The organism is Peribacillus asahii (assembly GCF_003570725.1).
Taxonomy (GTDB): Bacteria; Bacillota; Bacilli; order Bacillales; family DSM-1321; genus Peribacillus; species Peribacillus asahii.
Genome location: NZ_QWVS01000063.1, coordinates 1 through 40759, shown reverse-complemented (window position 1 = coordinate 40759; position 40759 = coordinate 1). Strand labels below are relative to the sequence as shown.

Genomic DNA, 40759 nt, shown 5'->3' with positions numbered 1-40759 from the left:
CACATAGAATAGAAACAAAATACTTCCCAGAAGGTGTTCTTCGGACGGTTGCATTCATAATTTTGCCATCAATTTCTTTTGATTTAGCAAAACGAACTTTTCCCACTTTTGGTAGGATGATATAATTTTCGTCTACAATGCGTATGGTCCCTACACCTTTGTTGTAGTTACACTTTGATGTATAGGACTGGATAGCATTCTTTTTGGATTTGAATGTAGGTCTGCCTTTTTCTTTTTTATAATACGAATCATAGGCTTCTCCCAAGTACTGAATAGCGTTTTGGATAGCTGTAGAATCCACTTCTTTTAACCACGGAGTCGTTTTCTTAAATTGAGTATGATCTTTCATAGAAGCGTTGGCACTAAATCTTGGGCCTTTCCATTCGTTCGAAAGAAGTTGACCATTTTGAAACATTTCCTCCGTGATCCACCATAGCAAGTCTTTTTCTTTTTGTTTTTTTAATGCCAAATTAAACGAATACCGGCAACATCCAATTGTTTTATTGAATTGAATGGCTTGTTCATTTGTTGGATATAAACGAAATTTAAAGCCCTTATGGTAGGTATCGCTTTTTTCTTTTACAACATCCACTTTATCCACCTTATTCACGAACATTCGTTTCCGTTATTATACAATAATGAAAAATAAAAAAACAAGAGAAAACTCTTGTCTAGAAGCTTTATTCATTTCAGATACTAGAAGCACCACAAATCTTCGATTTTTTGTGGCGCTCCGTATCTGACCTCACTTTCATCCCATCCCTAAAGGGGGTGCTAACGCACCGTAATGGGCTTTCTCGTTCAGAAAGTTCTGTAATAGAAAAGCCAAAATAAAAATCTTTTATTCTATGCTTTTTTTTAATATGAAAAAAACCTATGAACATGAATAATGAAGGGTAAACTCAAAATGGTTACCTAATCTTTTAAGATTTCAGTTAGTACGTATTCTCTCTTATTCCCTTAACCTCTTTTTTATATTTTTTTACATAAAAGTTATTATGATAACGTAATGGACTGTTATTGTATCGGAGGATAAAGGAATGATGCAAAGTGGCTAGCGGGGTTTATTGGTAAAGATAAAACTATGTTGGAAAAAATCCTATGTATCATGAATAAATAAAGATTGACAATGATTCTCATTATCTATAAAATTAAAAGTAGACATATATCAGATATTTTTTTCGGGAGGAACAACATGATTAACATGCTATATGGGTTGAAAGATATTCATACTGTTATTTCAAATCGCCGTAAAATAGGCGGAGCCGCAGAAGCAGACATGATAAGGTTAACTTCTGGTGAATCTTATCAAAATCCTGTGTTTATAAATGTTGATATCTCTAAAGGTCACTATGTTTCCGTATGTTTTATGGATGAAGAGGGAACAAACATTATTGCACATGTTGATCAAATTGCTGTAATAAAAGGATTGCAGCATAAATTGATTTGTCAGCTGAATAATATGCATGTGAAACAATTATTGCTGCAGGATACCATGCAATACTTACAAAAATTATGTGATGTAAATGCCGGTTTCGTTACTCATACTTTTAAGCAAGAAGCTTTAAAACTTGTCAGGGATATTAGTATAAAAGAATTGAAAAACCACAATATTGTTCTTCCATTCCCACTTGAAGAAAAGTTAATTCATATAAACAAACGCTTATTTGCATGAAAAACAAGGTTCCTCTATAAGGAACCTTGTTTTTTGTACGATCAGAATTTGTATGAAGCGGACAATAGTAAAGATGCGAAAGCTCTCAAATCTATAACCTTTACGTACATTGACTTTCGCTATTAAGGTGATAAGTTTGTTTTTCTAATAAAGGAATTTCTGCCTGGCAAGCCAATCGGAGACCGTTGTTTAACGTTTTCTTTAGCTTTTTTTGCTCTTTTTCATTTGGCTCGGATAATCCAGGACCATCCTCAATAATTTTTACTGTACATAATCCACAAGTTCCTTTTCGGCATTTATATTGCAATGCTATTCCCTGATTTAAAGCAACATCTAGTAATTTCCCTTCCGCAGGCTGAATTTCAAATCTGTTTTCATGTTGCTGAACAATGATGTTGTTACGGGGGCAAATTTGTTGATCAGATGTATCAGGTTTTGTAAGCTGCTTTTTGAGTGTACGCTTTTGAATTATACTTCCTGGAATAAGGGAGCCGACAGTCCATGCTCTTTTATTCATTGATACCATCAAGTTTCGGGATCTTCCAGCGTGCAAATCGCGGATGGGCGTTTAATTCGTAAAACAACTGTTTCATAAACACGGAATGGATGATTCATTCCTTCTTCTCCCAGATGGACTGTATCGAAGTCCTCTGACACGGCAAGATCCAAATTGTTTTTTCCTGTATTGACAAGAACTCCCGTTTTTCCTTTTAAAACTGGTGACTGGAAGACTCCATCTGTAACAAGTTCCCGAACATGTTCAATTTCAAGAACATTTGTATCCTTATGTACACGATGCAATAATGAATATAACTCTGGTGAGAGCACAAGGGCAAACGGTCCATTATGCTTCATTTCAAGTAATTTATTTCTTGCGTCCACTACATCCTGAAAAGCATTTCCTGACTCATACCAATTTCCAAGCAATTGTGTCAACCGACCTTTAACATTCATAAGTCCGGGAATTTCAAACTCCTTTGACCCATGAAAAATCATCTGATCTTCTAATAAAGCAACATCACGGGCTGCATTTGCAGCTGCTGAAAAATCTATCGGGATATCTAACACTTTCGCTTGCTCCAAATCACGCCAGTATAAAACGAAATCTTTATAAAGCAATGGAATGGTATAATTTACTCGTTTGCTAGATTCAATATTCAGATCGAATGATCCCTGGAAATCCATTTTTGCTTCATAGTTTTCCATAAAAATATCATTAAAAATACTTTGCATTCCTTTTCCAAGAGGACCGTACAGTTCGATAAAACGGCGTCCAACCAACTGCCTTCTTGCCGAATCAATTACCGTTTGGTCTAATTGTGCGAATTCTTCATCTGTTAGCGGTGAATCTGGAAATAATTCATACTTACTCATTTTTCTTTCCTCCTTCTATTCCTTACAATAAACTTCCCACAGTAAATCCTTTTTTTCTTTTAGACTTGGTAACTACTGTTGGAGAAGCAGGCCGCGCTAAATGATCATGGTGTTCATCATGATGCGCATGTGGGTCAACATAGTCATGGTCAAACCGTGTATTGATTTCATTTAACAATTCTTTGACTTGTTGATAATCTCGATATGAAACATCTCTCAGTTCGTTTAATAGAGTACTTCGTTCTGTATCAGTAAATCGAAAAAGTGCTAAATCAAGGTGCTCAACGAAATTGTGTAATCCGAATTTTTCTAGATTTAATTCTTGCAAAAGGCGATTGAATTCATTGTTTGTGGGTGTAAAATCTTTCTCGTCTTTTTCTTGTTCAAATTTACTTATTAGAGGGATAAGTTCTACTAAACGCGATAGTCGTTGTTCTTCTTCCTCGTAAATATGATGATAATACAGTCGTTCATGATCATCACTGGCATTTTGAATGACAGGATTTAGCATATTCATAAACTTTTCAATTGCATCTTTGGTCGTAGTGAAAATTTTGAAAAAAACCTTTAGTTCCTTTTTCAATTTCTTATCCTCCTGATGTTTGATGTAATTTCCATTATTATCCTTACAGGGTGAACCTTATACCTTTTTTAGATATTGAAATATTGTATAGGGTGTTTCTACTTTAAGGGGAATTTTAGAAAGGTAACATCGATGAGGCACATATTTTTTTACGTAAGAATTATATGTTATAGTATGTAAATGGATAATTTTTTCATTAGAGGAGGATATAAGAATGAGTGTACATATTGGAGCGGCGCCAAATGAAATTGCTGAAACGGTTCTATTGCCAGGAGATCCATTGCGTGCGAAATATATTGCTGAAACGTTTTTAGAAGATGCTAAGCTTTATAATGAAGTACGAAACATGTTTGGCTATACAGGCACCTATAAAGGAAAACGTATTTCTGTTCAAGGGACAGGCATGGGTGTTCCTTCAATTTCTATTTATGTAAATGAATTAATCAGTAGTTATAATGCTCAAAAATTAATTCGTGTCGGTACGGCGGGTGCGATTCAAAAGGATGTTAAGGTGCGCGATGTGATTTTAGCGATGAGTGCTTCGACTGATTCGCAAATGAACCGCTTAACGTTTGGCGGTATTGATTACGCACCAACAGCGGATTTCGATTTATTGCGTAAAGCGTACGATGCAGGTGTGGCGAAAGGGTTACAGTTGAAAGTAGGAAATGTGTTTACAGCTGATCATTTTTATAATGATAATAGTGATTTAGAGAAGTGGGCAAAGTATAAAATATTAGCCATTGAAATGGAGACGGCTGCTTTATATACATTAGCTGCAAAATTTGGTCGTCAAGCGTTGTCTGTTCTTACAATCTCTGATCATATTTTAACAGGAGAAGAGACGACAGCTGAGGAACGTCAAACAACATTCAGTGATATGATTGAAGTAGCGCTTGAAGCTGCGATTCAGGAAGCGTGAAATTGTTATTCTACACTTAACGGGTAGTAAGACTCCCGCTAATGAAAGTTTTACTTTATAAGGCGAGCATCTATAAATAGCCTTAACTTTACTTTGTTAAGTGCGATTTTTGTAGTGCTCGTTTTTGTTTAATTGGGATTTGAAGCTGTTAATATAAAAGTTTTGATATCTAACTGTTCTAAATGCACGGTGTTTATAAGCTCTGCTCGTAACTTATAATTTCCGTTTTACAATAAAACTGATAAAATAGGGGTATTGTTATACATAGCAGTGATACATGAAAGTGGTGAAGCATGAATGCAAGAAGAAAACAAAGAACATCGAGAAGAGAAAGATTCAGGAAGATACTTCAAAATTAAAAAGTTTCCCTTGATTATGGGGGGGTTTTTGTTAATCTTCTTAACGGCAGGTATTACAACGGTTGCTCTCACATTTGGGGATGAAAAAGTGCAATCTATCGCTCCGAGCCAGTATCCTCAATTTGAAAAATTGTATTCGACGTATGATACGATTAAAAAGGAATATTATCAGGAAGTTGATGATGAAAAACTCGTAAATGGTGCGATTGCTGGTATGCTTGAAGGACTGGAAGATCCATACTCTACTTATATGGACCAAGAGGAAGCAAAAAGCTTCAATGAAAGTATTTCCTCTTCTTTTGAAGGAATTGGTGCTGAAATCCAAGAACAAGATGGGAAAATTATGGTTGTGTCACCTATTAAAGGATCACCAGCTGAAAAAGCAGGTGTGAAGCCGAATGATATTATTACGAGCGTGGATGGTAAGAGTATAGAAGGCTTAAGTTCTACTGAAGCGGTTCTGAAGATTAGAGGGGAAAAAGGGACAAAAGTTGAGCTGACGATTTCTCGAGAGGGGGAAGCGAAGCCCGTATCGATTACAATCGTTCGAGATACAATTCCAGTTGAAACCGTCTATTCAGAAATGCTCGACGATGGGATTGCGAAAATTGCTGTGACAAGCTTTTCAGAGCATACAGTTGATGAATTAAATACGGCTCTTGATGAAATGAGCAAGAAAGATATGAAGGGTTTAATTTTAGATTTACGCGGCAACCCTGGTGGACTTTTACCAGAGGCTATAAAAATGGCCAGCATCTTTGTGCCAAAGGGTGAAATTGTGCTGCAAATCGAAGATCGTAATGGAAATAAAGAGATTCATAAATCGGAAAACAATGGTGAGTTTAAATTACCAGTTGTTGTGTTAATTGATGATGGAAGTGCGAGTGCCTCTGAAATCGTGGCCGCAGCGGTGAGTGAATCAGCAAATATTCCATTAATTGGCGTGAAGTCATTTGGGAAAGGAACTGTACAAAATGCTCAAGATTTCAAAGATGGCTCGAATTTCAAATTCACTTCTTATAAATGGTTAACACCGGAGGGAAATTGGATTCATAAGAAAGGTATTAAGCCAGATATAGAGGTCAAGCTGCCTGATTATGCGAGTCTTCCTTATATTTCGCCAGATGAGGCTTTAAAAGTATCAGATGCTTCGGCAGAAGTGAAAGCAGCTGAAAATATGTTAAAAGAGCTTGGTTATAATCCGGGAACGGTTGATACGGTCTTTGATGAACAAACAAAGGCAGCCGTAGAAAAATTCCAGCAGGATCATAAGTTGAAAGTAACAGGTATCCTGGAAGATAAGACGACGGTTACATTAATGCAAGAACTACGCGACAAAATTTTGAAAAATGACACGCAAGTGAAGCGGGCTGTAAAAGAGTTGAAAAAAGAAATGAAATAAAGTGCAATTTCACTTAGCGAGGATCTCGCTAGTAAGGTGAGGTTAAGGGAAAGCTTAGTAACGCTAAATTAGTTACTAAGCTTTTTCTGTATTAGAAGGAGGACTTTTGGGAAAAATATGGATAGTTTTGAAGCCGAGGTGACGATAATGAAAAGAAAGGTATTGCTAATTTTTGCACTTTTTACGATATTATCTGGTTGTGTGGCTTCACCTATACCTAATGCGGAGCGAAACCAACATACGGATTCGAAAAAAGAAACGGCCAAAACATTTCTTTTAATTGGTGTGGATTCTCGCGGAGAAGAGGATTCGCGTGCAGATGCGCTTCTGCTTGCCCGTTATGAGCCAAAAAAAGGGCAGATTAAGTTAGCTTCTATTATGAGAGATAGTTATGTGAAAATTCCAGGGTATGAAAAAGGGTATCATAAAATTAATGCGGCTTATTATTATGGTGGAAGCGAGTTAATGAAAAAAACGATTTTAGAGAATTTTAATATCAATGTAGACCATGTTGCAGTCATTGACTTTCAAGGATTTGTTAATATAGTGGACTTAATTGCACCAGACGGGCTCACTGTAGATGTTAAACCAGAGATGATTTCAGATATGAGTATTGCAGCGAGCAGTGGAGAAAATGTGTTGCATGGGGAGCAGATTTTAAAGTATGTTCGTTTTCGACATGATAATGAAAGTGATTTCGGTCGTGTTGAACGACAGCAAGAAGTGTTGGTGCAGTTAAAAGATCAGTTAATTCAGCAGCTGTCTAACGTGAACGGAATTGTTGCTTTACCAGGGATGATTGAAGAAGCGCTGACATATGTAGAAACAGATATTGGAATGAAAACGATGTTTGTATTAAGTTCCCAAGCGATGTTTCATCCTGTTGATTCGATTAAGACGTTGCGCATCCCTGTTAATGACAGCTATACAAACGAAATTTATCCGCACGCTGGTGCCGCTTTATCTATAGACTTTGAGAAAAATCAACAGGCTTTACAAGAGTTTTTTGAGTAAGTCTTGTTAACTACGATATTTTCGCGATGACGTATCATCTATATAAGAAGAGGCTGCCTAAGCAGTCTCTTACTACATGATTTCATAAAACGGGAATATTATCGCGATAGTTCGGACTAATCATTCTATTTTTTGTATGGAATAAAAATTAATAAATTCCGTAATGCTCGTTGATTTAAAATGGTAATATAGGAATCATTTTATTGAACCAAGCAAGACAAAGGTGTTTTGGTCATAGTCAATCTCTTTTAAAGAGTTGAATAGGAAGAGCGAGTTACTTGTTGTACTAGTTCAATAACAGTTGGAATATCCAATGTACTGCGATTTTTTACTAAATGAGTTCCAAGGATAAGCGCGTTTGTTTTAACGTTAATTCGTTGGTCCATATGGTCAATTCCATCTAAATCGATTACATGTGAAAGTCCGCTTGTTTTTCTAATTAATTCCCAGCCAGCAAATCCAAAGCTGTCTGCTTTCGCTTTTTGTAAAACATAAGATAATAGGCCATCAATGTTTTTAAATGCATCACGACTTTCGTTATTCCATAATGTTGAATAAACATCTGTAAAAGTTGACCAAAATGTCTGAATATGAGAAAGAATAATCTCTTGATCCGCGTCTTCGCATGTAACAGCTTGGAAAAGGAGATTAGCAATGAATTGTCCGGTATCAAAGCCGATTGGACCATAGAAGGCAATTTCAGGGGCGATGACTTTTGTTTCGCTTTCGTTTGCCAAAATGTGTCCTGTATGTAAATCGCCATGCAATAGAGCTTCTTGTTCACTCATAAATATTTTTTTCAATTTTGCCACTTCTAGTTTTAATTCATGGTCGTTCCATAATGTTTCTACGTCGGTTGGTGTATGCTCAAAGAATGGGCCCGTAAAGATGGAACTTTCTATAATTTTACGCAGTTCTGGATTCGTGAAGGCACGTGCGATTTCTTTTTTTGTCGTTGATTCCAAGTAATAGTCAGATGTGTAAAATAAAGTTTTGGCAGCATATTCGCCAATATGTTGTGAAAGAAGAGGATAGTTTTCGCCTTCGATAAGACCAGTGCGAGCAATCTTTACATGTGATAAGTCTTCCATGACTGTAATGGCAAGCTGTTTATCTGCGTAATACACTTTTGGGACATATTCGGGGCAATAGCTTCCGAATGTAAGTAAAGCATCTGCTTCAATAGCTGCGCGTTTTAATGTAAGCGGCCAGCTTTCACTTTCACCTAGCCCTTTTGCGTAGGGAACGGCTTGTTTAATAATAACCCCTTTATTAGTGGCGTTATCTGCGACATGAAAAACATAATTGAATGGGCCAGCTCCAATTTTGCGGCAAGTTAATGTTGCGTCCTTATCTAATAATTCTAGCTTTTGTATGAGTGCGATCGCTGTTTCATTCGTTAATAATTCAAACGAGCCTTGTGTTTGTGTCAATATAATCCCTCCAGATTATCGTTTAGACAAGTAAAAAACCTCTTTCGATTTAAGAAAGAGGTTTTGAAATGATGATTCAAACCTCTTATCTTTCAGAAAGAATTCTTTCTGATGGAATTAGCACCGTGCCTTGCGGATTCTTTCTCCACATATTGCGGTCGGTTGCTGGGCGTCATAGGGCCATATCCCTCAGCCTGCTCTTGATAAGAGAACGTATATTTTTCATTTTTAATAAATTATAGTTAGCTTGGAAAAATAATAACAATATTCCTAAAACATTGTCAATATAAAACATTAATAAAATTCCGGACGTCGATCGGCAAACACAGGAATTTTATTACGCACTTCATGTACTTTAGTAAAATCAATAGTTCCTGTTAAAATTTCGACCCCTTCACCTGCTTCATTAATAATCTCACCCCATGGATCAATAATTAATGAATGTCCAGCAAATACGTTATTCGGATCTGAACCTGTTCGATTAACAGCTACAACATACGCTTGATTTTCAATTGCACGGCTAATTAACAGCGCACGCCAGTGATCTAATCGAGGTTTCGGCCATTCTGCTGACACAAACAATACTTCTGCTCCTTTTGTAGTATGTGCACGAAGCCATTCAGGGAAGCGGATATCGTAGCAAATGAAGCCTGCACACAGTTTGTCATCAAATGTAAATAAACCATCCCTTTCACCAGGTTGTAGGAAATGATGTTCATCCATCAATTGAAATAAGTGAAGTTTATCGTAATCTTTGATGAATTCTCCTTTATTATTAATCATAAGCATTGTGTTATAAATGCCGTCTTTTGTTTTTTGGGCGATGGATCCTCCAACGAGATGTACGTGATGTTTTTTGGCGATTTTTTGTAAAAATGAAATCGTTTCTTTTGCTTCCACGTCAGCGATTTCTTCTAAGCGCGTTAAATCATACCCGGTAGTCCATAGCTCTGGCAAAACGAGGACATCCGGCTTCGATTGAACAGCCTGCTCAATGAGTTGTTCTGCTGCTGTATAGTTTGTTTCAGGTTTTCCAAAAGCAATATCCATTTGAATACAGGCAATGTTCCAGTTCATAATTTATACCTCCACAGTTTGAAAAAGTTCTTTACAACATTATCATAAACATATATCATTTGTGATTATAATTTCAAGAAATTTCAGAGAAGGTGCACGAATGTTTCAATTTGAAAAATCCGAATTATTAAAGACATTACCGAAACAATTTTTTGCTTCGCTTGTTGCGAAAGTTAATAGCATTCAAGCACAGGGACATGATGTCATTAATTTAGGGCAGGGCAATCCAGACCAGCCAACGCCAGAACATATAGTGAAAAGTTTGCAAATAGCGGCAGAGAAACCGTTGAATCATAAATATTCTCCGTTTCGCGGTCATCAATATTTGAAGGAAGCGGCTTGTGCTTATTATGAAAGAGAGCATGGAGTAGTGTTAGACCCTAATACAGAAGTTGCGATTTTGTTCGGCGGAAAAGCAGGGTTAGTAGAGCTTCCACAATGCTTATTAAACCCAGGTGACACGGTGCTCGTTCCAGATCCAGGATATCCAGACTATTTATCAGGTGTTGCATTAGCGCAAGTGAAAACAGCATTTATGCCACTGCTTGAAGAAAATGACTTTTTACCTGATTACACACGCTTAGATCGTGAAGTTGTTCAACAAGCGAAAATGATGTTCCTTAATTATCCTAATAATCCAACAGGTGCAAGTGCTACGGCTGAATTTTTTGAGCAGACGGTTGTATTCGCAAAAGAACATTCGATGTGTGTTGTACACGACTTTGCTTATGGAGCAATTGGTTTCGATGGAGAAAAGCCGCGCAGTTTTTTACAAACAGAAGGGGCAAAAGATATCGGAATTGAAGTATATACTCTGTCTAAAACATATAATATGGCAGGCTGGCGAGTAGGCTTTGCTGTTGGGAATAAAAGTGTGATTCAAGCGCTGGAGCTGCTCCAAGATCATCTATATGTAAGTTTATTCCCTGCTATTCAAGAAGCGGCTGCAACAGCATTACTTGAGTCACAAGATTGCGTCCGTGAATTGGTGGCAACATATGAAGGGCGCCGTCGTGTGTTTATTGATGGGTTACGTTCAATTGGTTGGAACGTAACGGCACCGAAAGCTTCGTTTTTTGCTTGGCTTAAAGTTCCAGAAGGGTTCACTTCGGAAAGCTTTGCAGATTATTTATTAAATGAAGCTTATGTTGCCGTTGCACCAGGAAATGGATTTGGTCAATTTGGTGAAGGTTATGTCAGGGTCGGGTTACTTACTTCTGAGGAAAGGCTTCAAGAAGCCGTGAAACGAATTGAAGCGCTAAAGTTATTTACCTAATTTTTCTTATGGTGAGCAACAAGCTTAATAGAAGAGGGGGCACTCCAAAATGGGTGCCCCTTCTTCTTTAATCTATAGAGTATTTCATCGATTTGCCTTATGATTTCGCCAATTGATTGTTTGCAAGTTTCGTTGTTTTATAATGTGATACATAGCTATGGAGAATCATGCCGATGACAATGATGAACATACCAGTCCATGATAAAAGGGAAGGGAAGGCAGTCGATAGTAATAGGACTTCTCCAACAACAGTGAACAAAACTTCAAGCGATTGAGTCGCTTCAACAGCAGCTAGTTTTTGCATATTTCCTCTGACTAAATCAGTCGCTTGAAAGAACAGTACCGTCGCTAATACGCCGGAAGAGATGGCAACGAGCAAAGATTGAGTCGTTTGTTCGATACTAGGTACGCCTACTGTAAACAGCCCATAAAGAGAAAGGATAAACCAAAAAGGCAGACTTGCTAACGTCATGCCTAATACTCGTTGATAGGCATCTAAACGTCCGACACAAAGATCCATCATTTTTCGATTTCCTAGTGGGTAAGCAAAGGAAGCAATAATGACAGGGATGATTCCTAATAATACGTGTTTTAACGAAATAGAGCTGGCGTGTTCAAGCTGCATAAGAGCAATACCGAGTAAAATAATAAGCGACATGAATAATCCGCGAACTGGGATTTTCCTTCTTATTTTTTTAGAACCATTCGGTGTTGTAATCGTTAGAAAGAAAAGTGGTGCAAGTAAGGAGCCAGAAATAATTGTAATTTGCCATGTGCTTGCAGTTAGCCACCCTGGCGCAAATGCAGCAGCAAAGCAAATTGGTGCATAAAATAACCCAAACCCAATAGAGGACCATAAAACCCACTGCCCCCAATGTTCTTTCATATTTTGAAAGAGGGGGCGTATGTTTTTTCTAGCGATGACAATTGCTAATAAAAAGGGAACCATGAAAAAATATCGTAAAGAAGCGCTCCAAATCCAACTTCCCCCCGATAATTCCATTGCTCGATTTAAAATAAACGTTACAGAAAAAAAGAATGCTGCACAAATACCTAATATAATTGGACGCATCGGACACCTCAATCTTCCTATGGATGTAGTAATGTTCGAAGACTTAACCAGTTTTCCTCCACAAGACTAGCAGCCGTCTCGCTATCTTTTTGGCGACAAGCTTCAATAATTTTTTGATGCTGTTCGAATGATTAAATACTTTTTTAGAATTAAATTGTGCGATTTCTAAACGCTGGATTTGAAATCAATATATCGCACTTTGGTTTTGCTTACAATATTTATCATAAGAATACAATAGACTATGCTGCTAGCACTTTGGGGGAAATATGATACACTTTGTACGATAAAGTTTATTTTTGTGAAAGATAAGGAGCAGAGCACAATGAAAGAGACAGAAGTATACATATTAGGTGGTTTTCTTGGAAGCGGGAAAACAACATTATTACGAAATATTTTAAAGCAAGAAAATGAAGCCGGTCGAAAAGTAGCTGTACTGCTGAATGAGCTTGGCAGTGTGTCAGTGGATAGTGGACTCATTGATGATGATGTTCCATTAAAAGAGCTATTTGGCGGCTGTATTTGCTGTACGATTCAAGATAAATTAGAAGTGCAGCTTCATGAGTTATTAACAGAAAATGAGCTGGAAGCCGTTTATATCGAAACAACAGGTGCAGCTCATCCGGTTGAAGTATTAGATGCGATTATGTCTCCGCTTTTTGCTGAGAAGCTCGCTTACAAAGGCATCATTACAGTAGTAGATTTATTAAGATGGCGAGACCGCAATCAGTTGTCCCCACAACTGCGTCAACTGTTAGTAGAGCAAGTTCATCATGCGGACTTTATTTTGTTGAATAAAAAAGATTTAGTCACTGAAATGGAGGCAGCTCAGCTTCTGTATTCTATTCAAGCTCTCAATGCGGATGCAGTATGCTTATTAACGGAGCAAGCAGAAGTGTCTATTGCTTCGCTTCAGCAGTTAAAAAGAAAACAAAGCCATCAACATCAAGAACTTGATGTGAATCACCATTTACATTTAAGCGCCATCGTTTATTCGTTTGAAGGAGCTATTAAGCAAACGGACTTTGAAGAGTGGATGCGAAACCTTCCTGATACCGTTTATCGTATGAAAGGATATGTAGCCTTTACTCATTCGCAGTATCCATATTTATTTCAATATTCGTATGGCATGCCCATGTTAATGAATGAAATGATGAAGATGCCGCTTAATATCGTGATTATCGGTGAAAATGTACAGAAAGAGCAGCTTATTTCTGAGTTGAAGGAGTTAGAAAGAAAAGCGAAGAATTAAACAATAATGAATTTGAGATGATTTTTTGAGGCTGCCCTTTGGGCAGCCTCGTTTGAAGTTACTGGCTGCGCTGACCAAATGCAGCAAATGTTTTTTCATCTTCAATTAAGCCGCAAGCAGCGCATTGAACGCGTACGTCAGGACCATTATAAGCAAGGTGAAAAGGTTCGATCGTGTCATTTGAGTATTGGGCAACGATTTCACCAGAACGTGGATCTTTTTTTATTGGTGTAGCTACTTGCTGAATAAGGTTAAATCGTGATTTATTAGTACGGCAATTTGGACAACAATAAACTTGAGACATGCACATCCACTCCTTTTTGATTGTAGTATTTCCTCTCATTATGTTGAATATACCGCTCGTATTGATAGAGAAAAGAGATGATATAATTGAAAGAGAATGAATGCGGACAGGATGAGTTATTAACTTCACACTTTTTTCACAACTTATCGATACAATGTAGCGTAATCAACGTTTTGTTCCAGATTTAATAGCAAGTTAACAAGAGTATGAAAAAGATAGATGAGAGGGACAAGTGCCCGTATTAGTTTAATCATCAGTGGGGATGAAGAAAATCCCACTGTTATAAAGGAGCTGATAAAATGAAGCAAGTACTTTTTCTTTTATTTGCTGCTTTACTGCTTACTGGGTGTAACAGTGTGACTTATCCGAAGATTGAGCACGATCAATCTTTTATTGCAACGGTAAATATTAAAGATACGAGTCTTACTTTTTTAGATGAACAGTATAAACATTTAGCCGATTGGGATCTCAGTGTCCCTTTTATGGGCGGACTGCTTCTTGAAGATGGAGATACGTTGCTTCTTTATGGAAAAGATATGGATTCCATTGAAGTGTTTTCATTAGAGAAAGGAAAACAAATCGATAGCTGGGAAGCGAAAAAAGGTATTGTTAATATGAAACTGCTTCAGGATGGAAAGAGTATTGCTGCGGTGAATCAATCTTTAAACAATGTTTCTTTCTATAATGAAGAGGGACAAATAGAAGATCAAATTAAAGTAGGTAAACGCCCGATGATGCTCCTTCAAGATCATCAGCAATTATATGTAATAAATTTTGGCGAAACAAAATTGTCCGTTATTAATTTACGTACAAGAAAAGTAGAAAGAGATTTTGTTATTCAAGCGTCTTCCACAGGTGCCTTATTAAGAGAAGAGCAGCAAGAGATTTGGCTTGGCGGTCATGGAATGGGAGCGCAAATGGAGGAAAATGTCCATATTTATTCAACGGAAACAGGAGAATTAAAACGAACGTTAAATACGCCGATAATGCCCATTAATATTATGGAGAATGCGGCGGGTATTTTCATTTTAAGTCATGGTTCAAACGCTCTTTACAAAGTAGATGAAACGTATAAGGTTGTGAAGAGCACGACAGTTGGGGTCAATCCATTTGAGATGACGACTGTTCGTGATGATATATTGATTGCAGGATATGATAACGATGAACTCTATGTGATGGATTCAAAGTCTATGAAGGTAAAACAAACCATTAAGGTAGGCAAAGGCCCGTTTCAAATGATTAGTAGGGAGTAGATGTGCATGAGTGATTATATCGTTTTGGTCGTTGATGATGAAGAAGATATGCGAACCTTGATAGAAATGTATTTGCTCAATTCTGGCTATCACTGCCTTCAAGCGCAAGATGGAGAAGAGGCTATTCGCTGTTTGGAACGCGCAACAGTAGATTTAATCTTATTAGATATAATGATGCCGCAAAGAGATGGTTTTTTAGTTTGTGAAGAGCTGCGGCGAAAATCTGATGTACCGATTATTTTTGTTAGTGCTAAAGGAGAAGAGTGGGATAAAGTGAAAGGACTCAAACTTGGAGGAGATGATTATGTTGTTAAGCCATTTAATCCAGGTGAGTTAATGGCTAGAGTAGAAGCAGTGTTAAGAAGAACAGGCAAGAAAACAACATTATATACGGAGCAAGATGTGGTGAAGCTGGGGAAAATTGAAGTGAATCAGAAAGCAAGAACGGTGACGATTAACGGAACACCGATTAATGTGACTTTAAAGGAATTTGACTTGTTGCTTTTTTTAATGCGGCATAAAAATCAAGCACTCAGTCGGGAGCAATTACTAGAACATGTATGGGAGGGGAGCTATGGTAGTTCTTTACGAACGGTGGACACCCATATTAAAACATTAAGAATGAAGTTAAAGGAAGCTGATTATATTCAAACGGTATGGGGGATCGGTTATAAAATGGGAGATGGGCATGCGTAAAATCAAATCTTTGTCATTTAAGCTCTGGTTCACCATTATGAGTGCTGTTATTCTATCTGTTGCCTTTGCGTATTCTCTATCACAATATTATTATAAAAATTTATATGTTGAAAAGGTAAAGAGTGACCTTATTTATGAAGCTTCTTTACTCGCTGCTGATTATGCAGGAGGTAAGATTACAGAAGAGTATAAGCAAAATATTGAATGGTTTAATAGCAAAAATGAAAGTGAAACGTTTGTTGTGAATAATCCCCGAGAATTAAGTGCGTGTTTGCCGTTTGATATTGATTATAATACGTTGATTTCTGAAGAAGAGAGACAAATGCTTCTTGAAGGAAAGCCCATTGAAAAAGAAGGTTATGAAGAACGATTTGAAAAAAATATAGTAGCGGCCATTATTCCGTTAACCGATGGGGACCGATTAGAAGGAATTATTTATACATATATTCCTGTTAACTCGATTACCGATTTAATTCATGAGTTTGCGGTTAAATGGATTGCGGCTGCGATTTTATTTATGCTCATTGTTATGCTGCTGACAACAAAATGGTTAAAGAAGCTGATTCATCCGATTCGTGATATGAAAGCAGCAGCACATCAAGTATCTAACGGTGATTATTCGATACAAGTTCGAGTTACAAGCGATGATGAAGTAGGTCAGCTTGGCCATGCTTTTAATAAAATGGCCCAATCAATTCATTTAGAAGAAGAAAGAAAAAGAGAGTTTCTCGAAAATGTCTCACATGAACTACGAACTCCATTAAGTTATATAAAAGGTTATACACAAGCCATTCTTGATGGTGTCATTAAGGATAAAGAGGAAGAACGAAAATACCTTCAACTTATTTCGAGGGAAACATTGAGGATGCAGCATCTTGTTGGTGATTTAATGGAGTTAACAAAAATGGATCGTAAGCAAGTGATGTTACAGGAATCCCCGATAGCTTTTGCCCAGTTTATAGAGGACTTCGTGGGAAAGTATCAACAAGTGATTCAGGACAAGCAGCTACAGTTACAGATTGAGTTAGATCCAGATCCTATTATTATGGGGGAAGAGCGAAAACTTGAACAAATTCTTCAGAATGTATTGGATAATGCGATTCACTACACGAATGCAGGTGGAGTTATTTCTATTATATTAAAGCAGAATAAAGAAACATGTGAGTTAAGCATTGCTGATACAGGTAGAGGGATTCCGAAACAACATCTTCCTTATATTACGAATCGTTTTTATCGTGTGAATAAGGCAAGAAGTCGTTCGGACGGTGGTTCGGGGTTAGGATTAGCTATCGTTAAGAAACTAGTAGAATTACAAAAAGGTGAACTAAAGATAGAAAGTGAAGAGGCTGTTGGTACGAAAGTATATGTCACATTTCCAATGATTCAAAGTGAGTGGTTGTAAACTAAAGCAGGGGGCATGACGAATGAGAAAAATAATCGTTTTATGTTTAACTGTTCTTATTGTCTTAGTTGGATGCGGCAAGGAAGAGGAGGAACAGCTTCCGAAGATGTTACATGTAGAATTAGAGATAACTCCTGAACTAGCAAAAGTGAATGAAACAGTTAGCTTTCAAGCTAAAGTAACGTATGGAGATGAAATCGTTACGGATGCCGATGAGGTAAGCTTTGAAATTTGGCGTGAAGACGAGGAGGAAAGTGAAACGATTCCTGTCAAGTATAGTCAAGATGGCGTGTATAAGCTTGAAAAAACATTTAAAGAAGAAGGAACATATTATATATACGCTCACGTAACCGCACGAAACTTGCATACAATGCCAAAACGAGAGTTTGTAATTGGAGCAAAGAATTAAAATAGAGAGAAGAGTAAAGTAAAGGGTCTAGTATAATACTAGATCTTTTTTGTTGCGGTACTTGTAAAAGAGTAAATTTTCTTGTAACTTTGTAACATTGTAGTAAAGAATGTTACAAAAAGTTGGGGAATAAAAGAGTGTCAATATTGACTTTTTAGAAGGTTATGGAATAAGGAGATAAAAACTACCATTGACAGATAAAGAGGGAATCAGAGAGTAAAAATGAAAAAAACATTTAAATGGTAGTGTTACCAAGGGGTTGCGTCGTTTAAGAGCAGAAGGGAAATCATGTAATTCTCTTTTCTTTTAATCTGTTAATTTTTTTGGAAATGGCTGGTTGTATTGTTACAAAAAAGCCATGATATGATGATTCCAGAAGCAAATAACAGATTGTCTAGGAGGAAATACAAATGAAAAAGAAATTAATTTTATCAACAGTAGCCGCAGCGGCAGTCATGTTCTCAGGAGCTGGGTTCAATCAAGCAGAAGCAGCACCAGTAAACTATCAAACTACGAAACAAGTGACATATAAAATTGCAACACAAGAAGATGCACAAAAGTTCATTCAACAATATTTCGCTAAGTACGGTATTAATTTACAAGTTCAAGGAAAAGTAGTTCAAGTGCCGGTGCAACAACAAGTACAAAAACCAACAACTCAGCAGCCAGCACAACAACAAACACAACAGCCAACAACTCAGCAGCCAGCACAACAACAAACACAAAAACCAGCAACTCAGCAGCCAGCACAACAACAAACACAAAAACCAACAACTCAACAGCCAACAACAAACAATAACGCTACTGCTGACACAAACAAAACACCAGCAACTGAAACAAACACATCAGTAAGTGCTTTTGAAAAGAAAGTAGTAGAATTAACAAATGCTGAACGTGCAAAACAAGGATTAGCACCACTTACATTAGATACAGAGTTAAGTAAAGTTGCTCGTGCTAAATCTCAAGATATGAAAGATAAAAACTACTTTGATCATAATAGCCCAACGTATGGTTCACCATTTGATATGATGAAATCATTTGGTATTAGCTATAAATCAGCGGGTGAAAACATTGCCCAAGGTCAAACAACACCTGAGCAAGTTGTACAAGCTTGGATGAATAGCCAAGGACACCGTGAAAATATTATGAATTCAAGCTTTACTCATATTGGAGTAGGTTATGTAGCTTCAGGTAACTACTGGACACAAATGTTTATTGGAAAATAAGATTGCTAGATTATAAGAATAGAGACCCCCAAACTTCTTGATAGTTTGGGGGTTATTATAGTTCTGAGATATCTATTTCCGAGTAGTTCAAATCGGAATGCTTTTGAAATCGGATTTCTAATATATTGTCTTTATATTGAACAGATGTTCCTTTTTTTCGAACAAGAGCCGGTAAGGGGATGTTATGCTTATCTCCTTCGTTTGGGACATCATGAATCATCGATTGGTTGGAAGTATGGTAAATTTTCATTTGTTTAAGCCAGCTTTCATCTTGAACTGGAATTCGAATATAGATAAATGAATGGGTTTCCAGTACATTTGCTTGGAGTGGATTGTCTGTTGTGCGGGCTCCGCTCTCTTTTGCTTTAACAGCTCCTTGATTCATCACGTCTTGTATATTGTTGGGCATCACTTCTGTGAAAACCTTCTCGATAAAGGATTGAACATCGTTTTGTTGCAAGTTTTTTAAGAAGCTGTTTTGATTTTTGGAAGATGAGAAAAGACTGTTGAAGGGAAACATATTGAATTCCTCTTTTCTTCAATAAAATAGTTACTTATGCAAAATATGTTATGCACAAGATGGGCGGAGGGTTCATCGTTTATAGATTTGAATATGGTAAAAAACCCTCCTTCTTTAAGCAATGATTCTGATTTATTGCTTGAAGAAGGGGGGTTTTTAGGAAGTTTTTTGAAGGACGTTTGTTCGTTGAATGAACCTTAGTCTTGTAGCGAGGCCAATTGCCCCGATCGCTAATCCCACAATTAATCCAATCCAGTAACCATCAGGTCCCATATCGAAAAAGTTAGCGAGTGTGTAACCAATTGGTAATCCAAGTATCCAATAAGAGAGAAGTGACATGAAGAAGGTCATGGTGACATCTTTGTATCCTCGTAAAATCCCTTGAATTGGAGCTTGAAGAGCATCTGATATTTGGAAGAACATTGCATATAGTAAGAAGTGAGTCGTAAGCGTTATAACGGTTTGATCTTGTGTATAAATAGAAGCAACCGCTTCTCGGAAAAAGAACAGCACGGTTGCACAAAGTAAAGCCATGGATAAAGCCATCGTAATTCCGATAAGACTATATTCACGAGCATCTTTCAAGCGTTTTGCGCCTACTTCAAAGCCAATAACAATCGTTAAAGCCATGGAAATACTTAATGGTATCATGTATAACAGTGACGCAAAATTTATAGCGATTTGATGAGAGGCAATGGTTACGGTATCATACTCACTCATCAGTAAGGTTACAGCAGAAAAAATGCTTGTTTCAAAAAACACAGCGAGACCAATCGGAATTCCAATCTTTAAGAATGAGCTCCATTCTTTCCATGAAATGCGGTAAAACTTTTGAAATACGTTATAGACGGCAAATGGATGAATGCGTATGACGACGATAATGGCCACAATAGCTATAATCCAATACGTAACCGCAGTTGCGTATCCAGAACCAACACCTCCTAATTCCGGAAGTCCCAATTTCCCGTAAATAAGCATATAATTTAATAAAATATTAATTGGTAAGGCTCCGAGTGTAATAAGCATCGATACTCTTGTTTTTCCAAGTGCATCAATGAAAGCACGCAATGTATCATAAATAAACAAGGGAATGATTCCAAATGAAAGTGCCACAAGATAGTCATGAGCAATTTGATGAACATTTGCCTCTAAATCCATCATATTTAAAATGGGATTAACTGTAAATGTACCGACAGTTAAAACCGATAATGCAATAGCCACAGATAAATAAAGGGCTTGTATAACAGAAAAGGGAACAGAGTTTGTTCGTTTAGAGCCGACCAATTGTGAAACAACAGGGGTCAACGCAAGGATCACGCCCCCTAAACCCATATAAACCGGTGTCCATAAAGAACTTCCAATAGAGACACCTGCAACATCTACGGTATGATATTGTCCAGACATCATAATGTCAAAAAAAGTCATTGCATATAATCCAAGCTGAGTGATGAGAATTGGGATTAATAGGTGAAATAATTGGCGAACTTTTGATGTTCTATTAAATGTTTGATTCATTGATGTACCTCTAGTTCAATTTTTCCACAATGGAAAGATTATATCATACGTCTGTCATGGAAATGAAAAGAATTTGATTTTTCTTTTTAGTTGGTGAATGGTTCAGGTGTGGTATTATGGAAGGTAAGTTCTTTTGGTTGGAAGGTGAAAACATTGACAAAAAAAATCGTGTTTACCGGCGGAGGTTCGGCTGGACATGTATCTGTAAATACAGCAATTATTCCTGAGTTTATTAAAAATGATTGGGATATTACGTATATTGGCTCTGAAAAAGGGATTGAAAAAACGATTATTGAAAAAGAATTCCCTAATATTCGTTATGAAACGGTATCTGTTGGAAAACTGCGCAGATATGTATCGATTGAAAATTTAAAAGACCCATTTCGTGTAATTAAAGGAATCTTTGATGCACGTCGAATTTTAAAGAAAACACGACCAGACTTTATTTTCTCTAAAGGGGGATTTGTGTCTGTTCCAGTTGTGCTTGCAGCTAGAATGCTTAAAATTCCGATTTTTATTCATGAATCTGATTACACACCAGGTTTAGCAAATAAAATCGCGATGCCATTTGCTTCAAAAATCTTTACAACGTTTGAAGAGTCCAATGCCCATTTGCCGAAAGAAAAAGCATTATATATCGGCGCTGTATTACGCGATGGTATTTTTGCGGGAAATGGGGAAAAAGGAAAGCGCTTTTGTGGTTTTACTAGTAAAAAGCCAGTTTTGCTCATTATGGGCGGGAGTTTAGGCGCTGTTCGTATTAATCATTTGATTACAAAGAATCTTGAAGAACTGCTTCGTCATTATCAAATCATTCACATTTGCGGTAAAGGAAATGTCGAAGAGTCATTGAAGCAGCCAGGATATGCTCCGTTTGAATATGTGCACGAGGAGCTATTCGACTTATTAGCAGCAGCAGATGTCGTTGTTTCACGTGCAGGATCTAATTCGATTTTTGAGTTTCTTGGTTTACAAAAGCCAATGCTGCTGATTCCGCTAAGTGCAAATGCTTCTCGCGGCGATCAAATTTTAAATGCAGCGAGCTTTGAAAAACAAGGATTTTGTAAGGTTATTCAAGAGGAAAATTTGAGTTTTGAACAATTTGAGTCAACGCTTGATCATTTATTGAAGGAGTCTTCGACGTATCGCGCGAAGATGGAGCAGAAGCGTCCATTTAAAACAGGACCTGAAATGTATCAATTATTACTAGATTTAATGAAAAAATAAGCATGTATCTAGTTTCTCTAGCATATGTTGTTCTAAATGCTAGAGGAGGAATAGAAATGGCTTATCAATATTCAAAAGGTTGGTTTATTGCGGAATTAAAAAAGATGGGGATTAAGCATCACCCGGTAGAGCGTCGAAAGCTAGAGCTGTATAAGACGCATGTGTTACGGAATTTGTATAAAGAGTTGCAAAAATAACGAAATAACAGGTTCGAGCCATTGAGGTTCGAACCTGTTTGTATAGGCACTATCTATCCCGCATTTAGCGGGCAGTCTCCTATTGATGCAAGTTTCATTTTATAAAAAAGGATAAAACAGAGGGAAACAGAAAGCGATTATAATACCAGCTATCGCCATCGCTGCTCCGGCTACTGCCCCAGTAAACTCACTTTCCTGAGCGGCGTGAGCGGTACCGAAACCGTGGGCAATTGTTCCATATGCAATCCCACGAGCAAAAGGCATTGTGATATGGAGCTTATCCATAAGCCAAGGAGCAATCATTGTACCAAGAATGCCTGTTATAAGTACAAAGGCGGCCGCTAAATTTTCGTCCCCTTCATATAACGACATAATCTCAACGGCAATCGGGACCGTAACCGATTTTACAGCGAGTGCTTGAACCATGTTTAAACTGAAGGAGAATAGTTTAGCGATGATAATCGCGATACATAAAGTGAAGGCTAAGCCAAGAATAGTACCGCTAATCGCTGGAATGGCATATTTTGCGATAATGGCACGATTTTTATAAAGCGGTACAGCTAAAGCGACTGTTGCGGGTCCAAGAAAATATGTGATGATGTCTTTCGCTACTACGTAGTCTTCGAAATGTAAGTTGCTGATAAGTAAGGTTGATATGACAGCAACCGTACATAAAAAAACAGGTGTTGTAAAAGGTGATGGATATTTCATATATATTTTCCGTGCTAATATGTACGCAATAATGGTGATGCTGATGCTATAAATGGTGATGAACGTTTCCATGCTGTTTGACTTCTCCTTTCTGTGCAAGTTTTTGTACGGTTAATGCAGACACGATAAAACCAACGATTAGACTGATGCCCAGAACAAGTGCTAAAGCCCATCCATAGTGGAAAAATAAGGCACCTAATGTCATTAAGCTAACGGCAATCGGGATAAAGAAAAAAGCGAGATGCTTGACAAAGAAGCTAGCTGTAAAATCCACCCATTCCAGCTTTATGACATTTGTTTGAAGCAGGATAAATAATAAGAGTATCCCAATAACGTTTCCAGGAATAGGTAAATGGGAGAAATCTGTGCATACGTAACCAATTTTACAAATGGTAATAAGCACTATCAGTTGAATGATAAAAAGAAATCCTTTTTTCATCATAATTGAAACAAATCCTTTCGATTTTTTTTGGGAAAATGTTCAAGTAATGTGTTTATTATACGAAAATATCATTACGATGAACAGAGTAATAATCAGAAAAGATTAATTTTTCTGTCAATAAATAAATCCCTTTACACAAATGTAAAGGGATTTAAGTGCGCTATGCCTCCATAAGCTGTTGATCATTGTCATCATTTTGTCGAAGGATATGCAGCGTGTATAAATCTTTTGGAATTTCGAAAAGATCGAATATATCTTCATTTTGGTTAATTTGTTCATATAATGCTTTTCTTGTTTCATTTACTTTTATCGCATAAGGGAGTTTTTCAGCTGCCTTTAAAGAGCGAATATTTTTTTTGCGAATGCGCATAAATACGGTCTCTATACCAAGTTCAAAAAAGATTTCTTTAAAGAAAGCTTCTTTTGCAAGGGTATTATAGCCTTTTCCATGGAATGGTTTACCTAACCATGTACCGAGAAATCCTGCACCATTTTCCACATCATATAGGGAGATGCAGCCAATCGGATTATCCCATTCATCTAAAATTGTTCTTGAAATTAGTTCACCAGCTTCTTCAGCTTCAATCGTTTGCTTTGTAACAAAAACGTATTCTTCGTAAGAATCTACTTTTTGGCGTACGAAAGGGAAGACATCTGGATGCGACATTAAATCATAAAGAGAAGAACAATCAACAAAATCTCTTTTCTTTAACATTTCCATCCCTCCGTTTTGAGGGCAGTTCTATAGCGTAGCTGCCGCCCACCCTCGAAATTTTTTAAGTAATTCATCAAAAAATTTCGGGGTGGGAATCGAACCCACTAGAACCGTGAAACCGGTGGCGCACCATTTGCCTTCCCTATTTTTATTGTCAGAAATATAATATGCTCTACCTTGTTATAATACTAAAAATAAACGCATTTGGATATAGTAATTTTACCTGTTTTTTCGACTAAATTTTGTTATTTTTATTTTATGCAAACGATTGCCTCAATCATGCGTTTTTATTTAAAATTTTCCGGTGAATTGGAGGGATAAAATGAGGATTCCGAGAATCCAAACATATACGGCAAACCACTTTAATGATTGTTTTTTTAAGAAATCAATCATCCAAACAACCGCTATATAGCCAAAGATTGCTGAAGTTAACGTACCGATAAAAAGAGCCATAAACGAAAGTTGCTCTACTTCTCCAGTAAAAATGGGCTTCATTTGAAACACAATCCCGCCAGCGATTGCTGGAATCGATAGTAAAAAGGAGAAATAAGCAGCGGTGGAACGGTCGAGTTTACACAACAATCCAGCTGCAATTGTTAAGCCTGATCGAGAGAGGGCAGGCATGATGGCAGCTGCCTGAAACGTACCGATTATGAACGCATCTTTTACGGAAATTTGCTCTAATGTTTTCGCACCCCCTTTTCTTGCATCCGCGAACCATAGAATGAGACCAGTAGCAAGAAACTCCCAGCCGATGGTCACACCTGACTTCGAAAGTGAATCAAACCAATCTCCAAGTAAGACGCCAGCAAATACTGCAGGAATCGTTCCAGCAATGAGTAACGCAGTCATTTTTGAAAATGGCTTTTTGACGATGGAAATGATTTCTTGCTTATAGACAACGAGTAGAGCAAGCAATGTACCAATGTGAAGCATCGTATCTAAGAAAATACCTGCTTCATCTAAATGAAATAGGTGACGCCCTAAATATAAATGTCCTGTGCTAGAAATCGGTAAAAATTCAGTCAACCCTTGAATGATGCCGAGAATGAATGCTTGAAATTCATTTAACAATTGAATTCACCTCAGGTAAGAGTAGTAAGGACAAACACTAATTATCTGTATGCGAGTCTATGTCCAAAGATGTGCAGCATTAAGCGATATATTTGGAATTTCTAGTGCATATATTAAAAAATTCTCTATAAAATGATGAAAAATGAAACCGTTTCTATGTTTATGCGTATAAATAGATATAGTATGGAATGAGGGAGGAGGAATGACAAATAGTTACGCAAGATGAAAAAGTATTTGCTGTTCTTATTTATGTTATTAGTTTATTTTTTCCGCTTCTTGGACCGCTCATTATTTGGTTAGTGAAAAAAGATTCACCATATATTGATTATCATGGTCGAGAGTATTTTAATTTTCTTATCTCCTACACGATTTATGGAATAATTGCCTCACTTCTTGTTTTTGTTGGAATTGGCGTATTGATTCTGCCTATTTTAGGGGTTGCAGCGTTTGTGTTTACAATCCTTGCGGCGATACGTGCCTATGAAGGAGTCGAGTATCGAATTCCACTTATTTTTCGAATTTTATAAGCCATGAAAAAGGAATCTAGCTTATGTTTGTCTAGATTCTTTTTTTGTTAGGCTTTGTTATAAGATACTATTGATTTTTGTTAAAGGGAATTAAGGAATGGATAGCGAAATAACAATATAGAGAGAGTATGAATCTTTAGTCAAGGAGCTAATTATGAATATTCGAGAGTATTACCAGAAAACAGCTAAAGCATGCTTTTGCGTTGCTTGGATTTCTCTATTATTAGCGATTATTTTTTTTGTTTGTCACCTTTTACAATTATTTGAAGGGGATTTATTAATCTTTGTTATTCCGATCATCATTTTTAGTGTGCTTCACTTCTTTTATTTTCGAATCTATGACAAAAGGGTAGAAAAATTAGGGGATAAGCCGATGCAAATAAGTGGTCAGTTATTAAGCATAGACCATGTATTAGTCGTTTTTATGCCTGCACCAACATTACGTATGCTGCTATTTGATTCGAAAGGTTTGCTTCTTGGAGAAGTTCGTGATCAAAATACGCGCTGGTTTATGTGGTTGATTCCGAACGTCGTTTCACTGCTGTTGCCCAAGCGATTTATCTTATTGGATAGCGATGGACAAGTTAGGGCAAAATATCATACTCGAGCAGGGTTAACGAATTCGATGACGATTTATAATGCCGATGATGAAATAATTGGGGGTTACCGAGAAAACTGGAAGGATTCACTAATTAAAATTAAAGGGATTATCTATAAAGGAAATCAGCGTGAATGGATTGCAGTAGAATCAAAGGCAAGTCTTTACTCTTTACAGCTTAAAACAATAGATAAGAAAAATGTTGCCTCCTTTCAAGAGGGCTGGATGCCGGTAGAGTGGGCTAAGCGATTTGAATTAAATACACCGATTATTACTTTTTCTTCGATCATTAATGAACAGGAGAGAGTCATTATTTTAGGCTTTTTAGCCGCTGTATTACATCACCGTGATCATTGAATATCTGATTTAAAACAGAAGTGTAGTCAATTTTGCGAATATTTGATATACTGTACAAGTGAAATACATAGCTAATCAGGAGATGACAACAAATGAGCTTGTTAAATGAAATTCTTGAATATAATGAAAAGTTTGTTAATGAAGGGGAGTACACAAAGTATCAAACAACTAAATACCCTGATAAAAAAATGGTAGTTGTTAGTTGTATGGATACTCGTCTTGTCGAGCTACTTCCAAAGTCTATGAATGTCCGTAATGGTGATATAAAAATTTTAAAAACAGCAGGAGCAATCGTTTCCCATCCATTTGGAAGTGTTATGCGTAGTATCCTTGTTGCTGTTTATGAATTGAAAGCGGATGAAATTTACGTAATTCCACATCATGATTGTGGGATGTCAGCGGTCAATACAGATGAAATGATTAAGAAAATGGTTAATCGCGGTGTTCCAGAAGGTACGATTTCAACAATCGAAAATTCAGGAATTGATATCAAAAATTGGCTTCGCGGTTTTGATGATGTGTATGAAAGTGTAAAACATAGTGTGAATTGTATTAAAAATCATCCACTTATTCCAAAAACAATTCCTGTTCACGGTTTGATTATTGCGCCGGATACTGGAAAATTAGAAGTGGTTGTTGATGGATATAAAGAATTAGAAAACGTTAAGTAAGCGCTTGAGGGATATTATAAGGCTTATTGCGTGCGAAGCTTTAGTTTCGCACGTTTTTTAGTTTTGGAGGAAGCTGTCATATCACACCATAGTTAGTTGTGAGGTTTTGTTGTAGGATACTGTCGATTGTTGGTGTAATTGCGTTGTTAACAATAGTATGTAACAAAGCCCTTTGTAAAAAAGATTCCTACTGACACAATTCAACTGAAAATGCTATGATAGGATTAAATGTAGTGTTTTTAAGTATTCAACAGAATAGGATGAGACAAGATGATTATTGACTTATTAAAAAGCCACGGCTCAGGTAATGATTTTTTCATTATTGATGAATTGACGACAGATCTTTCTTTTACAGAGGAAGAACGCCGCCAATTAGCACTAGCATTATGTAATCGTGAAAGCGAATTAGGAGCGGACGGTATTTTATTCGTATTAAAAAGCGAGCGTGCTGATGCAAGAATGCGCGTGTTTAATGCAGATGGATCGGAAGCATCTATGTGTGGAAATGGGCTGCGCTGTGTAGCTCGCTATGCAATTGATACGCTTGGTAAAGAGAACTTAGTTATTGAAACGATGAAAGTGGATTTAGAGGTTGAAAAGGTAGCTGATGTATATGAAGGGATCCCGACGTTTAAAGTGGAAATCTCACCGGTAAGCTTCGATGTTAAGGATTTGCCGCTTGTAATTGAACAAAGCGAATTACAAAACGAAAGATTGCCAGAATTGCATGATACGCTTCTTTTTTCGGCTTTAGCTGTACCAAACCCACATTTAGTTACGATTGTAGATAGCGAAATGATTCATTCTGATGTTCAGGAAGTATTAGCAACAAAAGTAAATGGACCGAATGAGCTTTTCCCAGATGGAGTAAATGTAAGCTTTGTAAAACAATTAGAAGCAGGACATATTTATGTCCGTACATTCGAACGCGGTGTTGGCTTTACAAACGCATGTGGAACAGCGATGTCAGCTTCAAGTTTAGTAACATGCTTAAATGGTTTAAATGAGCTTGAAAGTGATATTTCCGTATTCAATAACGGTGGTAAAGTGAAATGCGTTGTTCATAAACGTGATAATCAATATTCCATTGACTTGATTGGGAATGCAACCAATGAATACAAAGCAACGATTGAAGTGGATTTAAATTGTCCAGAGAAATTTAATGTGCTGACAAAAGAAAGCTTTGATCAAGAAATTATGTTATATGCAAAGCTTAAAGCAGACGTACAAAGTTATTTAAAAGAAGTTTTATAAAATGAAAAGAGTGTCTCTAAAGGGGGCGCTCTTTGTTTATTGATTCTGTTATATGACATTGTTGATTAATCGTATTATTTGACATAGCGTATGAAAAATTTGGCGTAAATATTTTTTTCTAAATATTTGATACAATAGGAAGAAGTATTTTGAAGGTGAAAAAATGAAACGCTTACAAAAAAAGGAATACTGTTATAGATTGTTCGTGATTTAGAATGAATTGTTTATAATTTCGTTTGAAAAATTCAAAAATTAACCCGAAAGTATTGAATTTCCTATTTGTTTCATGTAAATTAAGAATAATTATATTGTAATTTAATTTGAAATGTTTAGAAAAGTTCATATAAATCAATCTTATCGAGAGAGGTGGAGGGACTGGCCCGATGAATCCTCAGCAACCAGCTGTGCAAGCTAAGGTGCTAAATCCAGCAAGCGGGCGCTTGATAGATGAGGAGAATGTTTCTTATGAAAACCTTCTTCTTTTATTAGATAGAAGGTTTTTTCTTTTTCTTACACCATCGAAATAAAGCGGAAACTGAATTGTTTTTGGGAAAGGGTGCACATATGGAGTTTCGTAAAGAGCTAAAGCAAAGAATTTTAATTGGGGAAGGAGCAATGGGGACACTATTGTATTCCCGTGGCATCGACAATTGTTATGAAGAATTAAACTGTACAGAGCCTGATCAAATTGAAGCGATTCATCGTACTTATTTGGATGCAGGTGCTGATATTTTACAATCGAATACGTATGGGGCGAATTTTCATAAGTTAAAGCGCTATGGATTAGAAGATCAAGTGAGTCAAATCAATCGTCAAGGAATTGCGATTGCTAAAAAGGTTGCGCAAGGGAAAGCGTTTGTATTTGGAACAATTGGTGCTTCTAGAAGTATTCGAAAATCTGATTTAAGTTTAGAAGAAATTAAACGTAGTTTCCGTGAACAGCTATATAGTTTACTGCTTGAAAGTCCGGATGGATTATTATTCGAAACATACTATGATTTAGAAGAATTGGAAACAGTGTTGAAAATTGCAAGACAAGAAACAGATATTCCAATTATTACAAATGTGACGTTGCATGAACTTGGGAATTTACAAAACGGTGTTCAGTTAAATGAAGCATTTAAGCGCTTAGAACAATTAGGTTCAGATGTAGTGGGGCTTAATTGTCGTTTAGGTCCGCATCATATGATTCGCGCTTTAGAATCTGTTCAACTTCCGAGCAATGCTGCGCTTGCAGCGTACCCTAATGCAAGTTTACCAGAGTATGTAGACGGCCGATTGGTGTATGATGCGGCTCCGGAATACTTTGGCTCAAGTGCGCTTCAATTACGTGACCAAGGAGCATCCATTATTGGAGGATGCTGCGGTACGACACCACAGCATATTACAGCAATGAAAGCAGCTGTTGGTGATTTAGCTCCAATCGTTGAGAAGAAAATGCCAGCAACGAAAGTGGAAACAATTGAAGTTCGGGAACAGGATCGCACCCCTGCTTTATATGAAAAAGCGAAAACAGAAAGAACGATTTTAGTAGAACTAGATCCACCTAAGAAACTGGGAATCGAAGAGTTTATGAAAGGGTCTAAAGCTTTGAAAGAAGCTGGAGTTGATACGATTACGCTAGCGGATAATTCGCTCGCTTCCCCTAGGATTTCTAATGCAGCGCTGGGTATGTTAATAAAATCACAGCTTGATTTAAATCCGCTTGTGCATATTACATGTCGTGATCGAAACTTAATTGGACTGCAATCGCATTTAATGGGCCTACAAACGTTAGGATTAAATGAAGTATTAGTTATTACAGGAGACCCTTCGAAAATTGGTGATTTCCCAGGTGCAACATCTGTGTATGATTTATCTTCTTTTGATTTAATTAGTTTGGTTAAGCAGTTTAATGAAGGACTTTCGTATTCTGGACAAAGTCTTGGCCAAAAGACGAATTTTAAAATTGCTGCGGCGTTTAATCCAAATGTGAAATATTTAGATAGAGCAGTTCAACGAATGGAAAAGAAGATTGAATGCGGCGCTCATTCATTTTTAACACAGCCGATTTATTCCACTTCACAGATTGAAGAAGTATACGAAGCAACGAAGCATTTAGAGACACCTATTTTTGTCGGTATTATGCCGTTAACTAGTACTCGTAATGCCGAATTTATTCATAATGAAGTACCAGGAATTAAGTTGCCAGATCATGTTCGCCGGGCAATGGCAGCAGCAGGTAATGACCCAATTCAGGCGCAAAAAGAAGGTGTGGCAATTGCACGAGAACTTGTGGATGCGGCAATGGATAAATTTAAAGGCATCTATTTAATCACCCCATTCCTTCGTTATGAAATGACGGCAGAGTTAACGCGCTATATTAGAACGCTTGATCAAACAAAAACATCTGAGGTGGCAGCATATGAGTAAAAAATCAATTAACGAACAATTACAATCAAAAATTCTATTACTGGATGGCGCAATGGGTACGATGCTACAAGCTGAAAATTTAACAGCTGAAGATTTTGGCGGAGAACAATATGAAGGCTGTAATGAATATTTAACGCTGACTCGTCCTGATGTGATTCAAAAAATTCATGAAGCGTATTTTGCTGCAGGTGCTGATATTGTTGAAACGAATACATTCGGGGGTACGAGTATTGTTTTAGATGAATACAATCTAGGTACACTTGCTTACCAGTTAAATAAAGAATCAGCAGAAATCGCTGTAAAAGCGTGTGAAGCATATTCAACAGAGGCTTGGCCGAGATATGTGGCTGGTTCAATGGGACCAACAACGAAAACACTATCGGTTACGGGTGGAACGACTTTTGATACATTAAAAGAGTGTTATGAAGAGCAAGCCCTTGGATTAATTGATGGAGGCGTCGATTTACTTCTCGTTGAAACCTGTCAAGATATGCTAAATGTAAAAGCTGCTTTTTTAGGCATTAAAGGAGCCTTTGAGAAGAGTGGTAAGGAACTCCCGATTATGATTTCGGGAACAATTGAGCCAATGGGAACGACATTAGCTGGTCAATCCATTGAAGCGTTCTATCTTTCTTGCGAGCATATGAAACCAATTTCCGTCGGTTTAAACTGTGCGACAGGTCCGGAATTTATGATCGATCATATTCGGACATTAGCAGATTTATCAAATAGTGCGGTTAGCTGTTATCCGAATGCAGGGCTTCCGGATGAAGAAGGACATTATCATGAATCTCCAACTTCTCTTGCTGAGAAAATGAAGCAGTTTGCAGAAAAAGGCTGGGTCAATATTATCGGTGGTTGTTGTGGAACGACACCAGCACATATTGAAGAGTTATCAAAAGTGCTTCAAGATGTTCAGCCAAGACAACTTCCAGAAGAGCCGCATAATCATGCTGTTTCTGGGATTGAACCGTTGATTTACGATGATTCAATGCGTCCGTTATTTGTCGGAGAACGTACGAATGTCATTGGCTCACGTAAATTTAAAGAATTAATACGCGATAAGAAGTTTGAACAAGCGGCTGAAATCGCCCGTGCGCAAGTAAAAACTGGGGCTCACGTTATTGATGTTTGTTTGGCAGACCCGGATGATGATGAATTAGGTAATATGAAAGCATTTGTTGAAGAAGTGGTTAAAAAAGTAAAAGTGCCGCTCGTAATTGATACAACAGATGAACTTGTTTTAGAGCAAGCGTTAAAGCACTCTCAAGGTAAAGCCATTATCAATTCGATTAACTTAGAAGATGGCGAAGAGCGATTCGAGAAAATTGTTCCCCTTATTCATAAATATGGAGCGGCTGTCGTTGTTGGAACAATTGATGAAGAAGGTATGGCTGTTGATGCAGAACGTAAGCTGGAAATCGCTAAGCGGTCTGTAGACTTGCTTGTGAATAAATATGGGTTAAATCCACGTGATTTAATTTTTGATCCACTTGTTTTTCCAGTTGGGACAGGGGATGAACAGTATATTGGATCAGCGCTAGAAACGGTAAAAGGTATTCAAGCGATTAAAGAAACGTTTCCGGATTGCTTAACGATTTTAGGAGTATCGAATGTTTCGTTCGGTTTACCACCGCGTGGCCGTGAAATTTTAAATGCAGTATTTATGTACCATTGTACAAAAGCAGGTCTTGATTATGCGATTGTCAATACAGAGAAATTAGAGCGTTTTGCTTTGATTCCAGAAGAGGAAGTGAAGTTAGCAGAAGCGCTTCTATTCGAGACTTCGCAAGAAACATTAGCGACCTTTACTGAGTTTTATCGAGATAAAAAAGTTGTGAAAAAAGACAATATGGCCAAGCTTCCATTAGATGAGCGTTTGGCGAATTATATTATTGAAGGAACAAAAGAAGGACTAATTGAGGATTTAGACAAGGCGCTTGCTCGTGGCGATGCACCATTGGATATTATTAATGGTCAACTAATGAAAGGAATGGCTGAGGTAGGTCGTTTATTTAACGATAATCAGTTAATTGTGGCTGAAGTTCTTCAAAGTGCTGAAGCGATGAAGGCAGCAGTTTCTCATCTTGAGCCATTAATGGAGAATTCAGAAGACAGCGCGAAAAAAGGGAAAATGTTAATAGCTACTGTTAAAGGGGACGTACATGACATTGGGAAAAACTTGGTAGACATTATCCTATCAAATAACGGATTTGAAGTGATTGATTTAGGAATTAAAGTAACTTCCCAGCAAATTATTGAAGAGGTCCGTAAACATGAGCCAACGATTATTGGTTTATCTGGCTTGTTAGTAAAATCAGCCCAACAAATGGTATTAACGGCGCAAGATTTAAAACAAGCGGGTATTGACACACCGATTTTAGTAGGTGGAGCAGCTTTATCACGTAAGTTTACTGATTTTAAAATCTCTCCAGAGTATGATGGACCAGTTCTATATTCAAAAGATGCAATGGATGGACTAGCTGTTGCCAATGTGTTGCATGACCCAGCGCAAAAGGAAGTATTTTTAGAAGAAAACAATGAGAGACGAAATAAAGCGATTGCTAATGCAGCGATTGTAGCGACGATGGAAAAGCCGGAACGGAAAAAAGCTGTTGCTCCAGCGATTTCTGCTGCACCGGTTAAAGTGCCGCAAGATCTTAAACGACATGTTCTTAAAGATTATGCGTACGATGTCGTTCAACCATATATTAACCGTCAAATGTTAATTGGACATCATCTCGGGTTAAAAGGTAAAGTAGCCGAAATGATTAAACAAGGAAATGAAAAGGCGATTGGGCTGAATGATTTAGTTGACGAGTTAATTGAGTTTATTAAAAAAGATGAAGACTACGGATTAAATAGTGTTTTTCAATTCTTTCCTGCTCAAAGTGATGGAGATAAAGTATTAGTTTATAATCCAGATAATCATGAAGAGGTATTGGAAGAGTTCGACTTTCCAAGACAAGCAAGCAGCCCTAATTTATGTTTAGCTGACTTTTTGAAGCCTGTATCTTCAGGAGAAATGGATTATGTTGGTTTCTTTGTCGCGACAGCAGGCCGTGGCATTAGAAAATGGGCGGAAAAATGGAAGGAAGAAGGCGATTTCTTAAAAAGTCATGCGATTCAGGCACTTGCTCTTGAAACAGCAGAAGGCTTTGCTGAAAGAGTACATCAGGTGATGAGGGATGCATGGGGCATTAGTGATTCAATCGATATGACAATGAGAGAGCGGTTTGCTGCTAAGTATATTGGACAGCGTTTCTCATTCGGTTATCCTGCATGTCCTAATTTGGAAGATCAAGAAAAATTATTCCGACTATTAAAACCAGAAGATATTGGTGTTCAGTTAACGGAAGGTTGTATGATGGAGCCAGAGGCTTCTGTATCAGCTATTGTTTTTGCCCATCCAGAAGCACGCTATTTCAATGTAGAGAAATAATTTTTATTAGGCAGCGGCATAAAAACCGCTGTCTTATTATGTATGAAAAATAATGAATGGTGTATTTTATGTAAGAAGGTTGTGTCGTTTAGTTTAAGGCTTTGTTAAACAATGTTGTTGATAACGTGATTTTTTGTTTTATTTTACCTTTCAGTAAAGCTGCCAGGTGAAATGATTCGAAAATTAACAACACTCTTATAAGAGAGTCTTATTCAAAGGAAAGGACTGTTTCTTATGATAAAAACATCTATTCGTACGTTGTTAATTTTGATTAGTTGTCTAGTTGTATGTATGGCTTTTAATATAGGATCTGGATCAGGGCAGACCATTCCGGAGGAGTTAGATCCACTTATAAAGTCCGAACGTTCATTGAAGAAGGCTTATTTGACGTTCGATGATGGACCTTCGACAAATACAATAAAGATACTGGATATTTTAGATCGATATCAAATAAAAGCTACTTTTTTTGTGATGGCAAATAAAGAAGCCTATGCGGAGAAATGTTATCGAGAAATCGTTGCAAGAGGTCATTCCATTGCGTTGCATTCTTATTCTCATGATTATAATGTCATTTATCGTTCAAAAAAAGATTTCTTTCAAGACTTAAAAAGATTAGAATTATTACTAAGCGCCAAATATGGAGTTAAAACCCATTTTGTCCGCCTTCCAGGGGGATCCGGTAATCAACTCATGTATCAAACAGCTACGAGACCTATTATAAAAGGGATATTGCAGGAGTTAAAAGATACTGGGTATGTGTATGTAGATTGGAATGTGGATTCAAAAGATGGAATAAGTCCGTTAACGAGTCAACAAACCATTACCCAAAATGTACTGAGTAATGCGAAGCATCATAAGCAGGCTATTATTTTACTACATGACATCAATAGTATGAAAAATACTGTAAAAGCTCTTCCGACAATTATTGAAGGATTAAAGGAAGAGGGGTATATATTTGATATAATTGATGAAACGACGCCCCAAATACATTTTAATTAAATGGAAACGCTTTGATTAACAGCAATAATTGAATGACCTTTTAGAAAGGAACAGTTTGTTAGTATGAGACCTTCACTATTTTTATCCCATGGGACACCATGGCTAACAATCGAGGACAATCGATATACGGAATTTTTAAAAGAATATGTCGCTCAACATGAAAGGCCAGATGCTATTGTTATCATTTCTAGTCATTGGAATAGATGCGATCAGGCTGTTTCTGCTGTCAAAAAACATGATATTAGTTGTGATTTTATTGGCCATCCGGATAAGGTGACACAAATCACCTATCCGGCATCTGGTAATATAGAGCTCTCTGATCAAGTTCTTACTCTATTATCTCGCGTAGATATATTTGGAGAATTTGATGAGAATAGAACGCTAGATTATGGAAGTTGGGTGCCGCTACATATTATGTATCCAGAGGCTGATATACCGGTTGTTTCGCTATCGATTAACCCAACCTTATCTTTAGCAAAACAATACGAAATTGGTAAGTCTCTTGCTGCATTAAAAGAGGAAAATATATTAATTATTGCAAGTGGTGGAATTGTATATAATCTGGATCATATTCAGTACGAGATGAATGTTGTCGAAGGCTGGGCTATTCGATTTGTTGAATGGATAGAGGAGCACGTTATGAATTGGAATTTAAAAGCGCTGTTTCAGTTTCAAGAGGAGGCCCCTTTTGCTTTCGATGCAGTGCCGAATATTAGTGAATTGATTCCGCTAATCATTGCAATGGGAACCGGAGATAAACAAAGAAATCCTACGTTGTTACATCGAAGTTTTCAATTTGGGAATGTTAGTTTATCGGCTTTCGAATTCTAGTAAAATGATTAGAAAAAGTAGCTATTTTAAGAGTTAAATATAAAAAAAGAAAAATCTTTTTAAGTGAAAAAATAACGTAAATAAGAAAAAAAGTTTGTTAAAGGCGAAATATGACGAATTAAGCAGATTTATAGGTTTTGGGAGTTGTTTTTTGTTCGTTTTAACCTTTGGATATTTCGACAAAAACATGTTAATATAACATCTGAAAACGTTTTATCCTTAATAATTTTTACAGTTTTATGACAATTACTTTTGAATCTTAACTTATTTATACTGTCATACGAAATAGAAATTTGGGGATGGATAAAACGATAGTAAAAAATTATGAGAGAAATTTGGGGGTTTACGAGATGACCATCAAGGATGCTAAGGCATACGACTCATGGAAAGCTTTTTCAGGTCCAAACCTTGGGTATGTGATAGGACAATATGACTTATTCCAAACAAACCCAGAAGAAGTGGATCCTGAACTGAAAAACTTTTTCGAAATCGCAGGTCCTCCTTCACTTGACGCTACAGTAGGAGCTGCACTTACAAATTCAACAGTACAATCAGCTGGAGAAGTTCTTCCAATGAAGAAAATTATGTCAGCTGTCAAATTAGCGGAGAATATTCGTACATATGGACACCTTGCAGCGAATATTTACCCGTTAAAAGATACGCCTCTGAATACAGAACAAATTGAGTTTGAAAAATTTGGTTTAACAGAAGCCGACTTAAGAAAAATTCCGGCTGATTTAATCTGTCCACAAGCGCCTGCAAGCGTGAAAGATGGATATGAAGCCATTGAATATTTGAAACAATTGTATACGCAAACAATCGCTTTTGAATTCCATCATGTCAGCGATGTAGAAGAACATGAATGGTTGAACGAAATGGTTGAATCACGTCAAATGTTCCCAACTTTGACAAAAGAGAAAAAGGCAGCATTACTTAAACGTTTGAGTGAAGTAGAAGGCTTTGAAAAATTCCTTCATCGTACATTTGTTGGTCAAAAACGTTTCTCTATCGAAGGGGTAGACCCATTAGTTCCAATGTTAGATGAAATGATTTCTGAAACAGTACAACATGGTACATCGAATGTAAATATTGCGATGGCTCACCGTGGTCGTTTAAATGTACTTGCTCATATACTAGGTAAACCTTATGAAATGATTTTCTCTGAGTTTCAACATTCACCTAATAAAGATTTAGTTCCTTCAGAAGGATCAATTGGTGTAACATTTGGTTGGACAGGAGACGTGAAATACCATTTAGGTTTAGATCGTCAAGTTACAAAAGAAAGTACGAAAAAAGTAAGAGTTACACTTGCAAACAACCCAAGTCACTTGGAAGTTGTTGGACCGGTTGTAGAAGGATACTCTCGTGCAGCTCAAGAGGACCGTACGCAAAAAGGATACCCACAACAAGATGTTTCGAAGTCTCTTGCTGTGTTAATTCATGGGGATGCAGCATTCCCAGGGGAAGGTATCGTACCGGAAACATTAAACTTAAGCGGACTAAAAGGATATCAAGTTGGTGGAACGATTCATATTATCGCCAACAACCGAATCGGTTTTACAACTGAAAGTGAAGATTCACGCTCTACAAGATATGCAAGCGACATGGCTAAAGGATTTGAAGTGCCGGTTGTACATGTAAATGCAGACGATCCAGAAGCTTGCTTAGCTGCTGTGCATCTTGCTGTCCTATATCGTGAAAAATACAAAAAAGATTTCTTAATCGACCTAATTGGTTACCGTCGTTTCGGTCATAACGAAATGGATGAGCCATTAGTAACTCAACCGCAAACATATGCATTAGTTCATAAACATCCAACACAAAAAGAACTTTATGCAAAACAATTGATCGAAGCGGGAGAAATTACAGAACAAGAAGCAAAAGCATTAGCAGAACAAGCAGATGCTAAGCTTTTAGAAGCATACAACAAAGTATCTGGAAACAAACCAGAAGAAGAATTTGAATTAGATCCACCAGCAACAATTGCTAATGGTCTACCTAAAATTTCAACTGCTGTTTCAACAGAAGAGCTTGTAGAAATTAATGAACAGCTTGTTAAATGGCCAGAAGGATTTACACCTAATAAAAAATTAGGCAAAATTCTACAACGTCGTCTAGACTCATTTGGTGAGAATGGAAAAATTGACTGGGCACATGCTGAAACATTAGCGTTTGCATCTATCTTAAAAGACGGCACGCCAATTCGTTTAACTGGACAAGATTCAGAGCGTGGTACGTTCGCACAACGTAATATTGTTCTTCATGATAGCGTTACTGGTCAGACATATTCACCACTTCATGCAATCGAGTCTGCTAATGCATCATTTGCGGTTCATAACAGTCCGCTTACTGAAACAGCAGTTCTTGCTTTTGAATATGGTTACAATGTATTTGCACCGGAAACATTAGTATTATGGGAAGGTCAATTCGGTGATTTCGCGAATACTGCTCAAGTTATTTTTGATCAATTTATCGCAGCAGGTCGTGCAAAATGGGGTCAAAAATCAGGTCTTGTTATGCTATTACCACACGGGTATGAAGGACAAGGTCCAGAGCATTCAAGTGCTCGTCTAGAACGTTTCTTACAATTAGCTGCTGAAAATAACTGGACAGTAGCAAACTTAAGCTCTGCAGCGCAATACTTCCATATTCTTAGAAGACAAGCTAAGATTTTGGAAAAAGAAGAAGTACGTCCACTTGTTATCATGTCTCCTAAGAGTATGTTACGTAACCAAGTGATGGCTTCTGCACCAGCAGAATTTAGCTATGATGAATTCCAAACATTCATTGAAACAAAAACATTAGGTCAAAATCCAAAATCAGTAGAGCGTATCGTATTTGCTACTGGTAAATTAGCTGTTGAGCTACGTGATAAAGCAGCTACTCAAGAGGACACAGACTGGTTACAAATTATTAGCCTAGAGGAAATTTATCCATTCCCATTCGAAGGCATTCAAGAAGCACTGAAAAAATATTCTAAACTTAAAGAAATCGTATGGGTTCAAGAAGAGCCTAAAAATATGGGTGCATGGACGTTTGTTGAACCTAGACTTAACGCAGCAGCACCGAAAGGTCTTACTGTATCTTATATCGGAAGAAAACGCAGATCTAGTCCATCCGAGGGAGATGCACTTGTTCACAAACAAGAACAAAATCGTATTATCGCTCAAGCACTTACGCGTAATCTAGAGGGGGAAAAATAAGATGGCTGAAGTAAAAGTACCTGAATTAGCAGAATCCATTACAGAAGGTTCGATTGCACAATGGTTAAAACAACCTGGTGATCGTGTAGAAAAAGGAGATTATATCCTTGAACTTGAAACGGATAAAGTAAACGTTGAAATTATTTCAGATTACTCTGGTACACTTACAGAGCAGTTAGCTGAAGAAGGCGATACAGTTCTAGTTGGCCAAGCAGTTGCAACAGTTGATGAAAGTGGTGCAGCGGCAGCACCAGCAGCGCCTGCTCAAGAAGCAGCACCAGTTGCTGAAGCGCCAGCAGCGCCTGCGGCAGCACCAGCAGCACCAGCTCAAGCTCAAGGTGCACCAAAAGAAGAGGCAGTACCAGGACAAGGTGTAATTGCTTCTCCAGCAGCTAGAAAATTAGCTCGTGAAAAAGGAATTGATTTAAACGCTGTACAAACTGTTGATCCACTAGGACGCGTACGTGTTCAAGATGTAGAAGCATCTAATAATGCACCAGTTCAAGCAGCGCCTGCGGCAACACCAGCACCAGCTAAAAAAGCTGCAGCTCCAGAAGTAAATGACGATCGCGTAGAAGTTATTAAAATGACTCGTCGTCGTCAAACAATTGCGAAACGCTTAGTACAAGTACAAGCTGAAGCAGCGATGTTAACTACTTTCAATGAAGTAGACTTAAGTGCAGTTATGGAATTACGTAACCGCCATAAAGATGCGTTTGTGAAAAATCATGATGTTAAACTTGGTTTCATGTCATTCTTCACAAAAGCAGTAATCGGTGCATTGAAACAGTACCCATTATTGAATGCTGAAATTCAAGGCGACCACATCTTGAAAAAGAACTTCTACGATATCGGTGTAGCCGTATCTACAGATGAAGGTCTTGTTGTACCAGTTGTTCGCGATGCAGACCGTAAAAGCTTTGCTGAAATCGAAAAAGATATCGCTGACTTAGCTGTTAAAGCACGCAACAACAAATTAGGTCTTTCTGATCTATCTGGCGGTACATTTACAATCACAAATGGCGGAACATTTGGTTCTCTATTATCAACACCAATCTTAAATGCACCTCAAGTTGGTATCCTTGGTATGCATACAATCAAAACACGCCCAATCGCTGTTGGAGATAAAATCGAAAACAGACCAATGATGTATCTTGCATTATCTTATGACCACCGTATTGTTGACGGTAAAGAAGCTGTTGGCTTCCTTGTAGCCGTTAAAAATATGCTTGAAGATCCAGAACAACTTCTTCTTCAAGGGTGAGTAAATAATTTGAAAAACCCCTCTGTCAATGACAGAGGGGTTTTCAGGCTGTCGGGAAAGTCCCGACAGCCATT

Annotated in this window: 37 protein-coding genes and 2 riboswitches; of the genes, 23 read left to right on the top strand and 14 right to left on the bottom strand. The window is 37.4% G+C overall.

All coding sequences use genetic code 11. From position 1 onward, the window contains the following. A partial coding sequence (locus D1953_RS20235) for a helix-turn-helix domain-containing protein (protein ID WP_245980285.1) occupies positions 1 to 592 on the bottom strand: 592 nt, incomplete at its 3' end. A 603-nt stretch (positions 593 to 1195) separates the two neighbouring features. Here D1953_RS20235 and D1953_RS20230 point away from each other — a divergent pair. After that, positions 1196 to 1675: a hypothetical protein gene (locus tag D1953_RS20230; RefSeq protein WP_119118957.1), complete on the top strand. Its 480-nt coding sequence runs from the start codon at positions 1196 to 1198 to the stop codon at positions 1673 to 1675. 100 nt (positions 1676 to 1775) lie between these two features. Here the strand turns inward: D1953_RS20230 and D1953_RS20225 are convergent, their stop codons facing one another. The 3 genes from D1953_RS20225 to D1953_RS20215 are packed head-to-tail and all read right to left on the bottom strand — an operon-like array spanning position 1776 to position 3632. Further along, positions 1776 to 2201 carry a 2Fe-2S iron-sulfur cluster-binding protein gene (locus tag D1953_RS20225; protein ID WP_119118956.1) on the bottom strand — a complete coding sequence of 142 codons (426 nt, stop codon included), beginning with the start codon at positions 2199 to 2201 and terminating at the stop codon, positions 1776 to 1778. Continuing rightward, positions 2201 to 3049, bottom strand: a complete 849-nt coding sequence (locus D1953_RS20220) for a family 1 encapsulin nanocompartment shell protein (RefSeq protein WP_119118955.1) — start codon at positions 3047 to 3049, stop codon at positions 2201 to 2203. The genes D1953_RS20225 and D1953_RS20220 overlap by 1 nt, the downstream gene beginning before the upstream one ends. Positions 3050 to 3071: 22 nt before the next feature. Beyond that, on the bottom strand, positions 3072 to 3632 hold the full coding sequence (locus D1953_RS20215) for an IMEF encapsulin system ferritin-like cargo protein (protein WP_119118954.1): 561 nt from the start codon (positions 3630 to 3632) through the stop codon (positions 3072 to 3074). A 214-nt stretch (positions 3633 to 3846) separates the two neighbouring features. Between D1953_RS20215 and deoD the strand changes: the two genes are divergently transcribed. The 3 genes from deoD (at position 3847) to D1953_RS20200 (ending at position 7329) form a co-directional block, all read left to right on the top strand. Continuing rightward, positions 3847 to 4554, top strand: coding sequence for a purine-nucleoside phosphorylase (gene deoD, locus D1953_RS20210; protein ID WP_119118953.1), 708 nt, complete (start codon positions 3847 to 3849; stop codon positions 4552 to 4554). Between the two features lie 297 nt (positions 4555 to 4851). Continuing rightward, positions 4852 to 6315 carry a lmo1851 family serine protease gene (locus D1953_RS20205; RefSeq protein WP_119118952.1) on the top strand — a complete coding sequence of 488 codons (1464 nt, stop codon included), beginning with the start codon at positions 4852 to 4854 and terminating at the stop codon, positions 6313 to 6315. 147 nt (positions 6316 to 6462) lie between these two features. Further along, entirely contained in the window at positions 6463 to 7329 is an 867-nt protein-coding gene (locus D1953_RS20200) for an LCP family protein (protein ID WP_182480695.1), read from the top strand. Between the two features lie 248 nt (positions 7330 to 7577). Here D1953_RS20200 and mtnK read toward each other — a convergent pair whose 3' ends face one another. Both mtnK and D1953_RS20190 read right to left on the bottom strand, forming a co-directional pair. Continuing rightward, complete coding sequence (gene mtnK / locus D1953_RS20195; RefSeq protein WP_425454296.1) at positions 7578 to 8762, bottom strand: S-methyl-5-thioribose kinase; 1185 nt, start codon at positions 8760 to 8762, stop codon at positions 7578 to 7580. An 82-nt stretch (positions 8763 to 8844) separates the two neighbouring features. Beyond that, positions 8845 to 8972: riboswitch (SAM riboswitch) on the bottom strand. Between the two features lie 84 nt (positions 8973 to 9056). Then, entirely contained in the window at positions 9057 to 9839 is a 783-nt protein-coding gene (locus tag D1953_RS20190) for a carbon-nitrogen family hydrolase (RefSeq protein ID WP_119118949.1), read from the bottom strand. A gap of 100 nt (positions 9840 to 9939) precedes the next feature. Between D1953_RS20190 and D1953_RS20185 the strand changes: the two genes are divergently transcribed. After that, entirely contained in the window at positions 9940 to 11115 is a 1176-nt protein-coding gene (locus D1953_RS20185) for a pyridoxal phosphate-dependent aminotransferase (RefSeq protein WP_119118948.1), read from the top strand. A gap of 97 nt (positions 11116 to 11212) precedes the next feature. Here D1953_RS20185 and D1953_RS20180 read toward each other — a convergent pair whose 3' ends face one another. Continuing rightward, positions 11213 to 12187: a DMT family transporter gene (locus tag D1953_RS20180; RefSeq protein ID WP_119118947.1), complete on the bottom strand. Its 975-nt coding sequence runs from the start codon at positions 12185 to 12187 to the stop codon at positions 11213 to 11215. Between the two features lie 322 nt (positions 12188 to 12509). On the opposite strand from D1953_RS20180, the gene D1953_RS20175 reads away from it, so the two are divergent. Then, positions 12510 to 13436, top strand: a complete 927-nt coding sequence (locus D1953_RS20175) for a CobW family GTP-binding protein (RefSeq protein WP_119118946.1) — start codon at positions 12510 to 12512, stop codon at positions 13434 to 13436. Positions 13437 to 13494: 58 nt separating this feature from the next. On the opposite strand, the gene D1953_RS20170 is transcribed toward D1953_RS20175, so the two are convergent. Next, the gene (locus D1953_RS20170; RefSeq protein WP_119118945.1) at positions 13495 to 13740 is read right to left on the bottom strand and encodes a DNA alkylation repair protein; all 246 of its coding nucleotides are present in this window, start codon (positions 13738 to 13740) and stop codon (positions 13495 to 13497) included. A 299-nt stretch (positions 13741 to 14039) separates the two neighbouring features. Here D1953_RS20170 and D1953_RS20165 point away from each other — a divergent pair, with 299 nt between their 5' ends. The 5 genes from D1953_RS20165 to D1953_RS20145 all read left to right on the top strand — a co-directional run bounded on the left by D1953_RS20165 (position 14040) and on the right by D1953_RS20145 (position 18726). Beyond that, the gene (locus tag D1953_RS20165; RefSeq protein ID WP_119118944.1) at positions 14040 to 14993 is read left to right on the top strand and encodes a YncE family protein; all 954 of its coding nucleotides are present in this window, start codon (positions 14040 to 14042) and stop codon (positions 14991 to 14993) included. Between the two features lie 6 nt (positions 14994 to 14999). Beyond that, positions 15000 to 15689, top strand: a complete 690-nt coding sequence (locus D1953_RS20160) for a response regulator transcription factor (RefSeq protein ID WP_119118943.1) — start codon at positions 15000 to 15002, stop codon at positions 15687 to 15689. Beyond that, on the top strand, positions 15682 to 17091 hold the full coding sequence (locus D1953_RS20155) for a sensor histidine kinase (protein WP_119118942.1): 1410 nt from the start codon (positions 15682 to 15684) through the stop codon (positions 17089 to 17091). Before D1953_RS20160 ends, D1953_RS20155 begins: the two co-directional genes overlap by 8 nt. A gap of 22 nt (positions 17092 to 17113) precedes the next feature. After that, positions 17114 to 17500 (top strand): FixH family protein, encoded by a 387-nt coding sequence (locus D1953_RS20150; protein ID WP_119118941.1) that lies wholly within the window; start codon positions 17114 to 17116, stop codon positions 17498 to 17500. A 410-nt stretch (positions 17501 to 17910) separates the two neighbouring features. Continuing rightward, positions 17911 to 18726, top strand: coding sequence for a CAP domain-containing protein (locus D1953_RS20145; protein WP_119118940.1), 816 nt, complete (start codon positions 17911 to 17913; stop codon positions 18724 to 18726). Between the two features lie 55 nt (positions 18727 to 18781). Here the strand turns inward: D1953_RS20145 and D1953_RS20140 are convergent, their stop codons facing one another. After that, the gene (locus tag D1953_RS20140) at positions 18782 to 19246 is read right to left on the bottom strand and encodes an Hsp20/alpha crystallin family protein (protein WP_119118939.1); all 465 of its coding nucleotides are present in this window, start codon (positions 19244 to 19246) and stop codon (positions 18782 to 18784) included. Positions 19247 to 19402: 156 nt separating this feature from the next. Next, a complete protein-coding gene (locus tag D1953_RS20135) occupies positions 19403 to 20761 on the bottom strand; it encodes an MATE family efflux transporter (RefSeq protein ID WP_119118938.1) in 1359 nt (452 codons plus the stop codon). Positions 20762 to 20914: 153 nt separating this feature from the next. Here D1953_RS20135 and D1953_RS20130 point away from each other — a divergent pair, with 153 nt between their 5' ends. Further along, positions 20915 to 21988, top strand: coding sequence for an undecaprenyldiphospho-muramoylpentapeptide beta-N-acetylglucosaminyltransferase (locus tag D1953_RS20130; protein ID WP_119118958.1), 1074 nt, complete (start codon positions 20915 to 20917; stop codon positions 21986 to 21988). Between the two features lie 56 nt (positions 21989 to 22044). After that, positions 22045 to 22185: a YflJ family protein gene (locus D1953_RS20125; protein WP_119118937.1), complete on the top strand. Its 141-nt coding sequence runs from the start codon at positions 22045 to 22047 to the stop codon at positions 22183 to 22185. Between the two features lie 99 nt (positions 22186 to 22284). Here the strand turns inward: D1953_RS20125 and D1953_RS20120 are convergent, their stop codons facing one another. The 4 genes from D1953_RS20120 to D1953_RS20105 form a co-directional block, all read right to left on the bottom strand. Further along, complete coding sequence (locus D1953_RS20120; protein WP_119118936.1) at positions 22285 to 22968, bottom strand: LrgB family protein; 684 nt, start codon at positions 22966 to 22968, stop codon at positions 22285 to 22287. After that, complete coding sequence (locus D1953_RS20115) at positions 22943 to 23338, bottom strand: CidA/LrgA family protein (RefSeq protein WP_119118935.1); 396 nt, start codon at positions 23336 to 23338, stop codon at positions 22943 to 22945. Before D1953_RS20115 ends, D1953_RS20120 begins: the two co-directional genes overlap by 26 nt. Positions 23339 to 23498: 160 nt before the next feature. Next, positions 23499 to 24053, bottom strand: a complete 555-nt coding sequence (locus D1953_RS20110; protein WP_119118934.1) for a GNAT family N-acetyltransferase — start codon at positions 24051 to 24053, stop codon at positions 23499 to 23501. 291 nt (positions 24054 to 24344) lie between these two features. Next, entirely contained in the window at positions 24345 to 25127 is a 783-nt protein-coding gene (locus D1953_RS20105) for an undecaprenyl-diphosphate phosphatase (RefSeq protein WP_119118933.1), read from the bottom strand. Between the two features lie 209 nt (positions 25128 to 25336). On the opposite strand from D1953_RS20105, the gene D1953_RS20100 reads away from it, so the two are divergent. The 10 genes from D1953_RS20100 (at position 25337) to odhB (ending at position 40685) form a co-directional block, all read left to right on the top strand. After that, positions 25337 to 25654 (top strand): DUF4870 domain-containing protein, encoded by a 318-nt coding sequence (locus tag D1953_RS20100; protein ID WP_182480696.1) that lies wholly within the window; start codon positions 25337 to 25339, stop codon positions 25652 to 25654. Positions 25655 to 25808: 154 nt separating this feature from the next. Next, positions 25809 to 26609 carry a hypothetical protein gene (locus tag D1953_RS20095; protein ID WP_119118932.1) on the top strand — a complete coding sequence of 267 codons (801 nt, stop codon included), beginning with the start codon at positions 25809 to 25811 and terminating at the stop codon, positions 26607 to 26609. Positions 26610 to 26701: 92 nt separating this feature from the next. Further along, a complete protein-coding gene (locus D1953_RS20090; protein ID WP_119118931.1) occupies positions 26702 to 27280 on the top strand; it encodes a beta-class carbonic anhydrase in 579 nt (192 codons plus the stop codon). Between the two features lie 270 nt (positions 27281 to 27550). After that, positions 27551 to 28534: a diaminopimelate epimerase gene (dapF, locus tag D1953_RS20085; RefSeq protein WP_119118930.1), complete on the top strand. Its 984-nt coding sequence runs from the start codon at positions 27551 to 27553 to the stop codon at positions 28532 to 28534. Positions 28535 to 28885: 351 nt separating this feature from the next. Next, positions 28886 to 28988, top strand: a riboswitch (SAM riboswitch). A gap of 110 nt (positions 28989 to 29098) precedes the next feature. Further along, positions 29099 to 30946 carry a bifunctional homocysteine S-methyltransferase/methylenetetrahydrofolate reductase gene (locus D1953_RS20080; RefSeq protein ID WP_119118929.1) on the top strand — a complete coding sequence of 616 codons (1848 nt, stop codon included), beginning with the start codon at positions 29099 to 29101 and terminating at the stop codon, positions 30944 to 30946. Next, positions 30939 to 34388: a methionine synthase gene (metH, locus tag D1953_RS20075; RefSeq protein ID WP_119118928.1), complete on the top strand. Its 3450-nt coding sequence runs from the start codon at positions 30939 to 30941 to the stop codon at positions 34386 to 34388. Before D1953_RS20080 ends, metH begins: the two co-directional genes overlap by 8 nt. A gap of 234 nt (positions 34389 to 34622) precedes the next feature. Further along, positions 34623 to 35387 (top strand): polysaccharide deacetylase family protein, encoded by a 765-nt coding sequence (locus tag D1953_RS20070; protein ID WP_119118927.1) that lies wholly within the window; start codon positions 34623 to 34625, stop codon positions 35385 to 35387. A gap of 63 nt (positions 35388 to 35450) precedes the next feature. After that, positions 35451 to 36218 carry a dioxygenase family protein gene (locus D1953_RS20065; protein WP_119118926.1) on the top strand — a complete coding sequence of 256 codons (768 nt, stop codon included), beginning with the start codon at positions 35451 to 35453 and terminating at the stop codon, positions 36216 to 36218. A 350-nt stretch (positions 36219 to 36568) separates the two neighbouring features. Next, positions 36569 to 39421 carry a 2-oxoglutarate dehydrogenase E1 component gene (locus tag D1953_RS20060; protein WP_119118925.1) on the top strand — a complete coding sequence of 951 codons (2853 nt, stop codon included), beginning with the start codon at positions 36569 to 36571 and terminating at the stop codon, positions 39419 to 39421. Between the two features lies 1 nt (position 39422). Next, positions 39423 to 40685: a 2-oxoglutarate dehydrogenase complex dihydrolipoyllysine-residue succinyltransferase gene (odhB, locus tag D1953_RS20055; RefSeq protein ID WP_119118924.1), complete on the top strand. Its 1263-nt coding sequence runs from the start codon at positions 39423 to 39425 to the stop codon at positions 40683 to 40685. Positions 40686 to 40759: the final 74 nt, after the last annotated feature.

Coding starts and splice junctions, on each gene's coding strand:
- D1953_RS20145 (WP_119118940.1), top strand. CDS start 17,911: ATGAAAAAGAAATTAATTTTATCAACAGTAGCCGCAGCGGCAGTCATG.
- D1953_RS20125 (WP_119118937.1), top strand. CDS start 22,045: ATGGCTTATCAATATTCAAAAGGTTGGTTTATTGCGGAATTAAAAAAG.
- D1953_RS20080 (WP_119118929.1), top strand. CDS start 29,099: ATGGAGTTTCGTAAAGAGCTAAAGCAAAGAATTTTAATTGGGGAAGGA.
- D1953_RS20060 (WP_119118925.1), top strand. CDS start 36,569: ATGACCATCAAGGATGCTAAGGCATACGACTCATGGAAAGCTTTTTCA.
- D1953_RS20065 (WP_119118926.1), top strand. CDS start 35,451: ATGAGACCTTCACTATTTTTATCCCATGGGACACCATGGCTAACAATC.
- D1953_RS20185 (WP_119118948.1), top strand. CDS start 9,940: ATGTTTCAATTTGAAAAATCCGAATTATTAAAGACATTACCGAAACAA.
- D1953_RS20150 (WP_119118941.1), top strand. CDS start 17,114: ATGAGAAAAATAATCGTTTTATGTTTAACTGTTCTTATTGTCTTAGTT.
- D1953_RS20160 (WP_119118943.1), top strand. CDS start 15,000: ATGAGTGATTATATCGTTTTGGTCGTTGATGATGAAGAAGATATGCGA.
- D1953_RS20155 (WP_119118942.1), top strand. CDS start 15,682: ATGCGTAAAATCAAATCTTTGTCATTTAAGCTCTGGTTCACCATTATG.
- D1953_RS20230 (WP_119118957.1), top strand. CDS start 1,196: ATGATTAACATGCTATATGGGTTGAAAGATATTCATACTGTTATTTCA.
- D1953_RS20095 (WP_119118932.1), top strand. CDS start 25,809: ATGAATATTCGAGAGTATTACCAGAAAACAGCTAAAGCATGCTTTTGC.
- D1953_RS20110 (WP_119118934.1), bottom strand. CDS start 24,053: ATGTTAAAGAAAAGAGATTTTGTTGATTGTTCTTCTCTTTATGATTTA.
- D1953_RS20165 (WP_119118944.1), top strand. CDS start 14,040: ATGAAGCAAGTACTTTTTCTTTTATTTGCTGCTTTACTGCTTACTGGG.
- odhB (WP_119118924.1), top strand. CDS start 39,423: ATGGCTGAAGTAAAAGTACCTGAATTAGCAGAATCCATTACAGAAGGT.
- D1953_RS20170 (WP_119118945.1), bottom strand. CDS start 13,740: ATGTCTCAAGTTTATTGTTGTCCAAATTGCCGTACTAATAAATCACGA.
- D1953_RS20120 (WP_119118936.1), bottom strand. CDS start 22,968: ATGGAAACGTTCATCACCATTTATAGCATCAGCATCACCATTATTGCG.
- dapF (WP_119118930.1), top strand. CDS start 27,551: ATGATTATTGACTTATTAAAAAGCCACGGCTCAGGTAATGATTTTTTC.
- D1953_RS20220 (WP_119118955.1), bottom strand. CDS start 3,049: ATGAGTAAGTATGAATTATTTCCAGATTCACCGCTAACAGATGAAGAA.
- D1953_RS20205 (WP_119118952.1), top strand. CDS start 4,852: ATGCAAGAAGAAAACAAAGAACATCGAGAAGAGAAAGATTCAGGAAGA.
- D1953_RS20115 (WP_119118935.1), bottom strand. CDS start 23,338: ATGATGAAAAAAGGATTTCTTTTTATCATTCAACTGATAGTGCTTATT.
- D1953_RS20190 (WP_119118949.1), bottom strand. CDS start 9,839: ATGAACTGGAACATTGCCTGTATTCAAATGGATATTGCTTTTGGAAAA.
- D1953_RS20140 (WP_119118939.1), bottom strand. CDS start 19,246: ATGTTTCCCTTCAACAGTCTTTTCTCATCTTCCAAAAATCAAAACAGC.
- D1953_RS20135 (WP_119118938.1), bottom strand. CDS start 20,761: ATGAATCAAACATTTAATAGAACATCAAAAGTTCGCCAATTATTTCAC.
- D1953_RS20090 (WP_119118931.1), top strand. CDS start 26,702: ATGAGCTTGTTAAATGAAATTCTTGAATATAATGAAAAGTTTGTTAAT.
- D1953_RS20225 (WP_119118956.1), bottom strand. CDS start 2,201: ATGGTATCAATGAATAAAAGAGCATGGACTGTCGGCTCCCTTATTCCA.
- D1953_RS20070 (WP_119118927.1), top strand. CDS start 34,623: ATGATAAAAACATCTATTCGTACGTTGTTAATTTTGATTAGTTGTCTA.
- D1953_RS20175 (WP_119118946.1), top strand. CDS start 12,510: ATGAAAGAGACAGAAGTATACATATTAGGTGGTTTTCTTGGAAGCGGG.
- D1953_RS20180 (WP_119118947.1), bottom strand. CDS start 12,187: ATGCGTCCAATTATATTAGGTATTTGTGCAGCATTCTTTTTTTCTGTA.
- deoD (WP_119118953.1), top strand. CDS start 3,847: ATGAGTGTACATATTGGAGCGGCGCCAAATGAAATTGCTGAAACGGTT.
- metH (WP_119118928.1), top strand. CDS start 30,939: ATGAGTAAAAAATCAATTAACGAACAATTACAATCAAAAATTCTATTA.
- D1953_RS20200 (WP_182480695.1), top strand. CDS start 6,463: ATGAAAAGAAAGGTATTGCTAATTTTTGCACTTTTTACGATATTATCT.